The organism is Moraxella bovis (assembly GCF_002014975.1).
GTDB classification, from domain to species: domain Bacteria; phylum Pseudomonadota; class Gammaproteobacteria; order Pseudomonadales; family Moraxellaceae; genus Moraxella; species Moraxella bovis.
In genome coordinates this window covers 1-57,671 of sequence record NZ_MUXV01000011.1, presented here as the reverse complement: position 1 = coordinate 57,671, position 57,671 = coordinate 1, and the positions used below count along the sequence as shown (strand labels likewise).

General features: G+C 42.9%; 58 protein-coding genes, 1 tRNA gene and 2 pseudogenes (1 of these 61 running past the window's edge). 17 read left to right on the top strand and 44 right to left on the bottom strand.

Going from position 1 to position 57,671, the window contains the following annotated elements; all coding sequences use genetic code 11:
* On the top strand, positions 1 to 3,999 hold the 3' portion of the coding sequence (locus tag B0182_RS03000; protein ID WP_244893636.1) for a type ISP restriction/modification enzyme. The gene continues 945 nt to the left of window position 1, outside the view; 3,999 of the gene's 4,944 nt are visible here — the last part of the coding sequence; its start codon lies beyond the left edge, outside the window; the stop codon is at positions 3,997 to 3,999.
* A gap of 50 nt (positions 4,000 to 4,049) precedes the next feature.
* Here B0182_RS03000 and trmA read toward each other — a convergent pair whose 3' ends face one another.
* Positions 4,050 to 5,183, bottom strand: a complete 1,134-nt coding sequence (gene trmA, locus B0182_RS02995) for a tRNA (uridine(54)-C5)-methyltransferase TrmA (RefSeq protein ID WP_078273538.1) — start codon at positions 5,181 to 5,183, stop codon at positions 4,050 to 4,052.
* Between the two features lie 57 nt (positions 5,184 to 5,240).
* Between trmA and B0182_RS02990 the strand changes: the two genes are divergently transcribed.
* Positions 5,241 to 5,807: an AAA family ATPase gene (locus B0182_RS02990; protein ID WP_078273525.1), complete on the top strand. Its 567-nt coding sequence runs from the start codon at positions 5,241 to 5,243 to the stop codon at positions 5,805 to 5,807.
* 70 nt (positions 5,808 to 5,877) lie between these two features.
* Here the strand turns inward: B0182_RS02990 and B0182_RS02985 are convergent, their stop codons facing one another.
* Entirely contained in the window at positions 5,878 to 7,023 is a 1,146-nt protein-coding gene (locus B0182_RS02985) for a beta-ketoacyl-ACP synthase III (RefSeq protein ID WP_078273524.1), read from the bottom strand.
* A gap of 206 nt (positions 7,024 to 7,229) precedes the next feature.
* Between B0182_RS02985 and B0182_RS02980 the strand changes: the two genes are divergently transcribed.
* The 3 genes from B0182_RS02980 to dusA all read left to right on the top strand — a co-directional run bounded on the left by B0182_RS02980 (position 7,230) and on the right by dusA (position 10,295).
* Entirely contained in the window at positions 7,230 to 8,624 is a 1,395-nt protein-coding gene (locus B0182_RS02980) for a DUF3482 domain-containing protein (protein WP_078273523.1), read from the top strand.
* Between the two features lie 61 nt (positions 8,625 to 8,685).
* Positions 8,686 to 9,261 (top strand): GNAT family N-acetyltransferase, encoded by a 576-nt coding sequence (locus tag B0182_RS02975; RefSeq protein WP_078273522.1) that lies wholly within the window; start codon positions 8,686 to 8,688, stop codon positions 9,259 to 9,261.
* A 62-nt stretch (positions 9,262 to 9,323) separates the two neighbouring features.
* Positions 9,324 to 10,295, top strand: a complete 972-nt coding sequence (gene dusA, locus B0182_RS02970; RefSeq protein WP_078273537.1) for a tRNA dihydrouridine(20/20a) synthase DusA — start codon at positions 9,324 to 9,326, stop codon at positions 10,293 to 10,295.
* Positions 10,296 to 10,326: 31 nt separating this feature from the next.
* Here the strand turns inward: dusA and B0182_RS02965 are convergent, their stop codons facing one another.
* From B0182_RS02965 to B0182_RS02950, 4 genes are all read right to left on the bottom strand, one after another.
* Positions 10,327 to 11,346 carry a WG repeat-containing protein gene (locus tag B0182_RS02965; RefSeq protein ID WP_078273521.1) on the bottom strand — a complete coding sequence of 340 codons (1,020 nt, stop codon included), beginning with the start codon at positions 11,344 to 11,346 and terminating at the stop codon, positions 10,327 to 10,329.
* Between the two features lie 8 nt (positions 11,347 to 11,354).
* Positions 11,355 to 11,750 carry a WG repeat-containing protein gene (locus tag B0182_RS02960; RefSeq protein ID WP_078273520.1) on the bottom strand — a complete coding sequence of 132 codons (396 nt, stop codon included), beginning with the start codon at positions 11,748 to 11,750 and terminating at the stop codon, positions 11,355 to 11,357.
* A gap of 15 nt (positions 11,751 to 11,765) precedes the next feature.
* Complete coding sequence (locus B0182_RS02955; RefSeq protein WP_158079608.1) at positions 11,766 to 12,143, bottom strand: WG repeat-containing protein; 378 nt, start codon at positions 12,141 to 12,143, stop codon at positions 11,766 to 11,768.
* Between the two features lie 187 nt (positions 12,144 to 12,330).
* The gene (locus B0182_RS02950) at positions 12,331 to 13,125 is read right to left on the bottom strand and encodes a cytochrome C assembly family protein (RefSeq protein WP_208624087.1); all 795 of its coding nucleotides are present in this window, start codon (positions 13,123 to 13,125) and stop codon (positions 12,331 to 12,333) included.
* A gap of 110 nt (positions 13,126 to 13,235) precedes the next feature.
* On the opposite strand from B0182_RS02950, the gene ffh reads away from it, so the two are divergent.
* From ffh to B0182_RS02935, 4 genes are all read left to right on the top strand, one after another.
* Positions 13,236 to 14,789 carry a signal recognition particle protein gene (gene ffh / locus B0182_RS02945; RefSeq protein WP_029102218.1) on the top strand — a complete coding sequence of 518 codons (1,554 nt, stop codon included), beginning with the start codon at positions 13,236 to 13,238 and terminating at the stop codon, positions 14,787 to 14,789.
* Between the two features lie 296 nt (positions 14,790 to 15,085).
* Entirely contained in the window at positions 15,086 to 15,541 is a 456-nt protein-coding gene (locus tag B0182_RS15090) for a LysE family transporter (RefSeq protein ID WP_264676240.1), read from the top strand.
* A complete protein-coding gene (locus B0182_RS15085; protein ID WP_264676239.1) occupies positions 15,514 to 15,675 on the top strand; it encodes a LysE family translocator in 162 nt (53 codons plus the stop codon). The genes B0182_RS15090 and B0182_RS15085 overlap by 28 nt, the downstream gene beginning before the upstream one ends.
* A gap of 9 nt (positions 15,676 to 15,684) precedes the next feature.
* A complete protein-coding gene (locus tag B0182_RS02935) occupies positions 15,685 to 16,056 on the top strand; it encodes a hypothetical protein (protein ID WP_078273518.1) in 372 nt (123 codons plus the stop codon).
* Between the two features lie 45 nt (positions 16,057 to 16,101).
* Here the strand turns inward: B0182_RS02935 and B0182_RS02930 are convergent, their stop codons facing one another.
* Both B0182_RS02930 and B0182_RS02925 read right to left on the bottom strand, forming a co-directional pair.
* On the bottom strand, positions 16,102 to 18,267 hold the full coding sequence (locus B0182_RS02930) for a malate synthase G (RefSeq protein ID WP_078273517.1): 2,166 nt from the start codon (positions 18,265 to 18,267) through the stop codon (positions 16,102 to 16,104).
* Between the two features lie 196 nt (positions 18,268 to 18,463).
* Positions 18,464 to 20,062, bottom strand: coding sequence for an isocitrate lyase (locus B0182_RS02925; RefSeq protein ID WP_078273516.1), 1,599 nt, complete (start codon positions 20,060 to 20,062; stop codon positions 18,464 to 18,466).
* A gap of 421 nt (positions 20,063 to 20,483) precedes the next feature.
* Between B0182_RS02925 and B0182_RS02920 the strand changes: the two genes are divergently transcribed.
* Together B0182_RS02920 and glyA are read left to right on the top strand one after the other, a co-directional pair.
* Complete coding sequence (locus B0182_RS02920; RefSeq protein ID WP_078273515.1) at positions 20,484 to 20,939, top strand: chorismate--pyruvate lyase family protein; 456 nt, start codon at positions 20,484 to 20,486, stop codon at positions 20,937 to 20,939.
* Between the two features lie 143 nt (positions 20,940 to 21,082).
* A complete protein-coding gene (glyA, locus tag B0182_RS02915) occupies positions 21,083 to 22,465 on the top strand; it encodes a serine hydroxymethyltransferase (protein ID WP_078273514.1) in 1,383 nt (460 codons plus the stop codon).
* Between the two features lie 115 nt (positions 22,466 to 22,580).
* On the opposite strand, the gene glyS is transcribed toward glyA, so the two are convergent.
* The 11 genes from glyS to B0182_RS02865 form a co-directional block, all read right to left on the bottom strand.
* Positions 22,581 to 24,674: a glycine--tRNA ligase subunit beta gene (gene glyS, locus B0182_RS02910; RefSeq protein WP_078273513.1), complete on the bottom strand. Its 2,094-nt coding sequence runs from the start codon at positions 24,672 to 24,674 to the stop codon at positions 22,581 to 22,583.
* A 29-nt stretch (positions 24,675 to 24,703) separates the two neighbouring features.
* A complete protein-coding gene (locus tag B0182_RS14755; RefSeq protein WP_228157801.1) occupies positions 24,704 to 24,910 on the bottom strand; it encodes a hypothetical protein in 207 nt (68 codons plus the stop codon).
* Entirely contained in the window at positions 24,891 to 25,253 is a 363-nt protein-coding gene (locus B0182_RS14750) for a hypothetical protein (RefSeq protein WP_228157800.1), read from the bottom strand. Before B0182_RS14750 ends, B0182_RS14755 begins: the two co-directional genes overlap by 20 nt.
* Complete coding sequence (locus B0182_RS02900) at positions 25,247 to 25,432, bottom strand: hypothetical protein (RefSeq protein ID WP_078273512.1); 186 nt, start codon at positions 25,430 to 25,432, stop codon at positions 25,247 to 25,249. Before B0182_RS02900 ends, B0182_RS14750 begins: the two co-directional genes overlap by 7 nt.
* Before the next feature lie 25 nt (positions 25,433 to 25,457).
* Positions 25,458 to 25,910, bottom strand: coding sequence for a hypothetical protein (locus tag B0182_RS02895; RefSeq protein ID WP_078273511.1), 453 nt, complete (start codon positions 25,908 to 25,910; stop codon positions 25,458 to 25,460).
* A gap of 37 nt (positions 25,911 to 25,947) precedes the next feature.
* A complete protein-coding gene (gene glyQ, locus B0182_RS02890; RefSeq protein ID WP_078273535.1) occupies positions 25,948 to 26,904 on the bottom strand; it encodes a glycine--tRNA ligase subunit alpha in 957 nt (318 codons plus the stop codon).
* A gap of 985 nt (positions 26,905 to 27,889) precedes the next feature.
* The gene (locus B0182_RS02885) at positions 27,890 to 30,145 is read right to left on the bottom strand and encodes a DUF927 domain-containing protein (RefSeq protein ID WP_158079607.1); all 2,256 of its coding nucleotides are present in this window, start codon (positions 30,143 to 30,145) and stop codon (positions 27,890 to 27,892) included.
* Positions 30,132 to 30,389: a hypothetical protein gene (locus B0182_RS02880; protein ID WP_078273509.1), complete on the bottom strand. Its 258-nt coding sequence runs from the start codon at positions 30,387 to 30,389 to the stop codon at positions 30,132 to 30,134. Before B0182_RS02880 ends, B0182_RS02885 begins: the two co-directional genes overlap by 14 nt.
* Positions 30,386 to 30,583 (bottom strand): hypothetical protein, encoded by a 198-nt coding sequence (locus B0182_RS02875; protein ID WP_078273508.1) that lies wholly within the window; start codon positions 30,581 to 30,583, stop codon positions 30,386 to 30,388. Before B0182_RS02875 ends, B0182_RS02880 begins: the two co-directional genes overlap by 4 nt.
* A gap of 582 nt (positions 30,584 to 31,165) precedes the next feature.
* Positions 31,166 to 31,390, bottom strand: a complete 225-nt coding sequence (locus B0182_RS02870; RefSeq protein ID WP_078273507.1) for a hypothetical protein — start codon at positions 31,388 to 31,390, stop codon at positions 31,166 to 31,168.
* Positions 31,387 to 31,593, bottom strand: a complete 207-nt coding sequence (locus B0182_RS02865) for a hypothetical protein (protein ID WP_078273506.1) — start codon at positions 31,591 to 31,593, stop codon at positions 31,387 to 31,389. Before B0182_RS02865 ends, B0182_RS02870 begins: the two co-directional genes overlap by 4 nt.
* 152 nt (positions 31,594 to 31,745) lie before the next feature.
* Between B0182_RS02865 and B0182_RS02860 the strand changes: the two genes are divergently transcribed.
* On the top strand, positions 31,746 to 31,931 hold the full coding sequence (locus B0182_RS02860; RefSeq protein ID WP_078273505.1) for a hypothetical protein: 186 nt from the start codon (positions 31,746 to 31,748) through the stop codon (positions 31,929 to 31,931).
* Here the strand turns inward: B0182_RS02860 and B0182_RS02855 are convergent.
* From B0182_RS02855 to B0182_RS02780, 15 genes and pseudogenes are all read right to left on the bottom strand, one after another.
* Entirely contained in the window at positions 31,913 to 32,167 is a 255-nt protein-coding gene (locus B0182_RS02855; protein WP_078273504.1) for a helix-turn-helix domain-containing protein, read from the bottom strand. The two genes, B0182_RS02860 and B0182_RS02855, sit on opposite strands and share 19 nt — an antisense overlap.
* Positions 32,164 to 32,367, bottom strand: coding sequence for a helix-turn-helix transcriptional regulator (locus B0182_RS02850; protein WP_078273503.1), 204 nt, complete (start codon positions 32,365 to 32,367; stop codon positions 32,164 to 32,166). The genes B0182_RS02855 and B0182_RS02850 overlap by 4 nt, the downstream gene beginning before the upstream one ends.
* A 156-nt stretch (positions 32,368 to 32,523) precedes the next feature.
* Positions 32,524 to 33,255, bottom strand: coding sequence for a hypothetical protein (locus B0182_RS02840; protein ID WP_078273501.1), 732 nt, complete (start codon positions 33,253 to 33,255; stop codon positions 32,524 to 32,526).
* Between the two features lie 151 nt (positions 33,256 to 33,406).
* A complete protein-coding gene (locus B0182_RS02835; protein WP_078273500.1) occupies positions 33,407 to 33,859 on the bottom strand; it encodes a hypothetical protein in 453 nt (150 codons plus the stop codon).
* Positions 33,849 to 34,106, bottom strand: a complete 258-nt coding sequence (locus B0182_RS02830) for a type II toxin -antitoxin system TacA 1-like antitoxin (RefSeq protein ID WP_078273499.1) — start codon at positions 34,104 to 34,106, stop codon at positions 33,849 to 33,851. Before B0182_RS02830 ends, B0182_RS02835 begins: the two co-directional genes overlap by 11 nt.
* Before the next feature lie 97 nt (positions 34,107 to 34,203).
* Entirely contained in the window at positions 34,204 to 34,464 is a 261-nt protein-coding gene (locus B0182_RS02825) for a hypothetical protein (protein ID WP_078273498.1), read from the bottom strand.
* 13 nt (positions 34,465 to 34,477) lie between these two features.
* On the bottom strand, positions 34,478 to 34,735 hold the full coding sequence (locus B0182_RS02820; RefSeq protein WP_078273497.1) for a type II toxin-antitoxin system RelE/ParE family toxin: 258 nt from the start codon (positions 34,733 to 34,735) through the stop codon (positions 34,478 to 34,480).
* Positions 34,728 to 34,952, bottom strand: a complete 225-nt coding sequence (locus B0182_RS02815; RefSeq protein WP_078273496.1) for a hypothetical protein — start codon at positions 34,950 to 34,952, stop codon at positions 34,728 to 34,730. Before B0182_RS02815 ends, B0182_RS02820 begins: the two co-directional genes overlap by 8 nt.
* A 2-nt stretch (positions 34,953 to 34,954) precedes the next feature.
* Positions 34,955 to 35,170: pseudogene (locus tag B0182_RS02810) on the bottom strand (helix-turn-helix domain-containing protein); the annotation flags it as partial.
* A gap of 275 nt (positions 35,171 to 35,445) precedes the next feature.
* The gene (locus B0182_RS02805; protein ID WP_078273494.1) at positions 35,446 to 36,807 is read right to left on the bottom strand and encodes a tyrosine-type recombinase/integrase; all 1,362 of its coding nucleotides are present in this window, start codon (positions 36,805 to 36,807) and stop codon (positions 35,446 to 35,448) included.
* 155 nt (positions 36,808 to 36,962) lie between these two features.
* Positions 36,963 to 37,048 (bottom strand) — tRNA-Leu (locus B0182_RS02800).
* Between the two features lie 129 nt (positions 37,049 to 37,177).
* The gene (gene ppsA / locus B0182_RS02795) at positions 37,178 to 39,538 is read right to left on the bottom strand and encodes a phosphoenolpyruvate synthase (protein ID WP_078273493.1); all 2,361 of its coding nucleotides are present in this window, start codon (positions 39,536 to 39,538) and stop codon (positions 37,178 to 37,180) included.
* A gap of 129 nt (positions 39,539 to 39,667) precedes the next feature.
* Positions 39,668 to 40,936 (bottom strand): GDSL-type esterase/lipase family protein, encoded by a 1,269-nt coding sequence (locus B0182_RS02790; protein ID WP_078273492.1) that lies wholly within the window; start codon positions 40,934 to 40,936, stop codon positions 39,668 to 39,670.
* A 31-nt stretch (positions 40,937 to 40,967) separates the two neighbouring features.
* On the bottom strand, positions 40,968 to 42,170 hold the full coding sequence (locus B0182_RS02785) for an SGNH/GDSL hydrolase family protein (protein ID WP_078273491.1): 1,203 nt from the start codon (positions 42,168 to 42,170) through the stop codon (positions 40,968 to 40,970).
* A gap of 23 nt (positions 42,171 to 42,193) precedes the next feature.
* Positions 42,194 to 43,750 carry an MBOAT family O-acyltransferase gene (locus tag B0182_RS02780; RefSeq protein WP_078273490.1) on the bottom strand — a complete coding sequence of 519 codons (1,557 nt, stop codon included), beginning with the start codon at positions 43,748 to 43,750 and terminating at the stop codon, positions 42,194 to 42,196.
* Positions 43,751 to 44,067: 317 nt separating this feature from the next.
* Between B0182_RS02780 and ppsR the strand changes: the two genes are divergently transcribed.
* Genes ppsR through sthA form a run of 3 tightly spaced genes read left to right on the top strand, consistent with a single transcriptional unit; the run spans position 44,068 to position 47,020 of the window.
* Positions 44,068 to 44,961: a posphoenolpyruvate synthetase regulatory kinase/phosphorylase PpsR gene (gene ppsR / locus B0182_RS02775; protein ID WP_078273489.1), complete on the top strand. Its 894-nt coding sequence runs from the start codon at positions 44,068 to 44,070 to the stop codon at positions 44,959 to 44,961.
* A gap of 39 nt (positions 44,962 to 45,000) precedes the next feature.
* On the top strand, positions 45,001 to 45,369 hold the full coding sequence (locus B0182_RS02770; RefSeq protein ID WP_078273488.1) for a DUF4377 domain-containing protein: 369 nt from the start codon (positions 45,001 to 45,003) through the stop codon (positions 45,367 to 45,369).
* Between the two features lie 25 nt (positions 45,370 to 45,394).
* Complete coding sequence (sthA, locus tag B0182_RS02765) at positions 45,395 to 47,020, top strand: Si-specific NAD(P)(+) transhydrogenase (protein WP_244893635.1); 1,626 nt, start codon at positions 45,395 to 45,397, stop codon at positions 47,018 to 47,020.
* Positions 47,021 to 47,215: 195 nt separating this feature from the next.
* Here sthA and B0182_RS02760 read toward each other — a convergent pair.
* From B0182_RS02760 to leuC, 10 genes and pseudogenes are all read right to left on the bottom strand, one after another.
* Positions 47,216 to 47,745 (bottom strand): annotated as a pseudogene (locus B0182_RS02760) (YceI family protein).
* A 192-nt stretch (positions 47,746 to 47,937) separates the two neighbouring features.
* Positions 47,938 to 48,921: an RsiV family protein gene (locus tag B0182_RS02755; RefSeq protein WP_158079606.1), complete on the bottom strand. Its 984-nt coding sequence runs from the start codon at positions 48,919 to 48,921 to the stop codon at positions 47,938 to 47,940.
* A gap of 345 nt (positions 48,922 to 49,266) precedes the next feature.
* On the bottom strand, positions 49,267 to 50,337 hold the full coding sequence (gene leuB / locus B0182_RS02750) for a 3-isopropylmalate dehydrogenase (RefSeq protein WP_078273486.1): 1,071 nt from the start codon (positions 50,335 to 50,337) through the stop codon (positions 49,267 to 49,269).
* Positions 50,338 to 50,405: 68 nt separating this feature from the next.
* Positions 50,406 to 51,056, bottom strand: a complete 651-nt coding sequence (gene leuD, locus B0182_RS02745) for a 3-isopropylmalate dehydratase small subunit (protein WP_078273485.1) — start codon at positions 51,054 to 51,056, stop codon at positions 50,406 to 50,408.
* Between the two features lie 14 nt (positions 51,057 to 51,070).
* Positions 51,071 to 51,493 (bottom strand): PIN domain-containing protein, encoded by a 423-nt coding sequence (locus tag B0182_RS02740; protein ID WP_158079605.1) that lies wholly within the window; start codon positions 51,491 to 51,493, stop codon positions 51,071 to 51,073.
* A complete protein-coding gene (locus B0182_RS02735) occupies positions 51,483 to 51,788 on the bottom strand; it encodes a hypothetical protein (RefSeq protein WP_078273483.1) in 306 nt (101 codons plus the stop codon). The genes B0182_RS02740 and B0182_RS02735 overlap by 11 nt, the downstream gene beginning before the upstream one ends.
* Before the next feature lie 19 nt (positions 51,789 to 51,807).
* Positions 51,808 to 52,341, bottom strand: a complete 534-nt coding sequence (locus B0182_RS02730; RefSeq protein ID WP_078273482.1) for a YbhB/YbcL family Raf kinase inhibitor-like protein — start codon at positions 52,339 to 52,341, stop codon at positions 51,808 to 51,810.
* Between the two features lie 12 nt (positions 52,342 to 52,353).
* Positions 52,354 to 52,674: a hypothetical protein gene (locus B0182_RS02725; RefSeq protein WP_078273481.1), complete on the bottom strand. Its 321-nt coding sequence runs from the start codon at positions 52,672 to 52,674 to the stop codon at positions 52,354 to 52,356.
* A 12-nt stretch (positions 52,675 to 52,686) separates the two neighbouring features.
* Complete coding sequence (locus tag B0182_RS02720) at positions 52,687 to 53,388, bottom strand: YwqG family protein (RefSeq protein WP_078273480.1); 702 nt, start codon at positions 53,386 to 53,388, stop codon at positions 52,687 to 52,689.
* 63 nt (positions 53,389 to 53,451) lie between these two features.
* Positions 53,452 to 54,873, bottom strand: coding sequence for a 3-isopropylmalate dehydratase large subunit (gene leuC / locus B0182_RS02715; protein ID WP_078273479.1), 1,422 nt, complete (start codon positions 54,871 to 54,873; stop codon positions 53,452 to 53,454).
* A 178-nt stretch (positions 54,874 to 55,051) separates the two neighbouring features.
* Between leuC and B0182_RS02710 the strand changes: the two genes are divergently transcribed.
* Positions 55,052 to 55,975: a WG repeat-containing protein gene (locus B0182_RS02710; protein ID WP_078273478.1), complete on the top strand. Its 924-nt coding sequence runs from the start codon at positions 55,052 to 55,054 to the stop codon at positions 55,973 to 55,975.
* 225 nt (positions 55,976 to 56,200) lie between these two features.
* The gene (locus B0182_RS02700; RefSeq protein WP_078273476.1) at positions 56,201 to 57,640 is read left to right on the top strand and encodes an L-serine ammonia-lyase; all 1,440 of its coding nucleotides are present in this window, start codon (positions 56,201 to 56,203) and stop codon (positions 57,638 to 57,640) included.
* The last annotated feature ends 31 nt before the right edge of the window (positions 57,641 to 57,671 follow it).

Genomic DNA, 57,671 nt, shown 5'->3' with positions numbered 1-57,671 from the left:
ACAGTAATGACGGTTATTTTTAGTACCTATCATTCCATTGAAGTTATTCATCAAGCCCAACAATTAGGCTTAAAAGAATTTGATTTGATTATTTGTGATGAAGCCCATCGCACCACAGGGGCAACTTTTGAAAATAATGACGAAAGCCATTTTGTTAAAATTCATCATAATGATTTTATTAAAGCACAAAAACGCCTGTATATGACCGCCACCCCAAGAATATATAGCGATAAAGCCAAAAATGTTGAAGGCGTAGAAGCTGTTTATTCTATGGATAATGAAGAATATTATGGCAAAATTTTTCATACCATCAGTTTTAGCAGTGCAGTCAATCAAGATTTGTTGGTGGATTATAAAGTTTTGGTATTAGCCATATCCGAAAGTCATATTAACCGCCGATTAGAAAAATTATTAAATGATGATAAAAACGAATATAAAGTTGATGATGTTGCCAAAATCATCGGCTGTTGGAAAGCTTTATCAAAATATGGTGTAGAAACAGAATTAGCCGATGATTATAACCCAATGAAACGAGCGGTTGCCTTTTGTCAAGTGATTGACAAATATACAGGCAAACATAAAGTCAGTTCAAAAACCATTAGTGGTATGTTTAATGAAGTGGTAAGTGCTTATCAAGCCCAAGAAATCAAACTACTAAAAGAAAAACATAAAACAGATGAAATAACATTAAACCCATCATTGCAATTAAACTGTGAAGCCAACCATATAGATGGCTCAATGAACGCCAGCCAAAAGGTAAATAAAATCAACTGGCTAAAAGAAAATACCCCAGATAATACTTGCCGAATACTTTCTAATGTTCGTTGTCTATCCGAAGGCGTTGATGTGCCTGCATTGGACGCTGTTTTATTTTTGTCCGCTCGTAATTCACAAATTGATGTGGTGCAATCGGTAGGACGAGTAATGCGAAAAGCCCCCAACAAAAAGCGGGGTTATGTGATTTTGCCAATCGTTATTCCAGCTGGCGTAGAACCGCACGAAGCCCTTGACAACAACGAAAATTACAAAGTGGTTTGGCAGGTACTAAATGCCTTGCGTTCACACGATGATAGATTTGATGCCATACTCAATAAATTAGAATTTGGAGCAAGTAAAGATAAAATTGAAATTATTGATGTTACCAATAATATTAGCAAAAAATCCACAAGCAATAAAAAAACCACTCGTGGCAAATCCACCATTGGTCAAAAAGAGAATAAGCCAGCAGTACAAGGCGAATTGGATTTTAATATCACCGATATTGAGCGAGCGTTAATCGCCAAAATCGTCAAAAAATGTGGCAATCGTAAAAATTGGCAAGAATGGGCAGAGAATATTGCCAAAATTGCAAATACTCATACAGACCGTATTAAAGCGATATTAGAAAATAAAGAAAATACCGCTCAAATCCAAGCATTTAATCAATTTGCAGGTCAGCTTCGCAACGATTTAAATACAGCAACCACCGATAACGATGCGATTGAAATGTTATCACAACATTTGATTACCAAGCCAATTTTTGATGCATTATTTGATGACCCAGAATTTACCAAAAAAAATCCAATGTCTGTGGCATTGGATAAAGTCATCAATGCCCTAGCATTAACCAACATTTCTGATAAAGAAACCAAAGAATTAAATGAGTTTTATCACGCCATCGCCATTCGTGTCAGCGGTATTAAAGAACCTACTCATCGCCAAAAGATTATCAAAGAATTGTATGATAATTTCTTTAATAAAGCCTTTCCAAAATTGTCCGAAAAAATGGGTATTGTCTATACACCGATAGAAGTGGTAGATTTTATTATTCATTCTATTGAACATATTTTAAAAACCGAGTTTAAGGCAAGTCTTAGTGATGATGGCGTACAAATCATTGACCCATTTACAGGCACAGGGACTTTTATTACACGACTGCTACAAAGCGGTATTATTGATAACAAAAATCTACCCATAAAATACAGCCAAATCCACGCCAATGAAATGCTATTATTGGCTTATTATATCGCTACTATCAATATTGAAAGCGTGTATCATAGTATAATGGTTGATAAATTGGGCATTATTGATGACTATAAACCCTTTACAGGCATTTGTTTGGCAGATACTTTTGCGATGTATGAAAATGACTTAATTACATTAAGCGACAACAGCGAACGCCAAAAACGCCAAAAAGAATTGGACATTACTGTGATTATGGGCAATCCACCTTATTCTGTTGGTAAAAAAAGTGCCAATGATAGTATTGAAAATATGAAATATCCAGTATTAGATAGTCGTATTGAGAATAGCTATGCAAAATATTCAAATACTACCCTAAAAAAGTCTTTGTATAATAGTTATGTTAGAGCAATTCGTTGGGCAAGTGATAGAATTGGAAATAATGGTGTTATTGGATTTGTTACAAGTGCTGGATTTATTGATAGTAAAGCACATAGCGGACTAAGAAAATGCCTATCCGATGAGTTTAGCAGTCTATATGTTTTTCATTTACGGGGTAATGCCAACACTTCTGGTGAACTCAGAAGAAAAGAAAAAGATAATGTATTTGGTAATAATGATAAAGATAAAGGGTCAATTAAAGAACCTGTCGCCATATCAGTTTTGGTAAAAAATAAAAAATCATCAAAAAATGGTAATATTTATTTTTATGATATTGGCGATTATTTAAGTCGTGATGAAAAATTATCAATAATCAATGAATTTAAATCCATTGATGGGATTAAACACTGGAAAACAATTATTCCAGATGAATTTAATGACTGGATAAATCATCGCAATACCGATTTTGATAAATATATTTCAATGTATGAAAACGGTAAATTGAATATATTTTTAGATTATTCTAATGGTATTGCAACAAGTCGTGATAAATGGGTTTATAATAGCTCAAAAACAAACCTATTAAATCAAATGAAGTTGTGTATTAGTTTTTACAATTCAGAATTAGAAAAACATGTATCAAGTAACGGTGATTACACTTTAAATTTAGACGAAAAAAGAATTAGTTGGAGTGATAACACCAAAAAATTCATTCAAAGACATTTAAATTCAAAATTTAATATAAGTGTTTTAAGAAAAGCCTTGTATAGACCATTTTTTTACCAAAATGTTTATTTTGATAAGTTTTGGATTGAAAGAACCTTAAATAACAAAATTTATCCAAAAGCGGAGTGCGAAAATTTAGTAATATGTTTATCGTTAGCCAACAAGAAAGATTTTTCTACTATCATAACAAATACAATCCCAGATTATCACTTAATTGGCGATACAAAATGCTTCCCATTGCATATTTACGAACCCAACAACAATGGCGATTATACCCAAAAATCCGCCATTAGTGATGAAGCCTTAGCTCATTTTAAAGAATTTTATAATGGTGCAGAAATTAGTAAAGAATGCATCTTTTATTATATTTATGGATTACTCCATAGCACCGATTACCGTGAACGCTATGCCGATAATTTATCCAAGCAGTTGCCACGCATTCCACGAGTCAAATCGCTAGATGACTTTTTGGCATTTGAAAAAGCAGGGCGAGCATTGGCGAATTTGCATTTGAATTATGAAAGCGTGATGATGTATGATAATGTGAAATTACAAGGCGGTATTGGTATTGATAATGACAAAATAACTGGCGGTGATGACGATGATTTTTATGTAACCAAAATGAAATTTGCCAAGCGTAAAAATCCACAAACAGGCAAAAATGAAGATGATAAAACGGTAATTATTTATAATGATAATTATACTGTAAGCAATATCCCATTACAAGCCTATGATTATATCGTCAATGGCAAATCAGGGGTAGAATGGGTAATGGAACGCCAGTCCATTAAAACCGATAAAGCCAGTGGTATCACCAATAATGCCAATGATTGGGCAATAGAGACGATGAATAATGCTCATTATCCCTTAGAGTTATTACTTCGTGTCATAACGGTAAGTATTGAGAGTATGAATATCGTGAATAATTTGCCCAGTCTTGTGATTGAGTAATACAATAAAAAGCGGATAAAATATTTATCCGCTTTTATACTTTTTGAGTTTTATTTTTTACTAAGCCACACCCCACTTTCTATATGGTGCGTATAGGGAAATTGGTCAAATAAGGCAAAGCGTTTTATTTCGTGGGTATGATTTAAAAATTTCAAGTTTTCAAATAAAGTATCAGGATTGCATGAAACATAAATGATATTGTCAAAATTTGCCAAAATCTTTAAGGTTTCATCATCAATCCCTGCTCGTGGCGGGTCGACAAAGACGGTATTAAAGTCATAAGATTTAATATCAATATCACTCTCGGCAAGTCTTCTAAATTCACGCTCGCCATTATGAGCTTGGCTAAATTCTTGGGCGGATAAGCGAGCAATGGCGATATTGGCGATTTTATTATAATCAATCGCCCATTTGGCAGAATTGACCGATGATTTTGCCATTTCGGTTGCCAGAACTTGATTAAAATATTTAGATAACGGCAAGGTAAAATTACCATTACCACAATATAGTTCTAACAAATCTTTTTTATTATGTTGGCTAATATTATCCGCCACATCACAGGCAAAGTTTAGCATATGACGGCACACATGAGCATTAGGCTGACTAAATCCACCTTCTATTTGTTGATAATAAAAATCTTGGGACTGCCCTTTTATATCCACGCTCATTTTTTCAATGACAAAATCATCACCTAATACCAATTTTTGCCCACGACTTCGCCCAATGAGTTTAATTTTTAATTTATCCGCCAATGAATTTGCCAATGCTTGCCAGTTTTCATCTAATTTTTTATGATAAATGAGCGTAACGAGCATTTGCCCATGTAAGGTATTTAAAAAATCAATTTGAAATAATTTATCTTTTAATAAGCTGTTTTGTTTTAATTCATTTAATAAAACAGGCATCAGCTCGTTAATAGCACGACTGGCAATGGCAAAATCGGTAATCTCAATCACCTTTTTTGATTTACCGTCTCGCTCAAACATCGCATAAAACATATCGTCCGCCCCGTCTCGCTCGGTATGCCAAATTCTAAATTCGGCACGCTGGCGAAAATGACTTATCGGTGATTCATAGACTTCTAAGGCAGGCGGATTAAACGGGGCGAATTGGGTGCTAATGCGGTCAATTTTGGCGGATAATTGGGCGTGGTAATCATCGTGCGTAAAGGCGGTGTGTATCATAATATGGCTAATGTCAAATAAAACCGCCATTTTATAAAAATATTCGCCAAAAAGCAAATGGCACGCTATAATAGCCTATTTACCCATCAAATCATTCTGCTCAAAATGACCGTCAAAAAAATCCTGCTTATCGGTGCCGAATGCACTGGCAAATCCACGCTCGCCCAAGCCCTAGCGGACAAATACAACACCACTTACACGCCTGAATACCTGCGTACCTACCTAGAGCAAAAGCCAACAGGTCATGTCTGCACCTTTGATGATTTAACGCCCATCTCACAAGGACAAATGGACAGCGAGAAGCATGCGGTTGCCACTGCCCATCGCTATTGTTTTATCGATACGTCATTATTACTACTACATATTTATAGTCAGCATTATTTTAATAAAACGCCTGATATTATTTTGGATAATTTAAATAACCAATATGATTTGATTTTAGTAACCGATGAGATTGGCATTACATGGATAGATGATGGCATGAGAGATTTACCCAATGGGCGACAGCAAATGCGACAAACGATTATTAAAGAATTAGAAAACCGCCAATTAACTTATCACGCCATTTCGGGAAATTTGGAAAATAGAATAAAACAAGTTGGGGAATTATTAAAAAATCTTTAATTTTATGAATTTTAATAACAATAAAAAGAGCGAAAATCATCCGCTCTTTTTATTATATCAATGATTTTTATCACACCTTCTTAACAATCACCGAACCAATCGAATACCCTGCCCCAAACGAGCAAATTACCGCCAAATCACCGCTGGCAATGCCATCTTGACAACGATGAAACGCAATCATCGGACTTGCTGAACTGGTATTGCCAAACTCATCAATGACAATCGGAGCAAGTGATTTGTCAGCATCTTTACCCATGACGGTACGCAAAATCAAATCAATCATGTTAATGTTAGCTTGGTGTAACCACAGTTTTTTGACTTTATCGGTGCTGATGTTATTTTCTGCCAAATGCGTGCTGATAATCTCGGACACTTTGGGGCAGACTTCACGGAATACTTTACGCCCTTCTTGTAAGAATAATTTATCGGTAACAGGCTCGTCTAGGTCAGGATACATGGATGTTTTGGCGTGCAAAAATTCACTTCTATCCATAAAGCCAAATTCGTTTTTGATGTTAGTTGAAAACTCTGTCCACAGCTTGCTATCTAGCACTTCATAGCCTTTTGGCGTATCGGTCTCTTCGATGATGGTCGCCGCCGCCACATCGCCAAAGATGAAATGACTATCACGGTTACGCCAGTTGAGATGAGCGGACGTAATCTCGACATTGACCACGGCAATGCGTTTGGCGACACCGCCTTTTATCATACCGACCGCTTGGGCGATACCAAAAGTCGCCGCACTACACGCCACGTTGGTATCAAAGGCAAATCCGCCCACCATACCCACCGCATGCTGAATCTCAATGGCAATGGCGGGATAGACACGCTGAAAGTTGGAGCAAGCACAGATAATCCCGTCCAAATCTTTGCCTTCTAAGCCAGCATTAGCTAAGGCTTGATTGAGTGCGTCCGTCCCCATCTCTGCCATGATAGACAGCTCTTCGCCAAGTTTGCGAGCAGGGAAAATTGGTGCCATGATGTTCGGGTCTAAAATACCTTTTTTATCAATGACATAGCGAGACTTAATGCCTGACGCTTTTTCGATAAATTCTACGGTAGAATGCTGTAAAGCGACCTTTTCGCCAGATTCAATGGCTTGGGCGTGGGCTTCATTATAGTTATCCACATAAGTGTTAAATGTCGCTACCAACTCTTCGTTGGTGATTTTGTCTTTGGGAATGTGTAGCCCTGTGGCGGTGATGCAAATGGTCATAGATACTCCGCTTTTGCCTTATGTATTATGTTGTGTTTGAAAAATTTAGTTACAAATTTATTTGCCTAGTTTAACACATTTTTTCATAAAAAACAGCATACATTTGTAGTCTTTTATTAAAAGTAAATTGCCATCAGTCATCATCTGACTATCATTCTTTTGCCATTTATTTTATAATAAAAGCCAATTTATCACGACCGTTCATTATGTCACACCAACCTGCCACGCCCATCAAGCTCATCGTCATCGGACACACCAATGTCGGCAAAACATCACTCATGCGAACCTTGCTCCGAGATGGTGAATTTGGCGAAGTCAAAAATGCATCCGCCACCACCCGCCATGTCGAAGCCGTCACGCTCTATGCCAACGATGGCAAGCCCTTGGTTGTCCTGTATGACACCCCCGGCTTAGAAGACGGCTCGGGCGTGATGGATTTTTTGCATGAACACACCGACGGGCGAGCCGATGGCGTGGAGCGATTGCAAGCTTTTTTAAGGGCGGTTGCAAGCAGTGACCCCAAACTGAGCTATGATTATAGTCAAGAAGCCAAAGTCATTAACGCCCTACTCTCTGCCGATGTCGCCATTTATGTCGTGGACGTGCGTGAGCCTGTGCTGTCCAAATACAAGGACGAGCTGGCGATTTTGGCAAGCTCGGGCGTGCCTGTGTTGCCTGTATTTAACTTCATCAAAGATGAGCGGGCAAACTTCGATGACTGGCGTGAGACCCTATCACGGCGGGCGTTGCATGCTTATCAGTCCTTTGATACCATCGCTTTTGACTTTGCCAACGAGATGACGTTATGGGACAACCTAGGCACACTCACTCATCATCCTGCCTTTGCCATCTTAAAGCACGAACGCACCGAACTATGGCAAGACATGGCGGAGATGGGCAGTTTGGTGATTGCTGATTTTCTCGTTAATGTGGCAAGTTTTCACAAAAAAATCGGGGGAGATGACGACCCCACACCCACTCTCACCACCATGCAACACGCCACCCGTCAAGCCTTTGACATCATGCAACAAAAGCTGTTGGATTTGTATAAATTTTATCATGTACAGACCGAGCATGGCGAATTTGCCGTCACGGGTGCCGAGCAGGATATTTTTGACAGTGAACTGCTTGCCCGTTATGGCATTCGCACCGCCAGTGGTAGCATGGCAGGCATGATAGTTGGGGCAGGCATTGACGTGGCGACCCTTGGGGCAAGTCTGGGGTTAGGCACCGCCATCGGGGGCGTGCTTGGTGGACTACTACCTAACAGCGGTACCATTAAGGACAAAGCGATGGGCGTTAAGACCCTGACCATCAACAATGAAACGCTTGCCCTGCTCGCCATCCAAAGCCAAAACCTGCATTACACCTTACGCCACCTAGGGCATGCTAGCCTTGACATCATCAGCACTCATCATCATGACACGCTGGTGTGGCAAGCAGGCAAGCTCCCCACGCCGCTTAAAAAAGCTCGTGCCTATCCACATTATAGCAGTCTGGACGGGCGTTATGATGACAAAAAAGCCGTCCGCTCCGAGCTATCGGACAAGCTCAGCGACATCCTGCTGACCCATCTGGGCAACATGGAAAAATCACGCTAACGCCACGCCTGCCCTATCGGCGACACTCATTGCCATAACACCAACACACCAAGGACATATCATGACCGCATCTGCCCCAACTATCCGCACCGATGACATCCGCCTACGCCAAGCCGACATCAGCGACGCTCAAGCTTTGGTCACGCTTCTAAACCGCTGTTACCGCAACGATGAAGGCTGGACAAACGAAAGTCAGCTTATCAGCGGTATTCGCACCACCTTAGCCGAGATAGAAAAGACCATCACCGCCGATGGGTCGTATGTCTTCGTGTTTGAGCCAGAGCTTGATAGTGGCAAGCAAATCTTGGCATGTATCGGAATGCAGTTTACCACCATGCACGACAAAAATGTCGCCTACATCGGCACCTTTGCCGTCTCGCCCGAACTCCAAGGCAAAGGCGTGGGCAACACCCTACTGACAGCGGTCGAGACCTTTGCAGGGCGACACGCCACACGCCACGCCTTAGACGGCTGTGCCATGTCCATCCTATCGCACCGCCCCGAACTGCTCGCCTACTATGAACGGCGTGGTTATCAGCTCACGGGCGAGAGCATGCCCTTTCCTGATGACGGTAATAATGGCAAACCCAAACGAGATGATCTGGCGTTACATTGGTTATTCAAAGCCATACCCTAAAACCATAAATGCATAAAACAACCGTGAACCATCTGCCCAATACAACCACAAGATTTTACCAAATGATTGATTTTAAAGATAATAAACGCATTAGCCTTGCCCCGATGATAGATTGGACGACAGCCGATTTTCGCTATTTTGCACGGCTGTTTAACCGACACATACATTTGTACACCGAAATGATAAGCACGAGTGCCATTTTAAAGGGAGATACGGAGTATATTTTGCGATATAATGACAGCGAACACCCTGTCGCATTACAGCTTGGTGGGTCAAATCCTAACGATATGGCACAATGCGTACAGATTGCCGACAAGATGGGTTATGATGAATTTAACATCAACGTGGGTTGTCCGTCCGACCGTGTTCAGCACAACAAAATCGGGGCATGCCTTATGGCAGAGCCAAAACTGGTGGCGGACATGGTGCGTGCGATGAAAGACAGTACGGATAAGCCCGTTACCATCAAGCACCGTATTGGCATTGACACGTTTGACAGTTATGAGTTTATGCGTGATTTTGTGGGGACTGTGGCGGAGGCTGGCTGTACGCACTTTATCGCTCATGCTCGTATCGCATGGCTCAACGGCTTATCCCCCAAAGAAAACCGAGAAATTCCGCCCCTACGCTACGATGATATTTACCGCCTAAAAACAGAATTTCCCCATCTGTTTATAGAAATCAATGGCGGTGTGGACAATTTTGATGACATCAAAATCCACCTAACCCATGTGGACGGCGTGATGATAGGACGGGCGTTTTATCATAATCCCATGCTCATGGGGGCGTGCAATGAACTGTGGGGCGAGCCTATCCCAACGCACCGTGAAATCCTAGAAAATCTCTACCTTTATCTTGAAAAACGAGCCGAGCAAGGGGCGAATTTGGCGACCTTGACACGGCATTATCTGGGACTATTTCAGGGCTTGACGGGAGCAAGAAAATGGCGACAAGATTTGAGCGGTAAGCGAAATCTCACCGTGGACGACATCAAGCAAGCAGGCGAGAGCGTACTTAGCCAAAATGGGCTGTGATGATACACATCGCCTAGCCGTTACCTAGCCATTACCTATTTGTCAATATCTTGCCTGCCTTATTTATGGTAATGGTCTCATCATTAAGATACATCTCTTCGGTCGCCCCATCTGACTGCGTGATGAAGTCGTATTTGACAGGGAAAATCTCCTTACCCGTGGTATCAAGCAGTCCATAGTACTGCTTATCGCCGATTTGCTTTGCCACTCTTATTGTTGTCGCCCCAAAACTTGACAAGTCATCGAACTCAATCTGGGTCAATGCCACGCCCTTTTTATCCACCAAGCCATACTTATGATAACCATCGATTAATGTGCTCACGCCAATCGCCCCATTATCCAAAATCCATAAACCGTCATGCACAGGAGCAATGATTTCTTGGTAATGCTCATCAAGCACGCCCCATTTTCCTTGTCTTAAAACAGGTATCATGCCATATTTTAACTCATCCATGTCATCATATATGAATTTGGTCAAAGGCTTATTTTGTTCATTGATTAACGCCCACTTATCATCTTTTTGAACCGCCCATAGCGTTGGCGTGATAAATTCAATCTTTTGATAATCAAAACCCGTCATGGCTTTGTCATATTGATACAATGCCACTTTATCATCCTTTTTGACAATAAAAAATGGCATGTCAGGCGAATAAATATCATCAAAATCAAAAGGCAATAGCACATTCATGTTTTTATCAATCACGCCTGCATGATGTTTATTTTTTAAAATATAATAATCAGACATAACCTTACCATGATAGGTTTTATCAATTTGATAATCAGGCTCAAATATCAGCCTGCCTTGATTGTCAATGATACCATATCTCTCATCATCTATTAGCATGGCTTCATCTTGATTTAAACACTTATTTTTTACTTCAAAATAATTAGCGTTTAATACAAATATGTCATCAAAGCGATGAAAAGGGACGATTTCTTTTAATTCGTGATTAACCAATGCCGTTGGATAGCCTTCTTCATTTGTCAAAGTTGCGATGTATATGGGGTGGTTGTTATCATCATAAAGGTCAGATGAGCGGTATAGTCTCATCTCCTTTTTTAAAATATCGCCATTAAAATTGCAATAAAAATATCATCACCCAAGGTTAATATAAAATAATGCTCATCCACATATTCGATATTATCGTATTTTATGGGAATGACAATATTACCCATGCGGTCAATCGCACCTTCTTTATCATTTTTAGTGACAACATTTAGCCCATGTTCAAAACCCTCAACATAATCATAATCCTGATAATCAATGGCAAGCTCTCCTTCTTTATTGACATAGCCAAACCTGCCATCCTTTTTAACCATATAAAGCCCCTCATTAAAAACCACCCCCATTGATGAGACATCTTTTGGCACATCAAATACCCTACTGCCTTTTTCATCGATAAAATAAACATCAAGACCTTTATCATCCGCTCTTTTTTGTACAACCCAAGCCAAACCTTCTCCAAACCCCTAAGCATCATCATAGATAAAATCAATGACCGTTTCGCCTTGTTGATTGATATAGCCAAATTTACCATTTGATTTGACTAAGATAAGATTATCATCTTTTTCAAAGATGCCGATATGTTCATACTTAAAAGGCAGTTTTATGCGACCGTCTTTATCAATCAATCCTGTTTTACCATTCATAACCATGTCAATCCCTCTATCATACTCATCATATAATAAATCCACCTTAGCAAATAAAACATTGCCCTGTTTATCTATGACACTATAATATTCATAATCGTGATTGCGTTCAATGAGATTGCCAACACAGCGAAAATCGGTTATGGGTTCATCCAAGGGCTTTTCATAAATACAGTGAGAATAGGCAGGCATTGCCATACATAAACCAATAATGATACAGAGTGATTTTTTATCATGATTCATCCTTTTTTGGTGTAATATTTATTTAAATGTTTGGCGTTGTTGATAAATTATGCCTTAGATAGGCTTGTAGGGACAAATTGCAATTTGCCCTGTGATAAAAGATTGGTTTTTGGATGAATAAATTACCCCCATATAACCCAATTTATTTTAAAATCAGCTCCAACACCACCTTTGACCCCACAAACCCAATGGCAAGCAGGATAAAGCCATAAATGGCAAAATTGGAAGCTTTTTTACCCCGCCAGCCAAAACGGTAATGCCCCGCAATGAACACCCCGAACACGAGCCACGACAGCACACTAAACACGAGCTTATGTGCCACATGCTGAGCCATGATGTCATAAGTGGTCACAAGCCCAAGCCCAATGGCGACACTTAAAATCACAAAACCCATGAGTATCATGTCAAACAGCAGGCTCTCCATGCTCTGCAAAGACGGCAGTTTGGCAACCCAAAAGCGGTGTATCGTCTGGTGCTTTAATTCACGGATTTGTAGTCGCAAAATCACCGCTTGCACGCACGCCATCAGTAGCACGCAGTACGCCCCAAACGACAGCAGGATGTGCGTTTGTAGACCCATGTTCATGTCAGTAATCGGCTGATACGGGGCTTGTCCAAACTCACCAAAACTCATGCCAATAATGGCGGTCGGCACGGCAAGCACGCCTAGGCTCAAAATGGGGCGATACAGACTAAACAGCACAAAAAAGATAAGGCAAAACAGCCCCGTTAGACTAAGGACGTTAAAAATGTTAAAATTAAGCCCATAGAGCGTGATGATTTGTGGGGCGAGTATCACGCCATGCAAGATGATGGCGATGATTAGGGCGGATAACGTGGCGGTCTTAAAAATTGGCTTATTTTTAACCAAAGCGTGATACAGATGAAGCCCCACTCCTGCATAAATCATCACGCCAATCAGGTATAAAACGAACACAACCACCCCTTTATCATAAAATTGGTACAAAATATGCAATAATAATAGCATAATTTTTAAATTTAGCATAAAATAACCCAAATTTTTCTATTAATTTTTTGGAACTCATCATGTTTGACACCTTAACCGAACGACTCTCTGGCACACTTCATAAACTGGCAGGTCAAAGCACCCTGACCGAAGACAACATCAAAGACACCTTGCGTGAAGTGCGTATGGCACTCCTAGAAGCGGACGTGGCACTGCCTGTGGCTCGTGATTTTGTCGCCAAAGTCAAAGAACAAGCCCTCGGGCAAGAAGTGCTAAAAGAACTCGCCCCTGGTCAAGCCTTTGTCAAAATCGTCTATGACGAGCTGACCGAGATGATGGGTTCGGCAAACCAAGGCTTAGAGATGACAGGCAAACCGCCTGTGGTCTATCTACTGGCAGGCTTGCAAGGGGCAGGTAAGACCACCACCGCAGGTAAACTTGCCAAGTTCCTACAAGACAAACAAAAGAAAAAAGTCATGCTCGTGTCAGCAGACGTGTATCGCCCTGCCGCGATTAATCAGCTTGAATTTGTCGCAGGGCAAGTGGGGGCAATGTTCGTGCCATCGAGCGTGAACGAGAATCCGATTGACATCGCTCATCGTGCCATCGAACAAGCCAAAATCCAGTTTGCTGATATTCTCATCATCGACACCGCAGGTCGCCTTGCCATTGATGAAGCGATGATGACCGAAATCAAAGAGCTAACCGCTGCCGTCAATCCTACCGAGACCTTGTTTGTCGTGGACTCAATGACTGGTCAAGACGCCGCCAACACCGCCAAAGCCTTTAACGACGCTCTGCCCCTAACAGGCGTGATTTTGACCAAAACAGACGGTGACGCTCGTGGCGGCGCCGCTTTGTCCGTGCGTGTGATTACTGGCAAGCCCATTAAATTTTTGGGTCGTGGCGAAAAACTAGAAGCCTTGGAGCTGTTCCACCCCGAGCGTATCGCCCAGCGTATTTTGGGCATGGGGGACGTGTTGTCATTGGTTGAAGAAGTTGAAAACAAAATCGACCGTGACAAAGCCGAACGCATGGCGAAAAAAATCCAAAAAGGCGGTGAGTTTGACTTAGAAGACTTATTGACCCAGTTCCAACAGATGAAAAACATGGGGGGCATGGCAGGATTTTTGGACAAAATGCCAGGCATGAGCGGGGCAAACATCCAAGACGCACTCGCCCAAGCCAAACCCGAAGAGAAAGTCAAAGAAATGGAAGCACTCATTCACTCCATGACACCCTTTGAACGCCAAAATCCCGACAAAATCACCCCTAGCCGTAAACGTCGCATCGCCGCAGGTTCGGGCAAACAAATCCAAGACGTTAATGCCCTGCTAAAACAACACAAGCAGATGGCAAAAATGATGAAAATGATTAGTCGCCCCGATGGCATCGAGAAAATGATGAAAGCGGTGCAAGGGCTGACTCGTGGCATGTCTGGCGGTGGTGGCGGTCCTTTGTTTGGTGGCAACAAGCAACAAGAATTTGCCAAAATGACCAGTGACATTCATGAGATGGGTGTAGACCCCAGCACCATCAATCTGGGCATGAGTGAAGAGCAAGTTCGCCAAAAAATGAACGAGTTACAAAATGCCAGTAATGCGATGGGCGGTAAGTTTAAAAAGCGTTTTTAGTCTTGCCTGGGGCGTGTTGAATGTTGGTATTTGCATAATTAAGCGGTCGGATAGCCATTTTTCATGCAAAAATTGACAAAACAATAAGTTTTATCTTATTTTTATAAAATGTTATCAATGTTCAGCACGCCCCAATACACACACAAAAAACCAAAAAATGAACCAATCCAAATCTTAGACACAAGATCAAAGGTTAGGTTGGTAAAGCCAGCTGTATCCACTAAAGACTAAGTTTTGTGTAATTGTTCTTTAATTCACAACTTCACAGAACTTAGTCTTCTACCTTGCTGACGTAATTGTCATCATTCAAACAGTCTTACTGCCTATCGATGTCGGCAAGTCAAGGTAGGCGGGCGGGCATGGGGGCGATGTCGGGGATTTTGGTGGGCGATAGTTTGCTGATTTTGGCGACCGTCTTTTGGGCAGGGGCGTTATTAAAACTCTATCCTGCGGTGTTTGATGTCATCAAGCTCATCGGTGGGTGCTATCTAGCGTATCTAGTACGGCTTATCATTGGGGCGTATCACACCTTTAAAAATCGCCATGCCATTGCCAATAAAAGTTTTAATCCGCCCAAAGTCCAATGGCACAATCACTTTTACCGCTTGTCATCACTTAGTCTTACCAACCCCAAGGCGATTTTATTTTTCTTATCGTTTTTTGTGCAATTTGTCCGCCCTGATTATGATAAGCCGTTTTTGACCTTTTTATTTTGGCGGTCATTTTGCAAATTGTCAGCTTTTTATATTTGACCTTGCTGATTTTTAGTGGCAAAAAACTGGCGGATACTTTTGGCTCTCGCCCCATTATCATGACTTTGGCGATGGTGGGGGTGGGGTGTTTGTTTATTGGCTTTGGCGTGAATTTGTGGCTGGCGAAGTTGTAAGGCATATTGATGATAATATTTTCTATCTTCTTAACCATTTTTTTAATAACATCACCCTCATTTATTGTCATTAAAATTGCAAACCGTCGAAAAATACCTATATGGATAGCATGGATATTATCAATTATATTGGTATGGCTTTTGATTGTTTTTATGGCAGAATTTTTTCATTATCAAAAAACCATTTATTTGAATAGTTTTGATTTAGATGATGATGGTTTTTTTAGTGGTGATGAAATTACACCGGAACAACAACAAGCCATGCAGAGAGTTTCTAACGATACAGGTCGAGCACTAGCACCCATTACAGGAGCAATATTCTCATTTATTTACAACTGCGTGTTATTTGGTATTTATGCAATCTTTAAAAAATCTAGGTAATAAAAACCCCAAACTATGACAGCTTGGGGTTTTTATCACAAGCGATTAATCGCCCTGATAACCTTTCAACTTCAAACGAGCTTTGTGCAGTAGCGGCTCGGTATAACCACTCGGCTCGGTCGCTCCCTTAAAGATAAGGTCGGCGGCGGCGTGAAAGGCAATGTTATTGTCAAAATCAGCCGACATCGGACGATAGGCAGGGTCGTCTTTGTTTTGCTCGTCCACGACTTTTGCCATGCGTTTTAGGGTGTCCCAGACTTCATCGGCAGTTACGATACCGTGAGCCAGCCAGTTGGCGACGTGCTGAGATGAGATACGCAAGGTGGCACGGTCTTCCATCAGCCCCACGTTGTTGATGTCAGGCACTTTGGAACAGCCCACGCCCAAATCTACCCAACGCACGACATAGCCCAAAATGCCTTGGCAGTTGTTTTCAAGTTCACGGCGTTTTTCGTCCGCTGTCCAATTTGTATCGGTGGCAAGAGGAATGGTCAAAAGGTCATCAAGGCTAGGCGTGTCAAGGCGTGCAAGCTCTTCTTGGCGGTTCATGACATTGCATTTGTGATAATGAATGGCGTGAATCACCGCACCGCTTGGAGACGGTACCCATGCACAGTTTGCCCCTGCTTGGGGGTGTTCAATCTTGGTGCGATACATCTCGGCAAGTTCATCAGGCTTAGGCCACATGCCTTTACCGATTTGGGCTTTGCCACGCAGTCCTGCTTTTAGACCGATTGAGACGTTACGCTCTTCATACGCCCCAAACCACGTCTGTCCCTTAATCTCGCCCTTACGCACAAACGCCCCTGCGTGCATGGCGGTGTGAATCTCATCGCCTGTTCTGTCCATAAAGCCTGTGTTAATAAAAATCGTCCGCTCACGAACTTGGGCGATACAGTTTTTAAGGTTGGCGGACGTTCTACGCTCTTCGTCCATGATGCCCATTTTTAGGCTATTTCTGGGTAAGCCAATAGCTTCTTCGGCACGAGAGAACAGCTCCACGGCAAACGCCACTTCATCCGAGCCATGCATTTTTGGCTTAACGATATACATGGAGCCTGTGCGAGAGTTACGCAAGGTGTTCTCGCCACGAATGTCAATGGCGGTCAGCATTGGCGTGATAAGAGCGTCCATAATCCCCTCAAAAATCTCTTCGCCACCCACCAAAATCGCAGGGTTGGTCATCAAATGTCCAACATTACGCAAAAGTAGCACCGAACGCCCGTGTAGGGTTTGGCTGTTGCCATTTAGGTCGGTAAAGGTGCGGTCGGGGTTTAGGGTGCGGGTAATGGTTTTGCCATTTTTCTCCACTTGCTCAGACAAATCGCCTTTCATAAGACCCAGCCAGTTGCGATAGCCTTCTACCTTTTCTTCGGCATCTACCGCCGCCACGGAGTCTTCTAAGTCTTGAATGGTGGTAACCGCCGATTCTAAAATCACATCTTTGACGCCTGCTTTGTCATCTTTGCCAATCAAATGCTCACGGTCAATCTGAACGATGGCGTGTAGGCCATTGTTTTTTAAGATAATTTCGCTTGGGTTGTCTGCTGTGCCGTTAAAGCCTGCCAGTTTTTCAGCGTTTTGCAAAGTAGTGGTTTTATCGCCAATTTTGGCGGATAATCTACCATTGTCAATCGCATAAGTTGTTACATCAGCGTGCGAACCTTCTACCAATGGGAAAGTTTCATCAAGGAAATTTTTGGCAAATGCAATGACCTTCGCCCCCCGTACAGGGTTATAGCCTTTGCCTTTTTCTGCACCGTCTGCCTCGCTGATGACATCAAAGCCATACAAGGCATCATAAAGCGAACCCCAACGAGCATTGCCAGCATTTAGGGCATAGCGGGCGTTTCGTACAGGCACAACCAATTGAGCCCCTGCGATGGTGGCGATTTCATCATCGACATTTTCGGTGGCGATAGAAAAGTCCGCCACTTCTGGTTCAAGATAACCAATGTCGGTTAAAAATTGTTTGTACGCACCCAGCTCATAAGTGTTGTTTTTGTGCCAAGCGTCAATTTGAGCTTGAAACTCATCGCGTTTGGCAAGTAGGGCTTTGTTTTTTGGGGTGAGGTCAAGCACCACTTGCTCAAAGTTTTTCCAATAAGTGTCGCTATCTAGCTTTGCCACAGGTAGGGCTTCATTTTCAATAAAATCAAATAAGATTTTGTCAATCGCCAAAGAGCCTTTTTGAATGCGAGTTGTTGCCATTGTTTTGTCCTTAAAATAAAAATGAAATTTGATAAAAACCGTTCGTGGTGAGCGTGTCGAACCATAACGGTTTTCTTTCACCCTTCGACAAGCTCAGGGCGAACGGAAAACCAATATCAGTTAGCTTCCATTTAACAAAAACGGTGTTCTACTTTGACAGTAAAACACCGTTTTCACGCTTAGGATTTAGCGAGAATTAACCGCCAAATTGGTTCATGGTGTTTTTGCTCGCATCGCCAGCTTTCAACGCATTTTCGCCAGAGAAAATCTCTTTGTGGTCATCGCCAATGTCCGAGCCTGCCATGGCTTGGTGTTTCACGCAAGCGATACCGCCACGGATTTCTTTACGCTGAACGCCTGCCACATACGCAAGCATACCTTCATCACCAAAATAACCTTTTGCCAACTCGTGTGTAGATAGAGCGGCGGTGTGGTAAGTCGGTAGCGTGATGAGGTGGTGGAAAACACCTGCTTCACGGGCAGCGTCCGCTTGGAAAGTACGGATTTTTTTGTCCGCATCACGAGCAAGCTCGCTGTCGTCATATTGAGCATCCATCAGCTTATCACGCTCGTAGCCTGATACGTCTTTACCTTCGGCAACCCAACGGTCGTAGGCTTGCTGACGGAAGTTGATTGTCCAGTTAAATGACGGAGAGTTGTTGTACACCAATTTAGCATCTGGCACTTGTTTTTTGATGTCATTAACAAAACTTGCAATGCCTGCCACGTCTGGGGTTGGGGTCTCAATCCAAATCATGTCCGCACCGTTTTGGAGCGAAGTTACGCAGTCAAGGACAACACGGTCGTGCTGTGTGCCTTCACGGAACTGATACAGACCTGATGGCAAGCGAGTTGGGCGGTGTAGTTTACCGTTACGCTTGATAAGGATTTCATCTTCTTTGGCGTCCGCGATGTCAATCTCGGTGGTTTCTAGGTAGCTGATGTATTTGCTCGCCAAATCACCGGGTTCACGGCTTACAGGGATTTTTTGGGTAAGGTCGGCACCTTCTGAGTCGGTACGGGCAACAATCACACCCTCGTCCACGCCAAGCTCTAAGAAGGCATAACGCACGGCATTGATTTTCGCCAAAAAGTCTTCGTGTGGTACGGTAACTTTACCAGCTTGGTGTCCGCACTGCTTGGCATCTGATACTTGGTTTTCAATTTGAATGGCGCACGCCCCTGCTTCAATCATTTGTTTGGTCAGTAGGTAGGTGGCTTCTTCGTTACCAAAACCTGCATCAATGTCAGCGATGATTGGCACAACGTGGGTTTCAAAATTGTCAATTTGAGCTTCGATTTCTTTAACTTTTGCAGTATCTCCTGCTTGTTCTGCTTTTTGCAACGCACGGAACAAATCGTTTAGCTCTTTGGCGTCTGCTTGGCGTAAGAAAGTGTAAATCTCTTCAATGAGCTTTGGCACGGCAGTTTTTTCGTGCATGGATTGGTCAGGCAGTGGACCAAACTCAGAGCGTAGGGCGGCAACCATCCAGCCTGATAGGTAGATGTAGCGTTTGTTGGTAGTGCCGAAGTATTTTTTGTTGGCAATCATTTTTTGTTGGGCGATAAATCCATGCCAACAGCCTAGCGACTGGGTGTATTTAGAATTGTCAGCATCGTACTCTGCCATGTCACGACGCATGATGGCAGCGGTGTATTTGGCAATGTCAAGACCAGTTTTAAAGCGGTTTTGGACAATCATGCGAGCGGCATCTTCTGGGCGGATAGCGTCCCAAGTGCCTCCGAGTTTTTCTTTAACTTTGCGAACGTGTTCTAGGGCGGATTGGTAAGTCATGAGAATTTTCCTTAAAGTTCATGGGTCTAGGACCGTGAATGACAAAACTGCCAACTTATGAAAAAGCAATGCAAAACCATCTGTATTGCTCGTTTGTTTTTCATGTGCCTAGCATACCCAAAAGTTTGGCATTTATCCAATAGCCTGCTTAAATTGTCATTATTTTTTTAAAAAATGATGTTGGATTTTTCATTATAAAAATTGATGATAATTAAGACAAGCAAAGTGATAACCCTCTGAAAAGTAAGGTGATTTTCTCAAAATGTGGTGTATAAATTATCTTGATGATAATGTTTGATTTTTTATAAAAATTTTTTGAAAAATCTGCCAAATTGTAACAAAACATCTCAAAAACCACCCCATCTCGCCCCCACTATTGTCATTTTATGCTAAAATTTGCCAAATTTCACACTATTTTATCATGACCACACCACCCACCACCTTAGCCCCTTATCTATATTCTCACGGCTCGCTCACCACCTTATTAGAACAGCGAGCAGGGCAAGCCTTGCATGTCAATGTGGTGCGTGAATCGTATCAAGTCATTGATTTTACCACCAAAAAACTCTTAGGACTGCCCATCCACCGCTCTGCCCTTGCGTGGGTGCGTGAAGTGGAGCTTTATGGCAATGATGATAAAGCATGGGTGCGTGCCAAAAGTGTATTTCCCTTGACAAGCCTAGTCGGTAATGCCAAACGCCTACGCCATTTAAAACGCACACCAATTGGCTATGTCATGTTTAAGCACAACAAAAACTTGCCCCATACTCGCACTTACTTTTTTAATAATAAGCATTGGGGGCGAAATACGGTCTATGATTGGCAAGGGCGAGCAGTGTTAGTGCAGGAGATGTTTTTAACAGATTTTTTAAATTGATAATCGACTAATATCTTGGTATGATTTTGGTCTATTTATCATCTCTGATACCAAAATACCCCTGCCATTTTAGGTAAAATATGATACACTTAGCATGTTTTTATACCATTTCATTTCTAATCTTTCCAATCTAAGGATTTTTTATGTTCAAAGACATCTCCCTACACGCCATTGACCCCGAGATTGCCATCGCCATTGATGCCGAGGGCGAGCGTCAAGAAGACCACATTGAGCTTATCGCCAGTGAGAACTACTGCTCCCCTGCCGTGATGATGGCACAAGGCTCAAACCTAACCAACAAATATGCCGAAGGCTACCCTAACAAACGCTATTATGGCGGTTGTGAGCATGTGGACATGATTGAGCAGATTGCCATTGACCGTGCCAAAGAGCTGTTTGGGGCGGACTATGCCAACGTACAGCCACACTCAGGGTCTAACGCCAACGCTGCCGTGTATCTTGCCCTACTAGAAGCAGGCGACACCGTGCTTGGCATGAGCTTGGCTCACGGTGGACATCTGACACACGGGGCAAGCGTGTCGTTCTCAGGCAAAACGTATAATGCCGTGCATTATGGCATTACCGATGACGGCTTGATTGATTATGATGAAGTGGCTCGTCTGGCTCGTGAGCATAAGCCTAAGATGATTATCGCTGGCTTTTCGGCATATAGTCAGGTCATAGACTGGCAAAAGTTTCGTGAGATTGCCGATGAAGTCGGTGCGTATCTTATGGTAGATATGGCACACGTTGCAGGGCTTGTGGCGGCAGGTGTGTACCCGAACCCCGTACAGATTGCGGACGTAACGACCACCACCACTCACAAAACCTTGCGTGGCCCTCGCTCGGGTCTTATCCTTGCCCGTGCCAACGAAGAGATTGAGAAAAAACTAAACTCAGCCGTCTTCCCTGGTACGCAAGGCGGTCCTCTAATGCACGCCATTGCCGCCAAAGCAGTGTGCTTTAAAGAAGCAATGAGCGATGAGTACAAAGAATATCAACAACAAGTTGTCAAAAACGCCAAAGCCATGGCAGACACGATTATCGCTCGTGGCTATGACGTGGTGTCTGGCGGTACCGAAAACCACCTTATGCTAATCAGCCTTATCAAGCAAGGCATTACAGGCAAAGAAGCGGACAAATGGCTTGGGGACGCTCACATCACTGTGAACAAAAACTCCGTGCCAAACGACCCCAAATCACCCTTTGTAACAAGCGGTATCCGCCTTGGTACACCTGCCGTTACCACTCGTGGTTTTAAAGAAGCTGAGTGCGTGGAGCTGGCTGGCTGGGTGTGCGATATTTTGGATGCCAAAGGCAATGAAAAAGTGATTGGTGAAGTGCGTACCAAAGTTAGCGAAGTATGTCAAAGACTGCCTGTATATCAAAAATCCAAAACCAAAGAGCTGTTCTCCAAAATTAGTGATATGATTGATGAGCAGGCCGACAGCGAATTTGTCCACACCGCCAAAGACAAATTTAATGAGTTCTACGAAAAAGCGATGGCAAAAATCAATCAAAAATAAGTCCTACATCAAATCCGCCTCTTGATGATGTCATGGGGCGGATTTTTTGGTTGTCTGTAGAGTTAATCAAAAAACCCTATCATTGCGATAGGGTTTTGGTTTTGGCAAGACTTGTTTAACCTTGCAATACCCCAATATCCGCCACGCTCAAAAACAGCGTACGCACCTGCCCAAGCAAGGCTAGGCGGTTGTTTTTGAGATTTTCGTCATCGGAATTTACCATGACATTATCAAAAAAGTCGGTCAATGGGCTTGCCAAAGCGGTCAAGGCGGTCAATACCCCTTGATAATCCGCCTTATCCTGTAAGGGTTTTACCGTCTCTTTGGCACTCAAAATCGCCTGATACAACGCCTTTTCTGCCGTCTCGGTCAATAGGCTCTCATCTACATTCTCGTCCACGTTGTCGGCTTTGGCAAGGATGTTGGCAACACGTTTGTTGTTCTCTGCCAGCACCTGTGCCTGTGGCAACGCACGAAACGCCTGTACCGCACGGATACGCTCATCAAAATCAAGGGGCATGTGCGGATTTATCGCTTGCACCGCTTGAATGGTGTCTACATTCACGCCCTGCTCGGTGTACATGGCACGATAGCGTGCATTGATAAACTCCATCACATCGGTAAAGGTTTTGGCAAGATTGGCTAGGCGGTTGCCATAGCCTTTTAGAGCTTGTTCAACCAGCGCTACAAGGTTTAAGGGTAACTTTTTATCAATCAAAATTCTTAGCACGCCAATACTGGCTCGTCTTAGACTAAATGGGTCTTTAGAGCCTGTCGGTGCTTCATTAATGCCAAAAATCCCCACGATGGTATCCAAGCGGTCGGCAAGTGCCAAGCACACACCAATGTCGGTTTTGGGCAATTCATCGCCACTAAATTTGGGCAGGTATTGCTCGGCAATGGCGTTCGCCACGTCCGCTTTTTCGCCCGATTTGTGGGCGTAATACGTCCCTGCAATGCCTTGCAATTCGGGGAATTCGCCCACCAACGTGGTCGCCAAATCCGCCTTTGCCAAAATTCCTGCTCGCACCACGTCATCGGTCGGCACGTCCCAACCGTGCGGACGCAAGTTTTCGCTAATAAAGGCAGACAGTTTGGCAATACGCTCGCCCTTTTCCCAAATCGTACCAAGTTTGTCTTGGAACACTCGGGTTTTTAGGGTTTCGGCAAAGTCGGCAAGCGGACGTTTTTGGTCTTGCAAAAAGAAAAATTCAGCGTCCGACAGGCGTGGGCGTACCACTTTTTCATTGCCCAAAATCACCGCAGATTTATCAAGGCTGTCAATGTTGCTGATAAAGATAAAGTTGGGTTTTAGCTTGCCGTTATCGTCCGTGAGACAAAAATATTTTTGGTCGGCTTGCATGGTGCTGATAAGGGCTTCTTGGGGAACGGCTAAGAAACGTTCTTCAAAACTTGCTCGCAAGGCAACAGGATAATCCACAAGGGCGGTAACTTCATCCAGCAACTCATCAGGGACAATGGCGGTCGCACCGATTTCATCAGAGAGTTTTTGGACTTGGGCGACAATGTTCGCTTGGCGTTTGGCAAAATCGGCGATGACATAGGCGTTTTCAAGCACGCTTTCGTAGTCGTTGGCATTGGAAATTGCCACAAAATCAGGAGCGTGGAAACGGTGTCCGCAGGTTTGACTTCCCGCTTGGTGTCCTTGAATGGTCGCAGAAATAACCGCATCATCACGCATTAGCACCACCCATTTGACAGGGCGGACAAATTCGTGTTTGTCAGCACCTGACCGCATTTTTTTGGCGATTGGTAGCTTATCTAGGGCTTTTTGAATAAGGCGGGGCAGTAGCTCGTCCACGCTTTCGCCTTTGACAGTCAGCTCATAGCCAATGTATTCGCCTTTTTTGTCAGAAAGGGTAATTAAATCGGCTTTGGTTAAATTTAAACCTGTGGCGTTTAGTCCTTGCAAAAAGCCTTGACCTGCACGGGTTAGCTCGCCCGTCTCATCAAAAGCGGATTTGACCGCAGGACCTTTTTTGGTTTCTACTTTGTCGGGCGTAACGCTGGCAACATTAAAAATCTGCACCGCCAAACGGCGTGGAGCAGCGTAGCTTTTAATGCCGTCAAAGGCGATTTGACCGTCCACAAGCGATTTTTCAAGGCTTGTTTTTAGGGCGGTTTCTAGGGTTTTTAGGGATTTGGGTGGCAGTTCTTCACAACCAAGTTCAAATAGGATGATACTCATTGTTTAACCTTTTTATTTAAAAATTTACATTATAAAACCCGATACAGGGTTAGCATTTCATCATCATTCACAACCGCCAATTGTTTAAAGTCGTGATGGCTATATAAATCAAGCAGTTTGGCAATGGGTTGGCATTCCAAAATAACGGCACGACCGCCAATTAACTGTTTGGCTTTTAATAATATTTTCTCAATTTCATTAAAAATATCTGCCAGTTTAATGGGGGTTGTCGGCAATTAAACTATTTTTACCAATTTGTCCAATCAAAAACACTCGGATTTTATTGGCGTTTTTATTAATGCCATCCAATTGCTTAATTTCAGATTTGCTTATTTTATCTACTTGCAAATCCACTTCCTTAAACGATAATGAAAAATACGCCAATATTTCGCCCATTTCTGACAAAATCAAATAAGTTCTGGCATTATGACTTTCTTCAAATCGTAAGGCTTTTTGGTGCAAAAATCGCTCTACATCGGGATTTTTTGGACAAGCAAATTCCTTTAATAAAAGTTGTATTTGTTCTTTGTTGCGACCTTGTATGTCGTACAATTCCTGCAATGCGATAATCGTTAGCATAACTTACTCATTCGCTTTTGTAGCAATGCCAATACTTTATTTTTTTGCTCAATTTCATCTTGCGTGGGTTCAAGACTGATTGGTTTTGACGGTTTGGCATTTTCTAAATCATATAAAAATTGCTCAATCGCCTTTTCATCACGCACAATAAATTGTTTGTCAAACGATGCGGTACTCATTTTTAATCCTATCTTAGAAATTGCACTATTCTTTTATCATAGTGCAATTTTTTGTCAAATTCGGTGCTTTATTAAATGGCGTAAAGAATGCTACAATCTCATCATCTTTATCAACGACAGCAAACATTTGAGCATTACCAATTTTATTAATAAACATCATTTTGAATACATCGTTTGCTTGTGGCTTAACCGTCAAATTATCAACAACAAAAGTATATTCCACATCATTTGTCAAAGGTTTTTCAACAACTGTATTGCTAGCTTCATCTCTATAACCGAAACTAATAACAGGTTTGTCTAAACCATTTGGATAACATTTGATGGTTATCTCAAAGAAATTAGGTCTAGGCGTAACAATATTGTAAGTATATTCATCAGAATTGTTTTCTTTTATATGCCAATAATTCAAAGCCGAATGAGCATTCATAGCAAACAGAACACTCAAACCGCATAATGCTTTTACTGCAAATTTTTTCATTATTTTATCAACCTGTTTTTATTAAATTTTAAAAAAATCACTCATCATTCTCTTTGGGCAACCACTTCTCCAACGCTTCTTTTTTATGAGCTTCATCCGCCAAAGGGAAACCCAATTTGGCACGAGCAATGGTATAACTCTCCGCCACTTTACGAGCCAAAGTGCGTACTCGCAAGATAAAGCGTTGGCGTTCGGTAACACTGATTGCCCCACGCGCATCAAGTAAATTAAAACTGTGAGACGCCTTTAACACCATTTCATAGGCAGGCAATGGCAGATTGACACCAACCAAACGGTCGGCCTCGAACTCATAAAAATCAAACAGTTCAAAGAGCTTTTCCACATCGGCATATTCAAAGTTATAGGTGGACTGCTCAACTTCGTTTTGGTGGAACACATCGCCATAAGTTACTCGCCCAAATTCGCCATCCGTCCATACAAGGTCATAAACGCTGTCCACGCCTTGAATGTACATCGCCAGACGCTCCAAGCCATAAGTAATCTCGCCTGTGACAGGAAAGCACGCCAAGCCCCCCACCTGCTGAAAATAGGTAAACTGGGTAACCTCCATGCCGTTTAGCCACACCTCCCAGCCCAAGCCCCACGCCCCAAGCGTTGGCGACTCCCAGTTGTCTTCCACAAAACGCACGTCATGAGTTAGTGTATCAATACCTAACGCCTGCAAAGAGCCCAAATACAGCTCTTGGATATTGGCAGGATTGGGTTTTAGCACGACTTGAAATTGATAATAATGTTGCAAGCGGTTGGGGTTGTCGCCATATCGCCCATCGGTGGGTCGCCGAGACGGTTGTACATAGGCGGCGTTCCATTTTTCAGGGGTCAAAGCACGCAAAAAAGTGGCGGTGTGAAAAGTCCCTGCCCCCATTTCCACATCATACGGTTGCAAAACCACACAGCCACGCTCTGCCCAGTAGTTTTGTAGGGTTAGGATAATTTGTTGAAAGGTAAGTGGTTGTTTTGATGTTTGTGCCATGGTCATCACTTTTGGATTTGGTAAATGACTTATTTTAACACAAATAGACAAGATAAAAAATGGTTATGATTTTAAGTTGCTAAGATTTTTACAGATAAATGGCGAATGACAGAGCAGATTAAAGGGTTGGGGATATGATTTTGCTTTTAAAAACAAAGAACCCTTGAAAAATCAAGGGCTTGTAGTTGGTACCAGTGGTCGGAATTGAAAACCTAACCTAAGTTATTGATTTTATTAGGGGTCATTTTCAAAAATGCCGTTTAGGGTACAAAATAGGGTACAATTCTGTCAAGTCCACGCTTGTTCACTAAAATTATTTTACCGCTCAATTTGCCCCATATCTTAGTAAAAATTCACCATTCATGCAACCTGCATGTCATAAGATTATCTCATGTTTAAAAAATACAAAAACGTAAACATGATAGCATAGTCATGTTTATGGCGTAAACATATCTTACTTATCATGTTTAAAAAATCGCATTTTATCAACATAACAAAACAACCTATTATCGTACTGCTCGCAAAAATCAGTTTCGCATTTCAAATGCGGAATTACTCTCGCTCTCGTACTGCTCCGAAAAGTCTTTTTTATACTGTAAAAAAATACCCCTTGCATGGGGTGGTTTCGCATTTGTCTCGCGCGTGCGTACTTGTCGGAAAAGTCTTTTTTATACCCCCTTTACTGGTCAGAAAAGTACACCAACGGCAGGCGTGAATTTTGGTTTTTAAATCTAAAATTGCCATCGTGAAATGTTTCTAAAATTACATAAAATTACCGTTTTTTTGTCCATAAAAAAATAAATTTCTGTATCTGTGTTTTTTTGTGGTGTACTTGGTGTACTTGGTGTACCGGCCTTATGTGGTAAGGCTTTGACGATTTTAAAAATGGTGTACTTTATCAAAAAAACGGTGTACAGTACACCATTTTGAAAAAATTAAAAAAACCCATAATTAAATCATGGGTTTTTTGTGTTAAATTATGTTGCTATGGCTCATTGTCTAAAAACGTCAAAATTTCATCTTTGATGGCATAAAATAAACGTTTTTTGCCATTGATTTTCTTTTGGTATTGTTGTCGGTGGCTTGCCGTGGTAAGATTGACCGCTTTTAGCATTTGGTAGGCTTGCCTAATCGGTAGCGGTTCGCTGACTTCGCTAAACCCTGCACTTGTGAACAAATAAAGGCGGTTTTTTTCATCAATAAAGCCTAGAAAATTGGGTTTACCGTCCGTCCAGTTATTTTCTAGGTTCTCGGCTTCGTGTCTTAGGCTTGCCATGCGTGAATATTGGTGTCGCTCTATGGTGTGGACGATACGCTCCACTAGGGCGGTTAATTCCAAATCGCCATGCTTGCCATGTGTGGCTAACCAATCATCAAAACACGCCTTGACCGCTTGTGTGGCTTGTCCTGCCTGCCAATCTGTAACCCCTGCGACTGTGGCAAGCTCGCCCACGCCTGCAACGATAGCAAAGTGTTTACACACTCTCATTGCCTGACTGCTTAGCCCATCATACAAATTAGTAAAATCATGAATAAAGGCTTTAAGCTGTGCCAAATAGTCGTGGGTGGTAAGATAATCAAGCCATGCAACCCCTGCCGTGCCGTGATAGCGTTTGGCATTGTCTCGCAAACGCTCGGCTAACTCATGACCGCTTTTAAACTCTGCTAGGCTGTCAAACATGCCGTATTTTGCTTCGGCATTGATGTGGGCTAGGCGTACCGCTTGACCTGCCTTTATGCTTTGCCCTGCTTGCTTTAAAATGCCGTCTAAGGTGGTCTCTCCTGTGGATAGGTAAGCAATCCGCCATTTTTTGCTGGGGCGTGTGGTGGTGTCTTTGTTCATGCGTGTTTTGCCTGTGCCATTGCCTAGCATATACACCACGCTCCCAACTTGCTTAGGCTCGCACTCGCCCAATTCATCAAGGGCTAAAAAGCCGTCATTGTGCATGCTTGCGACGCTCTCCATGCCGTTGCCTGTGGCTTTCCATGTGCGGACAAACTCACGTCCGCCCCACACGCTTGCCCCCATGTTTAGGGCAAGGGATTTACCCATGCTAGATGGACCCACAAAATGAAAACCTAGGCTATCCGCCCCCAATGGCTCTAACACCGCCCCTGTGAGTGATACACACAAGGCAAAGGCTAAGCGGTTATGGTTAATACATGGCTTGGATATGTGTTCTTGCCACTCGGCTAATGTACCCTGCTCACGATAGCCATGCTCTATCTGCTCGGCTTGTAATACCACGCCATCGCCCCAAATCTTGTGTGGTAGGGCGTATGCCGTGCCGTGCCAACCTACATTATCCACACACAAAAGTTTGTCGGTACATGGATGAAATTGGATATAAGCGGTTAATAGGGCTTTGGCTTTGGCGGTTGTGCCAATAACAAGCCCCATGCTGGCAAGCGGTCTTAGGTACTCTCGCCCATCACCCATCAATAAATCATTTGGCATTGCCCATGTCTTTTGTGTGCCGTCTGGGTCGGTAAAGCGTAACAGCTTGCCCCAATTACCGCTTGTCTTGTCTCGGGTTTGTCCGTCAATGTACAAGGCATTTGATAAAAATGTCTCGGTGGTGTGGTCGGTTTTGCTATCTAACTTGGTATAAAACAGCTTACCATCTTTGATGACAAAATGACCGCCCAAATAGGGATAATCAAGCTCTTTGATGATTTGGGTGTCTGTGTCATTACCCTTCAACCGCTCTATGGTGTTCTCCACGGGGTCTAGGCAGGCGTGTATCTCCACGTTTGGCAAATTGCCTATTTTATTTTGTAGCTCGTCCGCTTGGTGTTTGCCTATGGGCAAGATTAGGCGGTGTGTTTTGCAAAAGGTTTTGGCAACCTTGTCAATATTGCCAAATGCCATCAGTACACAAAACCGCTCTCCCATCTCTTTTAGGGCAAAAGACAAATCTAAGGCGGTGAATAAATCATCTACTAGGTAAGCACACTCCGCCCCCAAATCGCCAAACACGCCTGCCCCTACCTTTTCACGGTGGTTTAGCAAATAGGGCTTGGACGGCTTTAAAATTGCCAAATTGACCGCTTGCCCTTTGGGGTTTTTGACAATCATACCTAGATTATTGGCGGTTTTGATGGCATTAATATCATCATCAATCCACACAAAGGATTTGGGGGATAGCTCCCCCATGCCCTGATAGATGGCGTTAATCTGGTCGGTGGTGGCAGGCGTGTAAGTTTTGATAAGCTCGCCAATGGTGTTAATCTCGCTCATGCTTGCCCCCATTGTCATTATCACAATCATCAAAAAATAACGATACTTTGGCTTTCTCAATGTGGGCTTGTGGGTAGTCCTGTGCAAGCTGTGTGGCGAACGTGTGGGCGGTGTCAAAGTCGCTAAACTCTTGGTAAACGTTTGGCTCTTTGCATAGGACGGTATAAAGCACCTTTACCGCTCCTTGTGGGGTGGTGTCAGTGTTCTGACTTGATGTAATCTTGATGTTGTCGGTGGTGTTCATTCTGCACCCCCTAGAATGCGATTTAAAGCCGTTTTTGGCTTTGGGGTGCTTTGCTTTAAAGCGTGTATGGCGTTGCTAATGGCATTGGCACGGTCTGCATAACCCATGTATGGGTTTTGCTCGTGCATGGCATTGTAGCGGTGGTATTCGTCTGTTAGGACGGCTAAGGAGTGGGATAAGATTGAGTTTGTCATAGTGTAGTTACCTTTCGATGGTTTGAATAACACCCTAAAAATAGGGTGGGCTGGAAGTTCGAAAACCGCTACACTAACGGCGTGTGGTATTGGGTATTTCCACACCTTCCAACCCAAAAGAAAGGCAACCGCTGACAAAAAGGCGGTTAAATTCTGATAGGCATAAAAAATCCACAGATTTCGCTTGTGGTGTGCGAGTGTAAAGCAGTTTTCGACGCTGCGATGGCTATTATCGTCCACACTATCAGTTTTATCAAGTGAAATAATTTCATTAACTTGTGATTTACATTGAATTTCATTCATAGTAAAATATCCTTGTGGTGGATTTCCCCTTGCAAAGATTGGCAAGGGGTTTTTTATTGCCCTGTTTTCGCCTGTGTTGCGTTCTGTGGCGGTTTAGGGCGGTGGGTGGTGTCTTTGCCTATGGTGGGGCTTGGACGGCTAAAAAGGGGCTTTCATGGGGTTTGTTTCTCAAATGGGCGTTTATCGCTCGCCATGGGGTTGTTTCTCATTCAAAGTAATACCCTTGCCCAACTTTGGGCAACCCCATTTTTTCGCTTGTACAGTATTTCCCGAAAAAGTCTATTGCTTAACCAACAAATGCGGTTCATCAATCACTTCTTGAATATACCCGCCATGTTCTCTAAGCTGTTTGGCGTGTTCAAGGCAAATTATGGCATGGTCTTGGTACATGGTATCGCCTTTTAGTTCATGGGCTTGCAAAAATAGCGTTGCCATGCAGTCGTTTTTGTCGGCGTGTGCGTTTAGGACATTCACAACTTTTTGCAGATAATCAATATCAATCATAAAAATTTACTCCCATGGGGTTGTTTCTCATTCATGTGATTGATGATTTTATCAAGCTGTCTGGCGTGAACGTCTAGGCGGTCTGTGATGTTGTCTAGCACGTCCGATACGCTTTGATTACTGCTTGCTTGACTGATTTTGCCTAGTAGCTCGGTTGTGGTATGTAGGTCGTGGGACAGTTTGGTTAAATACGCTTTTATCATGGTTTATACGCTCTGTTTTGTGGAAATGAATGTCAAGTTTTTTCAAGTTTCCAAAAAATCTTGCTTGGATTTGAAAACGTGGCAAAGGGTCGTATCTGAAAATACAGCCCTTTGGTTAGCAAACAAGTTAGTAAGGTTTTCCATGGACTTGTATGCGTACTGGTGAACAGCAAAGTGAACAAGGAAATGCTTGGTTAGCAACTTGGTTAGCAAGGTTTTTCATAAATTTATGGAATACAAAAATGAAAAGTATTAGTTTCCAAAAAAGTTTCCAACGGTACGCACCTAAAAAACCTAAAATTCCCATTTTTTCGGAAATTTACGAAAAAACCCCATAGCCTTTAATCTCGCCTGCCTTGACTTTGGCAATGTAGGTTTTATCTAGCCAATAGCACGCATAACGTTTGCCATCGGCATTCTCTACCGTCTTTGACAAAATGGGTACACCAAAATGCCGTCTAAGCTCGCCTAATCGCTGTGATAGGGAAAAGCACCCAAACAGATTAAGGGCGGTGATGGGCGTGATTGATGCCCCTGTCATTAGGTGGTTGTAGATGTCCTGGCGTTGGCTCATGCCAAATTCTCCCATGTGGTCGGATTAGCTAACCACTCGTTTACTTCATCGTTTCGCCATACAGTAACGCTGGCATTTAGTCTTTGGGGTTTGGGAAATTTGCCATGTTTGCATTTACGCCATAGGGTTGTCCGCCCAAAGGGTAGTAGGGGCAAGATGTCTTTGGCGGTAGATAGTCCGCCTTTTGGTAGGGTTTGCATTACATACGCTCCGATTTAAAAGGATTGGAACGCATGATAAAAAATGACAAAAAAATAATCCTTTCATTAGCAATTTCATTTTTTATAAATGAAAAATCAATGAAAAGATTATTTAAATAGATGATTGATTTTAAATGAAAAATAATAAGATAAATTTCATTGTTTTTGTTGCAAATATTTTTTGCTTTCTGCAAATTTCTTGGTTAGTGTGCTTTCGGATAAGCCAGTAATTGCATTATGTCTAGCCATAATCTCAATGATGAGTTTTGCTTGTGTATAGGGATTTACTTTGACATTAGCTAAGGTTTCTATGACCGCCCCCAATATCAATAAATCATCGCCTTGTGGCTTGATGACTTTGGGTGTGCCTTGCTTTTTAAGCTCGTCCACACGCCCCCTTAATTCGTCTCGTTCATCAATAATACTTTGTAGGGTGTAATAATCAATATCCACGTATTCATCACAAATGGGGGTAGGGCTTAGGGCGTTTTCTAGGTCTTTTTGTTTTACTTCTATGCCATCACTAACAAGGTATGATAAAAAGCGTTTTTTGCCAAAACCTAGATTATAAATAGGATTGGTTGGCTCTATTTGTTTTTGCTTGATACATTCGGTCAAGCTATCAATAATTTTTGAATAAGTCATGGTAGCAATGCCAAAATGCCATTCTGCATATTCTGAACAGTAATTATTTTTCTCATCACAATAAACGCTTTGACAACCATCATTTGTCAAATATAGCTTTGATTGATAAGGCATGCACTCAATAATATAGTCTAATGCTTCATCTAATGGCTCATCTAAATATATCACACTATCAAACAAAGAAATAAACTCATTATTAAACTTTTCTTGTCGCTTTTGTTTGGCATCTGATAACAATCCCATTTTACACCTCAATAAAAACTCAACTTAATACACAATTTTCAACTTTTCAATGTCATACCTTAACAAATAAAATAGCAAGGCGTGGCGGTCTAAGGTATGAAAAATAACCGCCTTTCGGCTCATGACTTCCTAGCCTTGCAAAAGGGTTAAATTATTGCAATTTCTCAATGGGGAAAATTAAGCGGTTGCCGTCAAATGGCATAAAGCCCATATTTTGATAATATTGGTTTAATGTGTCGGTTTTTGGGTCAATGATGATAAATGCCATACCGCTAAATCTAGCAAACTTTTTAATGCCCAAAAAGGCGTGGGCAAAAATTACTTTGAATAGCCCTTGCCCTTGATAGCGTTTATCAATGCCAATTCTACCGATTAAAATAGCGGGGATAACTTTGGGATAGCCTTTTAACTGATGGTCGGTTATTTGGCTGTTGGATAGGGTGTAAAATGCCTTGATGGTTTCGCCATCTGCCAAAATGTGTGTAACACTAATATTCTTTTTGGTGTGTTGGCTCGCTATGGTTTGTAAATAGCGGTTAATATCATCATTACCACAATCAAAATCCGCTTTGTTATGGTGTTTGGCAAGTACTTCAAAATCCATAACTTGCCCCCAATGCCAAAATCTCTTTTAGGGCAGGCGTGGGCGGTGTAGGTTTATCCAAAATGGCTTGTAGGGCTTGACTGTCTTTCTCGTTCAAAGTGAAATTGGCGGTATCGCTGTTTAAGCCGTGCATTTCTGCCAAATCATCGCTTGGAAATTTTTGTGCCAATAATTCGCCAACGCTTACGCCTTGCCTTTTGGCGGTGGCAATAATGACTTGTTCAATGTGTGGAGGAATGTCTAACATAAGGCTGTCCTTTTTATTTGGTGGTTTTAAATCGCTTGTTTATCGGTGTTGGTTAGCGTGGGGAATTGCACTTGAAAACTGGCGGAAAAAATCACGTTCATGCCGTCTTTGCCCCACTAAGCCATTTTTCCAAACTCTCCACACTCTCTAAGGCGTGGGGTGGTATCGGCTCGGTAACACCGCTATTGATTGCCTTATCCAACTTGTCAATGTCGTAATGATGTTCATAAAACCAATCATAGTAGGCTTGTTCATCATCTTGGGCAAAGGTTTGTAATAGCAGTTCATCAACACTTACGCCCCTTTGTTCGGCTCGTGTGATAATCATCTGCTCAACGTGTGGGGAAATGTCTATCATCTTGGTTTTGTCCTTAAAATAATTCGCTATGACTGCCTAACCTTGCCAATGACAAATATTCATCATCTTTTTGATAAATAAGCAATAAATCAGGCTTGATGTGGCATTCTCTAAAACCCTTGTAATTGCCGATTAAATCATGGTCTTTGTATTTTGGTGGCAGGGTTTCGTTATTGAGTAGCAAATAAAGCACTTCTATCAAAGCGGTATCAAGCTCGCCATGCTTTTTAAAGTCTCTTTTAAAGGCGTTTGAACGTTGTAGTTTAAGCATTTAAATCCGCCATAAGCTCATCAAGTGTATCAAATTTCTTGCCCTGTCCTGCCATAAGCTCGTCTATGGCTTGTTTGGTTTCGCTGTTTGGCATATAGGCAAATTCTAGGGCTTTTTCATAAACGCTATTGATACAAAACTGCTCAACGCTAATGCCCTGTACATTGGCGATACGTTCAATAATGTGGGCGGTGGTCGGTGGTAGGTCAATAATCATGGTTAATCCTTAAATATCGTGATTGTTTTGCCGTCTAAGGTGGCATGGATTGACAATTTACCGCCTAAAGCTGTGATGTATCTATCAAGCGTGGATAGCTGTATATCGCCCCCATTCTCTATCTTGCTGATGTTGGCTTGTGATACGCCCATTTTTTGGGCTAACTGCATTTGTGATAAATTGGCGGTGTGTCTAAGCTGTGATAATGCTGTCATGGTGTCGCTCCGATAATTGGCTAATTATAACATATAAGTAATAAAGCCAAAACCCTTGATTTACAAGACTTTGCCAAAAATGGTGTACGGTACACCACAAAGTACACCGTTTTTTTAATAAAGTACACCATTTTTTAGTATAAGTACACCGTATTTTTAACGCTAAACCCTTATAAATAAAGGGCGGTACACCGAGTACACCATAATTTTTAAAAACTTAAAACTCAATTTTTTCACGCCTGCCATCTTGACAAGAAAAAGCCCCAAACTGGGGCGGTTCATTGTAGCAACCTGACAATCTCATCTTTGCCAATCATGTTTATCAAGGCTTGCAAAATCTCGTTAGGCTTGTTGCGATACACGCCTTTATAATGCGTGGTGTCCTTGCCGTCTGCCAAATCGTCTATGTAGTCCGCCCACGTCTGCATAAGCTCACACCGCTTGGTGTATAAATCGGCTCTCATGTAGGGATTATCGCCCCCTTTGACAACATGACCCAACACCATCTCGGTTATCATGTCGTTATAATCAAGCTCCTGCATGAGTAGGGTTTTGGCACTTGACCGAAAGCCGTGTGATGTGTGCTTGTTTTTGTACCCTAGCTTGTGTAAGGCTTGGTTGGTGGTGTTCTCGGATATTATGCCATGCTTGCTTTGGTCGGAATAAAATACCTGCTTGCGGTGTCCTGTGTGGCGGTGCTGTTCTTGTAATATCTTGATGACTTGCCTGGATAATGGCACGGTCATTTGTTTAACCATTTTAAAACCGTTGTCGCTTTCGCCTTTGATTGGGGTAAGCTCCCATTTGGCATTATCCAAATCCAAATCCGCCCACGCCATCGCCCTAATATCGCCAATTCTTACGCCTGTGTAGGCAAGTAGCATAAGGCAATGATAAGTACTTGCCCCCATGCGGTTATCGTGCTTGATGTCGTGCATGAGTTCGCCAAACTCATTAGGTTTAACCAATGCTTGACGGTTGCCATAGCTAACCGTCTCTAAAATGTGGCTTGTTTTGGCGTTAGCGATTGGCTCGGCTGGGTTGGTGGTGCAATATTCATGAACCGTTGCCCATGCGAATAAATCCACAATCATGCCCCTACACCTGACGGCTTTATCACTTGGTTTGGTGGGGTCATTGCGTTGGCGGTGGGTAGTTTCTATGTCCTGTAATAGCTCTATCAAATCGGCGGTGCTTATCTCATTCATGGGCGTATCGCCAAAGCGTTTGATGAATAGATTTAGGTTGTATTGGCGTGTTTTTATCGTGTCTTTTTTGCCCCACGGCTGTGTTTTTGCCCACGCCATACAGACAAGGCGGAATTTATTTTTTTCTTGACGTTCTTTTTCTTTGGCTTGTTTGGCGTAATGGGTTTTGGGGTCAATGTCTTTTGAGATAAGCTCGTTTAGCTCCTGCCATTTGTCAAATGCCATTGCCATGCTGACGGTGGGATAATTACCCAAAAATTCCTTGTGGGTGTGTCCGTTCTTGGTGTAACGATATACCCATTCTTTGGTTTCGCCCTTTTTGGTGGCTCGTACTCGGATAGATAGGCGTGGTTTGCCGTGTACTTTGGCATGATATTCTTTTTGGTCTGCTTTTAGGGCGATTATTTGCTTGTCGGTTTTAACTTCTATCATGGTAAATTTTTAGGGTACAATTTAGGGTACAAGTATTATGAACCAAAATGAAACACCCTGCAACACCAACAAGAAACAAAAAACCCCGAAAACCTTTATTTTATGGGGCTTTCGGGGCTATTTTGGATTTTTTGAAATGCTTTGAAAAGCATGAATGGTACCAGTGGTCGGACTCGAACCGACACGCTTATTAGGCAACGGATTTTGAATCCGTCGTGTCTACCAATTTCACCACACTGGCATGAGCGGTTAGCTTGTTTGCTATGGGTGCGTATTATAGCTTATTTTAAAATTTCGTCAAGGGGTTTTTATAAAAATTTTAAAAATATTTTAAAAACTGGACTGATTGGACAGCCCAGTCTTATAGGTTTTATTTATCCGTCAAAAACAACCAAGTATCCAGCACCGTATCAGGGTTTAGCGATACTGAGCTGATGCCTTGCTCCATGAGCCATTTGGCAAGGTCTGGGTGGTCGGACGGTCCTTGACCGCAAATGCCGACATATTTGCCTTGTTTGCGACACGCTTCAATCGCCATACTAAGCAGTTTTTTGACCGCAGGGTCTCGCTCATCAAACAAGTGCGACACAATGCCACTATCACGGTCAAGCCCTAGCGTAAGCTGAGTTAGGTCGTTTGAACCGATTGAAAAACCGTCAAAATATTGTAAGAATTCATCGGCAAGCAAGGCATTGGTTGGCAATTCGCACATCATGATGACTTCAAGAGAATTCTCGCCACGTTTTAGCCCATTTTTTTCAAGTAATTCAATGACTTGGCGGGCTTCGCCTGTGGTACGCACAAACGGAATCATGATTTTTACGTTGGTTAGCCCCATGTCATCACGGACGTACTTCAACGCACGGCATTCAAGCTCAAAGCAATCACGGAAATTGTCCGAAATATAACGGCTCGCCCCACGGAAACCGAGCATGGGGTTTTCTTCGTGTGGTTCATACAGCTTACCGCCGATTAGGTTGGCGTATTCGTTGGATTTAAAATCACTCATACGCACGATGACAGGCTTGTCTTTAAACGCTACGGCAAGCGTTGAAATGCCTTCGATGAGTTTATTGATATAAAACTCCACAGGCGAGTTGTACCCTGCGATACGCTCAAACACTTGGGCTTGGGTTTCTTGGGGCAAGGTATCCACATTAAGCAGGGCTTTTGGGTGTACACCAATCATGCGGTTGATGATAAATTCTAAGCGAGCCAAACCTACGCCTTCGTTCGGGATTTGGGCAAAGTCAAAGGCACGGTCAGGGTTGCCCACGTTCATCATAACCTTAAAGCCAAGCTTGGGCATACTGGCGACAGAATTTTTTTGCACTTCAAAGTCCAAAATGCCGTCATAAATAAAGCCCGTGTCGCCTTCGGCACACGATACCGTTACCGCTTGACCGTCTGTCAAAAGCTCGGTGGCGTTGCCACAGCCGACAATGGCAGGTACGCCAAGCTCACGAGCGATAATCGCCGCATGGCAAGTACGTCCGCCACGGTTGGTGATAATCGCACTGGCACGCTTCATCACAGGTTCCCAATCGGGGTCGGTCATATCAGACACGAGCACATCGCCGTCTTGAACTTTGCTCATCTCGTTCAAATTCGTTACGATACGCACTTTGCCTGCACCGACACGCTGACCGATAGAACGCCCTTCGCATAGGACTTTTGCCCCTTTTGAGTTGATGACATAACGCTCCATGCTGGTTTTGTCTTGGCGAGATTTGACGGTTTCGGGGCGAGCTTGTACGATGAAAAGCTCATTAGTATCGCCGTCTTTTGCCCACTCAATGTCCATAGGACAGCCGTAGTGTTTTTCAATGATAAGGGCTTGTTTGGCAAGGCGAGTTAGCTCATCGGTATTTAGGGCAAACTGCTGACGGTCGGCTTTTTCTACATCCACGATTTTGGTTGAGCGTTTGGTCGTGCCTTCGTCACCATAGACCATTTTGATGTGTTTTGAGCCAAGATTTCGGCGAACCACAGCAGGGCGATTTTCTGCCAATAATTTTTTGGATAAATAAAACTCATCAGGGTTTACCGCCCCTTGCACCACCATTTCGCCCAAGCCATAGCTTGCCGTGATAAATACCACGTCATTAAATCCGCTTTCGGTGTCAAGCGTAAACATCACGCCAGACGTACCCGTCTCCGAGCGTACCATACGCTGAACGCCTGCCGACAACGCCACGCCTGCGTGTTCAAAGCCTTTGTGTACACGATAGGCAATCGCACGGTCGTTATAAAGGCTTGCAAACACTTCTTTGATGGCAATCAGCACGTTGTCAATGCCATGAATGTTAAGGAATGTCTCTTGCTGACCTGCAAAAGACGCATCAGGCAAATCCTCGGCAGTCGCTGACGAACGCACCGCCACCGCCACATCTTGACCACCTGTAAGCGTATCAAATGCCGTGCGAATCTCGTCTTCTAAGTCTTTTGGCAATGCTTGGGCGATGACCCAGGCACGCACTTTTGCCCCTACTTCGGCAAGTTTTTCGACATCATCAACGTCCAAGCCTTTTAGTTCGGCATTGATTTTGTCAAGTAAGCCCGTTTCATTCAAAAAGCGGTTAAACGCCTCTGCGGTCGTGGCAAAGCCGTTTGGCACAGACACACCAACATTGGCAAGATTGCTAATCATCTCGCCCAAAGACGCATTTTTGCCACCGACAATCTCAACATCGTCTTTACCAAGTTTGTTAAAAGGGATAACTTGTGCCATACGAACACCTTTTTTAATCTATGAAATTTGTCAAATTATAACGATAAATTTGCCAATACTCAATTTTATTTTTTATAAAAATGAGTGTATTTATTATCTAAATACACTCATTTTAACCTTTTAATAAGGCTAATTAGCTCGTTCAATGCGGATAAACCCCCGCCCTTGACCGCCCTGCCCTGAGTTGATACTCGGCACATCATTGGGGATGTATGTCGGAGCGGTGTTAGGATGCGTGGTATTGGGGTACTGCGTGAGGGCTTGCGTTTGTAATGCCAATAACTCATTTGCCAACTCATTGCCTAGACGAGTGTAGCCTGACTGGCTAAAATGCACGCCATCTTTACTGGCAAGCCCGCGATTTATCCATGATTTCATGGTGCAAGAGCCACCCATCACCCCTTGCCAGTCCCAGTAGAGCGTACGTTCGGCTTGGGCGACTTGCCGTTGGGCAGTCTGCACGTCTGTGAGCGTGTCAGGGCGTGTGCCACAGCTACCGCCTGTGCTTTTTAGAGCTTCTGGCGAGCCTAACACCATGACCGCCGAACGTGGGCTGACGGCACGGATTTGGCGGATTTTTTCGGTCAAAGTCGTACGCACGCTCTCGCCTGACACACCATTATAGGCTTCATTGGTGCCATAGGCGAGTACGATGAGCGTGGGGCGAATGGTGGCAAGCTCGCTTTGCCACGCCTGCGTATTCCACCTATTCCAATGCGACAGCTCAGAGCCATTGATACCCAATGCCGACACCACCGCCCCACGCCCACTAGGATTAAACGCCCACCAACCGCCAATCGCCGAGCCTGTGGCATTGTCATTATAAATGGTAAACGGCAAATTCACGTCCACGCTCACCATCTGCCATGTACCATCCTTACGTGCCGTCTCTAACACAAACCGCTTACCATAAGCGTCCACCCCTGTAAATCTACCGTCTGTCGGTTGCTGACGAATGCTCACCCAAATACGCTGAGCAGGTTCTGCCCCTTTTTTGGGTTTTAGAGTGAGGCTTGCCCCATTGACCTTGGGCCTGGCAATCAGTCCGCCCAGCGTATAGTACTCGCTTTGGTTGGTACGGCTAGAAATTGGCGAAAAATCGACATTATCATAGCTAAACCGTGTCATACGCTGACCGCTAAAATACATCGGCATCGCCCAGCCCATGCCACCATCGCCCATCACGCCCTGCAAGCGATTTCTTAGAGCGTCCGTCATGGTATCGCCGGCGGTGTGGCTGTCGCCCAGTTGGACGATATGCACCGAGTGATTTGCCATTGCCTGTGCTAGGGCATTGGTGTTGGGTTCACCAAAGTTGGCTAGATTGGCATGAGCCGATACCGACACGCACGCCATGATTAATAAGGTAGGCTTAAAGCTAAATTTTGTTAAATTCATGAATACTCTTTTTAGTTATCAAATGATAACATCACTCAATGATTAAATAAGATTGCACTTCTTTGGCAAGAATCCGCTGACCATCGCCAGAAAAATGAACGCCATCAGTGCTACGCATTTTAATATTTTTGCCATCTTTTTCAAGATAATCATTGTAAATATTATTGCACCCACCCATAATAGGGCGTGCATCAATCACTTTAACATTATGACGAGCCAGCTCATTCATCATCACATCATTGAGCTGAACCATTTGTTCATTTAATTTATTTTTTTTCATATTTGGCGGCGTTACCCAAATCACACCCACCTGTCTTTCTTTGGCAAAATCCAATATATCTTTCATGCGTGCCTGATATTCTGCTATCCATTCTTCGCTATTAAATTTTAGGTATTTTCCCTGTTTATCTGGCATATCCCAAGGGTCATTTGCCCCAAGCATGATGATGAGTACTTTAATATTGCTATCTGACCTCAAAGTATTTTTAATGGTGCTATTCCAATCAAAGAATTTAGGATATGCCAAGCCGGTACTTTGTTTGCTAAGATTGACCGAATCTACGCCTAAGCCCTGTAGATATTTTTGCATATGTGGGGCAATGCCCTGCATCATCGAATCACCAGCAAAAAATACCTTTTGGCTTTTATTTAACGTTAAGGATTGTTCTAATTCATTTTGGGCTTGATTTTCTTTTAGAGCTTGGGCTTTTAATTGTCTTTCTTGCTCTTGGCGTAATTGCTCTTGGCGTGCTTTTTCTGCCATTTGGGCTTTATAAGCAGGGGTATAGGCATAATTATCATTAAACTCATCAATCATACTTTTATTCATATTGTCGATATTATTGGCAATATTATCATGCAAGGTATATAACCTATCGCCAATATTGCCCCCTTTTTGCCATAAAGAGTGATTGATTAGATTTAATGGACTAGGCTGATGATAAGTTTGTAGATAATAGGCATTGATTGATTTTTGCATTATCCAAATACCCATGACGGTAGATAATACCAAAAACATGAGCGTGTTAATAAAGGATTGTTTGAAATTATCATCTGGTTTAATTACTTCATTATCCCAATCATCACTATCTTCTTGATAAATGATTTCTTCGTCTGTATTTTCTTTATCAATGATTTTTGTATCAATATTTTTATCTTCTTGATTAATGTCATTTTGACCATCAATATCAGCCTTGTCAATATGACTAATCTCATCTTGTTTGTGTTCGCTCATGATAATACCTTTTATCTTATCTTTTAGAAATTTGCATAAATAAAACCGGGAATGCCAGACGGAGCCAAAATTACCACCGCCATAAATATCATAAAGCACAACACATAAAAAATCACACTTGGCATTTTAAGTATCAGCCGACCGAAATTTTTTTGATGACGATGAAATAATGGATAAACCAGCCATGCAAATGCCAATATCGCCAATAGATAAAGCGGATTATTGGTCGATGCTACATTAATATGATTAAAAAATAAAGCATTAAAAACCAATAATGCCTCATCTAATGTTGTCGCTCTAAAAAACACAAAAGCAAATACCACAAAATGCACAGTAATTAATACGCCTAGCGTTTTACCAATGATACCTGTATTTGCCAAAAAATTACGCCCTTTGGCATGACCGCTTATTTTTTGGCAAGCCAAATCTCCAATATTTAATAAAGCAATGGCTAAGGCGTGTAACAACCCCCAAAAGAAAAAGTTAAAGGTTGAGCCATGCCAAATTCCTGATAACACCATCGCAATAATAAGATTAAGCTGGGTAAACCAAAAACCTTTTCTACTTCCGCCTAAGGGAATGTAAATATAATCTCGTATCCATGTTGATAAACTAATATGCCATCTGTCCCAAAAATCTCTAATATTATGAGCCAATAATGGGGCATTAAAATTCATGGGTAAGCGAAAACCAAGCAACAACCCAAATGCCACCATCATCTCACTATATCCTGAAAAATCCAAAAATAATTGCAAGGTATAACCATAAATGGCAGTCAATACTTCCAAGCTGTGGAATCCTGCAGGATTGGCAAAAACGGGATTAACCCAATTATCCGCCAAATATTCTGCCAACCACCATTTTTTGGCAAGGGCAAGCACAATCAAGGCAAAGGCGATTTTTGGGTATAATAATTGGCGTGACTCTGGCTCATTTAATTGGTCATACATCCCACAAGGCTTACCCATAATATCAATCAAACCTTTATTGTCATTAACACGGGTAATCGGACCTGCCGAAATTGTGGCAAAAAACGAAAAGTGCGTTAATGCTTGCCAAAAATATAAATAAGAAATAGGATTTTCATTATTTTCATCTTGTTTTTCTTGCTCACTTTGTTTAGCTTGTTCATTTTTTTCATAAACCACGCTTTGCCGGTAAAGCGTTACCAAATAACTAATGGCTTGAAATGAATAATAAGAAACACCCAATGGAAAAATAATATTTGCCATAAGTCCCGTATTATCTAATTGCCACATCTCTAAAGCACGACTAATATTAGCACGGAAAAATTCATAATATTTAAATACAGATAAATTTATCAAAGTGATGATAATACCCATCGTCATCCACGTTTTTTTGTGATGACTGATGATGATTTGCCGAGCAATGGCATAAATGACAATGCTAAAAACAAACAGTATGCCAACTGCCATCATGCCCGCCATCAAATAAATAATGGCATGGCTGATAATGAGCAACAGCATATTTTGAATGTCTGGTCTTTTTTTAAATGCCCAATAAAGCATAAAAAATGCTATGAACAATAAAGCAAATTCTACCGATAAAAATGAAAACATTACAATCCTTGGTCATAAACCATCTGAGAAATCATGAATACATCTTACCAAAAGATGTAATTGTTATTATGGTTGATACCGTCTTTTATACATCTACACTTTTTATATTTACAAAAATAAACTTATTTTAACAAAATTACCAAAAATTCGCAATGGGATTTCTTGCACTTTTATGCTGTTTTATTAATAGTTATTTGCTTGCCACGTTCTTTGCTCATCATACCGCAGTTGATAATTTTCTCTACAAAACCCCCTGTTTTTGTGCTATACTCTCATTTAAGTTTACCCATGTATGGCACAGGACATAAAGGATAGCCATGTACGTTCACACCCCCACACCCAGCCAACAAGACGAGCAGGCGAATCAAACCAAGCAGTTTAAAGCCCCCGAGATACTTCGCAGTGCTTTTTTTATCTCCGACGGCACTGCCATCACTGCCGAGACACTTGGACGATCACTGCTTAGCCAGTTTGGCAATGTCAAATTTGACGTCAAAATCATCCCCTATGTAGACACTCCCGAGTTGGCTCATGAAGCGGTCAAACGCATCAACGAAGCTCATCGTTTATCAGGACTTAAACCCTTAGTTTTTGACACCATTGTTAGCCATGAGATTCGCAATATCATCAATGGGGCGGACGCCACCAACCTTGACATCTATGAAGGGTTAATTACCCGCATTGCCAATGAAATAGGCGAGGCTCCTGACTCCCATGCAGGCATGGCACACGGACAAGTGGACAGCGAAGACTATAAGGCAAGGATTGACGCGGTGCATTTTGCCTTGGATAATGACGACGGGGCAAGAACCAATCACTATGATGGGGCAGACATCATCCTAGTTGGCTTATCACGCTCAGGCAAGACCCCCACAAGCCTATATCTTGCCTTGCAGTTTGGCATTCGTGCCGCCAACTATCCTTTGACTGAAGATGACCTAGATAGTAGCAATCTACCCAAAGTGTTACAGCCCTATCGCCACAAACTGTTTGGTCTGACCATTGACACCGAACGATTGGTGCGTATCCGTCAAGAGCGAAAAGCAGGCTCTCGCTATGCCTCCCTTGCCCAGTGCCAAGAAGAACAGCGTGCCATCCAAGCCATCTACACCGCCCAAAAAATCCCCAACCTTAATGTATCAGAAATGAGCGTTGAAGAGATTGCCACACGGATTTTACAAATTACAGGTTTGGCACGGCGGATTGGCTGATTTTTAAAATATTTAAAACTGATAAACCCTGAGAAAAATATGAAACATCACTCTTTGTTGCTCTTACCCCTAACACTCATCATCTCTTTGAGTGCGTGCCAAAGTCGTCCGCTCGTACCTGAGCCACGTTATATCCCTAATGTCGCCCTAAATGCCAGCAAAACACTAGAAGTCATGCCTTATCGCAGTGCTTGCCATTCTGCCACGCCCATGCAATGCCTACTGGTCAAGCCCGTCGGGGCAGATGATGATAAGCTGTTCGGTATTGGCTATAATGACATCATTGGCTTTACGCCAACTGTTGGCACCGCCTACACCATCAAGGTGCGTCAAGAGATAGACCAAAATACTGGTAAACCCACAGGACTGTGGCAGTTAGATGAGATTTTAACGCAAAATATTCGTTAATTAAAATAAACAAAGAGGTAATATCATGACCAAAACCAACCCCACCGAGACGGCAGGTAAATCCCCAAACCCTGCCAAAAATGAGACCAAGGCAGAACACGCCATCAAAGAACAAGCCAAACGTTCCGCCCTACCCGAAGCAGAAATCAAAACCCCTGACAGCACAAACACGCCAGCTCATGAAGAGCATGACCTCAGTCACCCGCTAATTAGCCCCCTTGACGGTCAGCGTATCGCCATCGCTCCCCAAAAACGCAAAGCCCGTCACGGCTTTGAATATGACGCTGTGGTGCTAGGAGCAGGGCCTGCTGGTGAAGCAGCAGCGATGAAGCTTGCCAAATCAGGACTCAAAGTGGCAGTCATCGACCCCCGTGACCAAGTAGGCGGTAACTGTGCTCATGTCGGCACCATTCCCAGTAAGGCGCTTCGCCAATCGGTGTTTAACATCATCAGCATGAGACGTGACCCCATTTTTAGCTCATTTACCGACAACTTTCAGGTTCCCCTAAATAAGGTGCTAAGCAAAGCACGGCGAGTGATTGCCAGTCAAGTCAATACCCACAAGCTATTTTATGAGCGTAACCGTGTTGAAATTATCCAAGGTTGGGGGCGTTTTATTGACAAAAACACCCTAGAAGTTGAACAGGTTCATGGCGAAGGTGCCAAGACAGTTACCTTTGAAAAGGCAGTCATTGCCGTGGGTTCACGCCCCTACCGTCCTGACTTGCTTGACTTTGACCACCCCCGTGTCTTTGATTCGGACAAGATTTTGCAAATGGACTATGTCGCTCGTAAAATCATCATCTACGGAGCGGGCGTGATTGGCTGTGAGTATGCGTCCATCTTTACAGGCTTAGGCTATGTCGTTGATTTGATTAATAACAAAGAACAGCTGCTAAGCTACCTTGATGATGAAATCTCAGACGCCCTATCGCACGACTTTCGTCAGTTTGGCGTGCGTATTCGTAGCAACGAAGAGATTGAACGCCTAGAAACTTTTGATGACTGCGTGGTCTTGCACCTAAAAAGCGGTAAAAAAATCAAATCCGACGCCATCCTTTGGTGCAACGGACGTTCGGGCAACACCGACGGGCTTAACCTAGAAGCGGTTGGCTTATCTGCCAACAGTCGTGGACAGCTTGAAGTTGACCAAACCTACCGCACCAAAGCTGAGCATATCTATGCCGTGGGCGATGTCATCGGCTGGCCGTCTTTGGCGTCCGCTGCCTATGACCAAGGGCGAAATGCCGCCGGCTTTATGGTGGGTGACAAACACGCCGAGTTTGTCAATAGCGTGCCTACTGGCATCTATACCATTCCTGAGATTTCAAGCATTGGGGCGACCGAAGAAGACTTAACTCGTGACCAAATCCCTTATGAAGTCGGACAAGCCTTTTTCAAACATCTGGCTCGCTCCCAAATCATCGGTGAACGTTCAGGCGTACTAAAAATCTTATTCCACCGTGAAACTTTGCAAATCCTAGGTATTCACTGCTACGGCAACCACGCCTCCGAGATTATCCACATCGGACAAGCGGTGATGAAATGTGGTCACACGCTAGAATACTTCATCAACACCACCTTTAACTACCCCACCATGGCAGAAGCCTATCGTGTGGCAGCGTTAAATGGCATGAACCGTATTTTTTAAAGCATTACAACCCATAAGGCACATCAAAGAACGTGCTCAGCACGTCCTCCCTACGTCCACATGGTTAAATTGTGATAACTTTAAATACCGCCCATCTTATTCGCTTTTTATTTTTATTTTTATAAAACCACAAAAAATCACCCCAACACAATTTGGGGTGATTTTTGATTTTGGTTAAAAATTAGTTAAAACAAATTATTTTTTAGCGGCTTCCACTTGAATGTCAATGCGGACATTTTTTGCCATGCCGACATTCACTAAATAATCCATGCCCCATTTAGTGCGGTCAATGGTCGTGCTAAAATCACCGCCACAAACTTCAGTTTTTGCCATCGGACTGTCATAGCAGTTAAACTTATTGGCATGCAGACGAACAGGGTGCGTTTGACCAAGTAGGGTAAGTTTGCCATCTACTGAGCTTAGTTTGCGTGCTTTGCCCTTGCCTGTGTAGTTGAACTTGGTAGATTCAAAACGCATGGTGGAGTATTTTTCAGCATCAAACAATCAGCACTCAGCAGATGTTCGGTAAACTCCTTAGAGCTTGATTGTAGATTTGCCAATGGCAACTCAATGTCAATCTTACCCGTGCGTTTGGCTTTATCAAACTCCATCTCACCTGTCAGACCATACACACCGCCCACGTTGGTGCTGGTTTTAAAATGATCAATAGCAAAACGGGCATTGGTGTGAAATGGGTCAATCTCATAAGTGGCGGCATTTGCCATGCCTGCTAGGGCGACAAGAGACAGTAGGGCTAGCTTTTTCATAACAACTCCTTGGGTTTGACGAATAATGTTATTGGCACAACACCAATGCGATAAATTCTAACAAGACTGATTAGGAAAAACAAGCACGATTAAGAAACGCATTGTCAATGTTTGGTTAATGATACATCAAGGTTTATCCGTTTGGCTTGCCTACTCCGTCTTTTGACCTGCTGTCTCTTTGCTTGCCGACTCTTGGCTTACTGTCTCTTGGTTCGCTGTTTTGGCTGTCTGCTTAGGCAGGTATTCCTCTCGGATAATGCCTTGCAATTTGTCATAAGCAATGACAAGCTCCACAGTTCCCATGGCATAAGGACCCAAATGATAAGGTGCGTACGAGAACACCAACCCATCTTTACCAAAATAGAAATCTTCACTCACATCAAGTGGATAAGTCTCCATATGCCCCGCTATCTCTTCTTTGCTCATCTCATGCCCTTTTAGATAGCTTTGGTATGCATCGCCCATCAAGTCAAACAGCTCTGTCCTACGCTCTGAGTCAAACACTTGGATGTCAGCTAGGGTGATTTGGCTTTGCAAATCCATGTCAAACAAATAATAGTTCATCACCGCCATGCCGTGAGCCCCACCCAAATAAGTATCATGCATTACTGCAAACTGTGCCACTTGGTTGTGCATGCCCAGATATTCAGGGGTAATGCTCCACGAATAGCCCAAAGATATCTCATCTTGGATTTGTGAACGGACAAAATCATCCAAATCACGACGGAATTTGACAAGCTCAGGATTGTCATCGCCCGTCATCTCACGACGCATGATGTCATTTATCCAGCGTGGTTCGATTTTTGCCATCGTTATATCAACGCTCGGGCATTGGATGGTGTTTTCATCCCAATTCTCAGGCAATTCAGACACGCAGTTATTTGTCACATCCTTTGGCAGGGTATAGTCTAATTTTTGTATCGCAAAGCTGACCTTTTTACCATCTTGACCGCTTACTTTGGCAAGACTACTATCAATCGCTTTTAGTGTCTCGGTTGCTGTCATTGGCTCATTGGCAGGCATGACTTGGTTTTTTTGAGCATCTAGATATTCTACTTGATTGTTTTTGACTGTTTCATCTTGACCACAAGCAGTCATCAACACCGCCAAAGCCAGCACCAATATTTTTTTCATCATCTCACCCTTTTTAAATTAAAACCGATAGAGTGTGTTGAAAATTGGTATTTGCAATGAAAAATGGGAAAAATCGCACGTTTTTCAAGNNATCAGACAAGTTTTTGACGATGAAAAACAATCCGACCACTTAAACGGCTAAATTTTTAAGATTTTTACTTAATTTTTTAAATTAAGTGGTCGGATAGCCATTTTTCATGCAAAAATCAATCAAGGCCTTAAACCCCTACCAAGTTTAAATAAAATGTTATCAATGTTCAACACGCCCTAACATTGTAAAGCAAAATCAATCACTTGGCAAATAAAAAAGCCCACAATCACGGGCTTTTTGTTAGATTGACAACCTTACAACGCCTGCACCACTTTATCACCCATGTCCGCACAGCCAACCAAAGTCGTGCCGTCTTCATAGATGTCCGCCGTGCGATAACCTTGTTCTAGCACTTTTTGTACCGCCTGTTCTACCTGTTTGGCACGGGTTTCGTCATTGAGACTATACCGCAAAAGCATTGCCAATGATAAAATGGTCGCCAAAGGGTTTGCCTTATTTTGCCCTGCAATGTCAGGGGCAGAGCCGTGGCTTGGCTCATAAAGCCCTTTGCCATTTTCATCAAGGCTTGCCGATGGAAGCATACCAATAGAGCCTGTTAGCATAGACGCTTGGTCGGATAAAATATCGCCAAAAATATTGCCTGTGGCAATCACATCAAACTGCTTGGGGTTTTTGACCAGTTGCATAGCCGCATTATCCACATACATATGCGACAATTCCACATCTGGATACTCTTTGGCAACTTCATTAAAAATTTGTTTCCATAATTCGGTTGTTTCTAATACATTGGCTTTATCCACGCTACACAGTTTTTTATTTCGCTTTTGGGCGGATTCAAAGGACACTTTGGCAATACGGCGAATTTCACTCTCACTATATCGCATTGTATTAAAACCTTCACGCTCGCCTTTGTCATTGGTAATAATTCCGCGTGGCTCGCCAAAATAAATATCGCCTGTCAGCTCTCGGACAATCAAAATATCAAGCCCTGCCACAACATCGGTCTTTAAGGTGGACGCATTGGCAAGTTCGTTATAAAGAATAGCAGGTCGCAGATTGGCAAATAAATTCAAATCTTTACGAATTGCCAAAAGCCCCCGTTCTGGGCGTAATGCTCTCTCCAAATTGTCGTATTGTGGCGAACCGACCGCCCCCAATAGTACCGCATCGGCTTTACGCACGATTTGTTGGGTCTCGCTCGGATAAGGCGAGCCATAAGCGTCATAGGCTTCTCCGCCCAATTTGGCGTATTCGTAAGTGGCGTTTAAGCCGTTTTTAATCAATTTATCCAACACTTTAACGGCTTGGGATACAATTTCAGGACCAATGCCGTCGCCGTTTAGGATTGCGATGTGTTTTGTCATTTGACATTCCTTTTAAAAATTTATTAAAGTTAATTAAAAACCCGATTAAACACTTAATCAAAAAATAATCAAGCCATCAATTCCTTAAACACCCAAGGACGCTCATTTTTAGCTTTTTCTTCAAAGGCACGAATATCATCAGCATTTTGTAAAGTTAAGCCAATATCATCAAGCCCATTTAACAAACAATGCTTACGAAAAGCGTCTACTTCAAAATGATATTCTTTACCACTTGGCGAGATGACTTTTTGATTTTCCAAATCTACCGTTAATTGATAGCCGATATTATCAAAACATTCTTTAAACAGTTCATCAACTTCGCTTTCAGACAAAATCACAGGAAGCATACCGTTTTTAAAGCAGTTGTTATAAAAAATATCAGCAAAACTTGGGGCGATAATCGTGCGAAAGCCAAATTCATTCAACGCCCACGGTGCGTGTTCACGGCTAGAACCGCAACCAAAATTGGTGCGAGCAAGCAAAATGGTTGCCCCTTGGTAGCGGTCTTGATTTAGCACAAAATCAGGATTTTTGGGGCGTGCATTGATATCTTGCCCTAAAAAGCCTTCGTCCAAATAACGCAGTTCATCAAACAAATTATCGCCAAAACCTGTGCGTTTGATGGACTTTAAAAACTGCTTGGGGATAATCAAATCGGTGTCCACATTGGCACGGTCTAAGGGGGCAACAATGCCGATTTCGGTGGTGTATTGTTTCATAGTTTTTTGCCTTTTTAAAGTTTAAAGGGGTTGATTATTTTTACGCCATCAATGATATGCCCATTATGCAAATCTTCGGAATATAATATTGAACAATTCATTCTTTTTGATGCACAAACCATTAAAGCGTCCCATAAAGTTAAATGATGTGCAATACTAATTTTAATTGCCTCTGCAATTAAAGAAAAATCGGTATGAATAAGTGGCATTTGTGCCATTTCGTGTACGATTTTTTCCATTGCCACCTTGTCTTGTTTAAGTTTTTTGGTTGTTACCGAAAAGAACTCTTGCAAAACCTGTGTGGACATCATAATATTGATTTGACTGTCTTTTTGCAAACCCAAAACAAATTGGCGAGCCTGCTTGCTTTTATCGATACAACGCTTATCAATCGTACAAACCCAAATATTTGTATCAATAAAAACATTAACGCTCATAAATTTCGTCTCTTGTCCAACCACGGTCGTCAGAGTTGGATAATACAACGCCATTTAATTCACTTTCCTTAAAGGCTTTATCCGCTATGGCAAAAATATTTTCTATCCAGTTCTCATCGGTTTTATCCTGTGTAACTAATAATTGCCCCAATTCAGAATTGGATTGCAAAAATAATAATTCATCAACAGATTTTTGATAAACATCTTTTTGCAATTGCTCAATGATTTGGATTTTAACCCCATTATCCAAATGCTGTAATGTTTGATAATGTTGTTCAAATAATGACATTGGCATTGTATCACTCCTATTTAATTTACCAACTATAATAAGCCGTCAAACTTGCCGTTGCCAATACTTTGCCATTTAAATTAAAGCCCAATACCGCAGGGCTTATGGTATTTGGCAAATCCAGCATTTCATTTAGGGCATAAAGGGTAAAAATATAGCGGTGCGGTTTGTCGCCCTTTGGGGGAAATGCCCCAATAAAGCCGTCTAATCCTGCATCATTTTTTAATTCCAAAATCCCATTGCCAAAGTTATTAGATTCGCCTTTTGGTAATTGATGAAAGTCGGCTGGAATATTAAACGCATTCCAATGCCAAAAGCCCGAGCCCGTTGGTGCATCTGGGTCGTACATTGTTAGCACAAAACTTTTGGTATCTTTTGGAGCGTTTTGCCATTTAAGATTGGGGCTAATGTTATTGCCTGCATACCCCCAAATATTTGCCACATAATCATTGGACAGCGTGCTATTCTCTGCAATGTCATCGCACGATAATACCATTTCGCCTTGAATTTGGGCGGGTTGGCGGACTTCTAAATAAGGGTTTTGGGTTAAGTTGTTCATACAATTTTCCTTTTAACAATTAAATTCGTCATAAAGACACTTTAACACATAACTTTGGCAATCATCAAGCATTTTAAAATACCTAACATCATCACCATACAACCCCAAGCCATCAAAACGAAAACTCTCATCAATAAAAAATGTCTCGCTGGCAATATGCCCTGCTACGGTTGGAAAGGTCGGAGCAATATCATAATTGTCCAACCGCCAAAGGGTCGCAAAATAACCTTTTTGACTTTTAAAAATTTCAATTTTAAACACCCATAATTCATCAGCGACTTCTATGGGGTCGGTAATTAGGGTTTTAATCAGTTCGGAATAGGTTACATTCACATCAAATACAAATCAACCACCCACCCAACAAAAAGCCACTTCACTAAAATCCAAATTTTTTAAATTTTTTGGTTTAATAAAGAAATTTGCCGAGTTATAACCGCCCCATAATATACCTTGCTCATTGCCACCGATTTGCAATAGCATTTCAAAACTCCAAGCAGATACATTTGATTCACAAAAATTTCCATAATCGTCTATATAAGGGTTGGCAAAAGGGTCTCCTTGCACAAAGCAGGGAACGCCACCAATTTTATTAAAAATATTTCTCTCGTTATAATAATCGTTACAATCGTCTTCCGTTTCAATTTCTTTATAAATAATTGGATATTCGCCCAAAAGATTGAAACCATATTCAGAATAAGGAATATCTACTTTGTAAAGAGAAAAATCGGTTTGTAACTGGCTTTCAGGTAAAATATCAGGATAATAAATTACACGAAAACCGTCTTGTTTCCATTCATTTTCTGCATCAATACCAAAAAGCTCACTATCTAGTCCATCAATAAAAAATTGCAAAATACCTTTGGTTGGAAAATCTTCCAAAGGAGGCATTTCTGCAAAATTAATTTGAGCCAATAATACAAGTGGTCTTTGTTTTTTGGTGTGCATTGGATATTCCACGCCGATTGGCATATAAGGCTTACCGCCAATTTTACTTTGAAATAATGTGGTTTGGGTATTTTCACCCAAATCAAATCTTACTGTTGCCATATTATTAACTCCTTAAACTACAAATAAGACAATCATATCACAGATTGTCTTATTTTTCACGCCTTACGCCACCGTTCTTACATCCACAAAATGTCCGTGAATTGCCGCCGCTGCCGCCATTGCAGGAGACACTAGGTGCGTGCGACCGCCATTACCTTGACGACCTTCAAAGTTACGGTTAGAAGTGCTGGCACAATGCTCTCCCGATTGTAATTTATCGGCATTCATTGCAAGGCACATAGAGCAGCCTGGTTCACGCCATTCAAAACCTGCGTCCATAAAAATTTTGTCCAAACCTTCACTTTCCGCTTGTTTTTTGACTTGCCCAGAACCTGCCACCACCATTGCTTGTTTAATGGTTGTGGCGACTTTTTTGCCCTTGGCGATGGCTGCCGCCTCACGCAAATCTTCAATGCGAGAATTGGTACACGAGCCGATGAACACACGGTCAAGCGTAATCTCGCTCAAAGACTGCCCTGCCGAGAGGCCCATATACTGATAGGCACGCGTCCAGTCATTTTTTTGCACATCGTCTTTTGCCATATCAAGCGTTGGCACATTGGCGGACACAGGAACGACCATTTCAGGCGAAGTTCCCCACGAAATTTGTGGTTCAATCTCATCGCCATTTAACACCACCACCACATCAAAATGAGCATCATCATCTGATGTTAAAGTTTGCCAATAAGCAACTGCCTTATCCCAATTCTCACCAGTTGGGGCATAAGGGCGACCTTTAACGTATTCAATCGTTTTTTCATCAACAGCCACTAAGCCAACACGAGCACCGCCTTCAATCGCCATATTACACACAGTCATACGCCCTTCAATGGACATATCACGAAATACTTGTCCACCAAACTCAATGGCATAGCCCGTCCCGCCTGCCGTGCCGATTTTGCCAATAATCGCCAAAATCACATCTTTGGGCGTTACGCCTTTGCCAAGTTTGCCGTCCACCCGTACAAGCATATTTTTCATTTTCTTTTGGACAAGGCATTGTGTGGCAAGCACGTGCTCTACTTCACTTGTACCAATACCGTGAGCCAAACAGCCCAAAGCCCCGTGCGTGGCGGTATGACTATCACCACACACCACCGTCATACCAGGTAAGGTCAGCCCCTGCTCAGGCCCAACCACATGAACGATGCCTTGGCGTTCGTCATTGATGCCAAATTGTACAATATCAAAGGCATTGCAATTATCATCAAGCGTTTTGACTTGAATGCGAGAAGTATCATCTTCAATGCCCGAAATGCCCTGCGAGCGTTCTTTGGTGGAAGTGGGGACATTGTGGTCGGGCGTGGCAATATTTGCCGAGAGTCGCCAAGGGGTACGTCCCGCCAAAGTCAATCCTTCAAAGGCTTGGGGGCTGGTTACTTCGTGCAATAATTGACGGTCAATATAAATCAAAGACGAGCCATCATCACGCTGTTTGACCAAATGGTCGTCCCAAAGTTTGTCGTAAAGGGTTTTGCCTGCCATTGTTATTCTCCAAATTAAAATGGTCTGGGTATGGTAAATTTTAAAAGATTATAACACACTTTAAAAATAACAATAATTTATAATTTTTATGGTTTATTTAACTTTTTGGAAAAATTTTTTTGGCATGATAATCTTGCCACTTATGATAAAATAGCCCAAATTCCAACGCATTGTTTTTATGAAAAAATACCTAGTCACTGCCTTATTGCTCGGCTCGCTCACACCCCCAGCTTATGCCTGTGCCCTGCCCAAAAGCCATTATAAAAACGTCAACTGTACCGCACGTTCGGGCGTGTTTTTGGCGGTCAAAGACAATGGCTCACCCGTGGCACTTTTGAACAAAAAAGGCAACACAACAGCCGATTTATTCGCTTATGACGCGGTGCTGGGCTCGGAGTTTAGAAGTGGGCTACTCCCCGCCCTAAAAAACGGTAAAGTCGGCTATATCAATGACAAAGGCAAAACCATCATCGCCTTTAACTACGACCGCATGAATGGCAACCAATGGGCAAGGGGCGTGCAGGGCGAACGTATCATCGTCAAACAAAACCGTGGCTTTGGCGTGCTAGACACTCGGGGCAAGGTCATCGTCCGTCCCGAGCGAGCCATCAGCCACATCAGCGACTTCTCCCAAGGTCTTGCCACCGTTACCGCTGGCGGTAACACCTACACCATCGACAAAAACGGCAATCGCACACAGCAAGCCCCCGACCCATCGCCCACCCCAGAGCTGACACCTGCCCAAAGCAGTCTGCCAAACCCTAGCACACACCTAACACTCACGCCAAGACAACAAGACGGCAAATGGGGCTTTGTCGATGATAAGGGCGTACCGATGATTATCTACGCCTTTGATGATGTCCGAGCTTATAGTGAGAATCTGGCAGGGGTACGCATGGGCGATAATTGGGGCTTTATTGATAAAAGCGGGCAACTGCTCATCGATTTTCGTTTTCATAAAGACGGGTTTATCTTGGACAGCCCCAAAAATCCCGAACTGCCCGAACCGTTGATGTTTAAAAACGGCAAGGCATGGATTGGCAATCTAAATAATGGCGACAAACTATGTATCAATTCGCAAGGGGTCAATGTAGCTTGTTAGGGTTTTTGATTTTAAAATACGCCATTATTTTAAATCCGACCAAGCCCACATTTGGGCAGATACTTTTGTACCAAAACCCCATCAATCATGCTAAAATACCAACCCATCTGATGTGGCTATCTGTGCATTTTTTTAAAATAGGATTGTTTGCACACTCTGCCCGTCAGACTATCCCATTTAACAACCCATTTTTATGCACGGTAAAATAAATTTATAAGGACTTTTATGATTAGTATTTTTGATATGTTTAAAATCGGTGTTGGCCCTTCAAGCTCGCACACGGTCGGCCCGATGGTTGCCAGTGGGCGGTTTTTGGCACTGTTAGATGAGCGATTGCATGGCGATTTTAGTCCGATTACAGGCATTACCATAGAGCTGTACGGTTCACTGTCCGCCACAGGCAAAGGACACGCCACCGATACCGCCACCTTGCTTGGGCTACTCGGACACGCCCCACGCACGATAGACACCGAACGCACGGACGAGTATTTATCAGACATACACACGCACCAAAAGATGAACTTGGGCGGTCGTCATGTTATTGATTTTGATGAAACGACCGACATCTTGTGGTATAGCGATGTTACCCTGCCCCAACACCCCAACGGCATGACACTCATCGCCACCTTAGGCGATGGCACTCGTATCAGCGAGACTTACTTTTCTATCGGGGGCGGATTTGTTGTGGATAATGACGAATTTAAAGCCCAAACCGCACAAGAGCAACTAGATACCCCCAAAAAATCGCCCTACCCTTATCCCTTTGAGCTAGGAGCAGACATCGAACGGCTGTGCCACACGCATGGGTTTAGTATCAGCGAGCTTATGCTTCATAACGAAACTGCTGTCCGAGACGAAGAAGAAGTTAAAGATTATCTTAATGACATCTGGGCGACCATGCGGGCGTGTGTCAATGCCGGCTACCAAAAAGACGGTATCCTGCCCGGCGGTCTTAACGTCAAACGCCGTGCCAAAGCCTTATATGACCAGCTTAGCAAAGAATACAGCAAAGCCGATGGCGGACTGCTTGCAATGGACTGGGTGAACCTGTATGCTCTGGCGGTCAATGAACAAAACGCCTCGGGCGGGCGGGTCGTTACCGCTCCCACTAACGGAGCGGCGGGTATTATCCCTGCGGTACTACACTACTATCAAGGCTTTATTCCGTCATTTAGCTATCAAGGCGTGCGTGAGTTTTTGCTCGTGGCGGGGGCGATTGGGGCATTAATCAAACAAAATGCGTCCATTTCAGGGGCGGAAGTTGGCTGTCAAGGCGAAGTTGGCTCTGCCTGTGCGATGGCAGCAGCAGGACTGGCTCACGTCATGGGCGGTACGGTCGCCCAATGTCTAAACGCTGCTGAGATTGGACTAGAACATAACTTAGGCCTGACCTGTGACCCCATTGCAGGACTGGTGCAAGTGCCTTGTATTGAACGCAATGCGATGGCGTCCGTCAAGGCGATTAACGCCGCTCGCCTTGCCCTGCGTGGCGATGGCTCGCACCACGTCTCACTAGACAAAGCCATTTTGACCATGAAAGAGACCGGACTTGACATGATGGACAAATACAAAGAAACCGCTCGTGGCGGGCTTGCCATTCATGCCGATAACCGCATTCCTGTGGCAGTGGTCGGTCATGTGGGCGTGGGATTTAGCCAGTGTTGATGACACCAATAATCTGTAAAAACCTCACCCG

Excerpts from the sequence above, each read along its gene's own strand:
- trmA (WP_078273538.1), bottom strand. The coding sequence starts at position 5,183 with ATGATACACACCGCCTTTACGCACGATGATTACCACGCCCAATTATCC.
- B0182_RS02990 (WP_078273525.1), top strand. The coding sequence starts at position 5,241 with ATGGCACGCTATAATAGCCTATTTACCCATCAAATCATTCTGCTCAAA.
- B0182_RS02985 (WP_078273524.1), bottom strand. The coding sequence starts at position 7,023 with ATGACCATTTGCATCACCGCCACAGGGCTACACATTCCCAAAGACAAA.
- B0182_RS02980 (WP_078273523.1), top strand. The coding sequence starts at position 7,230 with ATGTCACACCAACCTGCCACGCCCATCAAGCTCATCGTCATCGGACAC.
- B0182_RS02975 (WP_078273522.1), top strand. The coding sequence starts at position 8,686 with ATGACCGCATCTGCCCCAACTATCCGCACCGATGACATCCGCCTACGC.
- dusA (WP_078273537.1), top strand. The coding sequence starts at position 9,324 with ATGATTGATTTTAAAGATAATAAACGCATTAGCCTTGCCCCGATGATA.
- B0182_RS02965 (WP_078273521.1), bottom strand. The coding sequence starts at position 11,346 with ATGAGACTATACCGCTCATCTGACCTTTATGATGATAACAACCACCCC.
- B0182_RS02955 (WP_158079608.1), bottom strand. The coding sequence starts at position 12,143 with ATGGCAATGCCTGCCTATTCTCACTGTATTTATGAAAAGCCCTTGGAT.
- ffh (WP_029102218.1), top strand. The coding sequence starts at position 13,236 with ATGTTTGACACCTTAACCGAACGACTCTCTGGCACACTTCATAAACTG.
- B0182_RS02935 (WP_078273518.1), top strand. The coding sequence starts at position 15,685 with ATGATAATATTTTCTATCTTCTTAACCATTTTTTTAATAACATCACCC.
- B0182_RS02930 (WP_078273517.1), bottom strand. The coding sequence starts at position 18,267 with ATGGCAACAACTCGCATTCAAAAAGGCTCTTTGGCGATTGACAAAATC.
- B0182_RS02925 (WP_078273516.1), bottom strand. The coding sequence starts at position 20,062 with ATGACTTACCAATCCGCCCTAGAACACGTTCGCAAAGTTAAAGAAAAA.
- B0182_RS02920 (WP_078273515.1), top strand. The coding sequence starts at position 20,484 with ATGACCACACCACCCACCACCTTAGCCCCTTATCTATATTCTCACGGC.
- glyA (WP_078273514.1), top strand. The coding sequence starts at position 21,083 with ATGTTCAAAGACATCTCCCTACACGCCATTGACCCCGAGATTGCCATC.
- glyS (WP_078273513.1), bottom strand. The coding sequence starts at position 24,674 with ATGAGTATCATCCTATTTGAACTTGGTTGTGAAGAACTGCCACCCAAA.
- B0182_RS14750 (WP_228157800.1), bottom strand. The coding sequence starts at position 25,253 with ATGCTAACGATTATCGCATTGCAGGAATTGTACGACATACAAGGTCGC.
- B0182_RS02900 (WP_078273512.1), bottom strand. The coding sequence starts at position 25,432 with ATGAGTACCGCATCGTTTGACAAACAATTTATTGTGCGTGATGAAAAG.
- B0182_RS02895 (WP_078273511.1), bottom strand. The coding sequence starts at position 25,910 with ATGAAAAAATTTGCAGTAAAAGCATTATGCGGTTTGAGTGTTCTGTTT.
- glyQ (WP_078273535.1), bottom strand. The coding sequence starts at position 26,904 with ATGGCACAAACATCAAAACAACCACTTACCTTTCAACAAATTATCCTA.
- B0182_RS02885 (WP_158079607.1), bottom strand. The coding sequence starts at position 30,145 with ATGAGCGAGATTAACACCATTGGCGAGCTTATCAAAACTTACACGCCT.
- B0182_RS02880 (WP_078273509.1), bottom strand. The coding sequence starts at position 30,389 with ATGAACACCACCGACAACATCAAGATTACATCAAGTCAGAACACTGAC.
- B0182_RS02875 (WP_078273508.1), bottom strand. The coding sequence starts at position 30,583 with ATGACAAACTCAATCTTATCCCACTCCTTAGCCGTCCTAACAGACGAA.
- B0182_RS02870 (WP_078273507.1), bottom strand. The coding sequence starts at position 31,390 with ATGATTGATATTGATTATCTGCAAAAAGTTGTGAATGTCCTAAACGCA.
- B0182_RS02865 (WP_078273506.1), bottom strand. The coding sequence starts at position 31,593 with ATGATAAAAGCGTATTTAACCAAACTGTCCCACGACCTACATACCACA.
- B0182_RS02860 (WP_078273505.1), top strand. The coding sequence starts at position 31,746 with ATGCGTACTGGTGAACAGCAAAGTGAACAAGGAAATGCTTGGTTAGCA.
- B0182_RS02855 (WP_078273504.1), bottom strand. The coding sequence starts at position 32,167 with ATGAGCCAACGCCAGGACATCTACAACCACCTAATGACAGGGGCATCA.
- B0182_RS02850 (WP_078273503.1), bottom strand. The coding sequence starts at position 32,367 with ATGCAAACCCTACCAAAAGGCGGACTATCTACCGCCAAAGACATCTTG.
- B0182_RS02840 (WP_078273501.1), bottom strand. The coding sequence starts at position 33,255 with ATGGGATTGTTATCAGATGCCAAACAAAAGCGACAAGAAAAGTTTAAT.
- B0182_RS02835 (WP_078273500.1), bottom strand. The coding sequence starts at position 33,859 with ATGGATTTTGAAGTACTTGCCAAACACCATAACAAAGCGGATTTTGAT.
- B0182_RS02830 (WP_078273499.1), bottom strand. The coding sequence starts at position 34,106 with ATGTTAGACATTCCTCCACACATTGAACAAGTCATTATTGCCACCGCC.
- B0182_RS02825 (WP_078273498.1), bottom strand. The coding sequence starts at position 34,464 with ATGATAGACATTTCCCCACACGTTGAGCAGATGATTATCACACGAGCC.
- B0182_RS02820 (WP_078273497.1), bottom strand. The coding sequence starts at position 34,735 with ATGCTTAAACTACAACGTTCAAACGCCTTTAAAAGAGACTTTAAAAAG.
- B0182_RS02815 (WP_078273496.1), bottom strand. The coding sequence starts at position 34,952 with ATGATTATTGACCTACCACCGACCACCGCCCACATTATTGAACGTATC.
- B0182_RS02805 (WP_078273494.1), bottom strand. The coding sequence starts at position 36,807 with ATGATAGAAGTTAAAACCGACAAGCAAATAATCGCCCTAAAAGCAGAC.
- ppsA (WP_078273493.1), bottom strand. The coding sequence starts at position 39,538 with ATGGCACAAGTTATCCCTTTTAACAAACTTGGTAAAGACGATGTTGAG.
- B0182_RS02790 (WP_078273492.1), bottom strand. The coding sequence starts at position 40,936 with ATGAATTTAACAAAATTTAGCTTTAAGCCTACCTTATTAATCATGGCG.
- B0182_RS02785 (WP_078273491.1), bottom strand. The coding sequence starts at position 42,170 with ATGAGCGAACACAAACAAGATGAGATTAGTCATATTGACAAGGCTGAT.
- B0182_RS02780 (WP_078273490.1), bottom strand. The coding sequence starts at position 43,750 with ATGTTTTCATTTTTATCGGTAGAATTTGCTTTATTGTTCATAGCATTT.
- ppsR (WP_078273489.1), top strand. The coding sequence starts at position 44,068 with ATGTACGTTCACACCCCCACACCCAGCCAACAAGACGAGCAGGCGAAT.
- B0182_RS02770 (WP_078273488.1), top strand. The coding sequence starts at position 45,001 with ATGAAACATCACTCTTTGTTGCTCTTACCCCTAACACTCATCATCTCT.
- sthA (WP_244893635.1), top strand. The coding sequence starts at position 45,395 with ATGACCAAAACCAACCCCACCGAGACGGCAGGTAAATCCCCAAACCCT.
- B0182_RS02755 (WP_158079606.1), bottom strand. The coding sequence starts at position 48,921 with ATGAAAAAAATATTGGTGCTGGCTTTGGCGGTGTTGATGACTGCTTGT.
- leuB (WP_078273486.1), bottom strand. The coding sequence starts at position 50,337 with ATGACAAAACACATCGCAATCCTAAACGGCGACGGCATTGGTCCTGAA.
- leuD (WP_078273485.1), bottom strand. The coding sequence starts at position 51,056 with ATGAAACAATACACCACCGAAATCGGCATTGTTGCCCCCTTAGACCGT.
- B0182_RS02740 (WP_158079605.1), bottom strand. The coding sequence starts at position 51,493 with ATGAGCGTTAATGTTTTTATTGATACAAATATTTGGGTTTGTACGATT.
- B0182_RS02735 (WP_078273483.1), bottom strand. The coding sequence starts at position 51,788 with ATGCCAATGTCATTATTTGAACAACATTATCAAACATTACAGCATTTG.
- B0182_RS02730 (WP_078273482.1), bottom strand. The coding sequence starts at position 52,341 with ATGAACAACTTAACCCAAAACCCTTATTTAGAAGTCCGCCAACCCGCC.
- B0182_RS02720 (WP_078273480.1), bottom strand. The coding sequence starts at position 53,388 with ATGGCAACAGTAAGATTTGATTTGGGTGAAAATACCCAAACCACATTA.
- leuC (WP_078273479.1), bottom strand. The coding sequence starts at position 54,873 with ATGGCAGGCAAAACCCTTTACGACAAACTTTGGGACGACCATTTGGTC.
- B0182_RS02710 (WP_078273478.1), top strand. The coding sequence starts at position 55,052 with ATGAAAAAATACCTAGTCACTGCCTTATTGCTCGGCTCGCTCACACCC.
- B0182_RS02700 (WP_078273476.1), top strand. The coding sequence starts at position 56,201 with ATGATTAGTATTTTTGATATGTTTAAAATCGGTGTTGGCCCTTCAAGC.